The following is a 57,671-nucleotide window of genomic DNA, read 5'->3' as shown; positions in this document are numbered from 1 at the left end:
AATAAGACGCAACTGTCAATGGCTCGGCAAATCAACACGGGTTCAAGTTGGGCATGTCCGGTTGGGTCGGCTTTACATAGCGGGTGGAATAGTGTCTTTCAACTTGGTAGTCACCTGATTTCGAGAAACGCAGCGGACGTTTCGGACCTTTTCCCCAGGACATATAGGCGGAGTATGATTCCTTAAGTTCCAACTCCCTGGCTACTTTCCGGAATTCTTTCATCATGAAGCTGAATTGACCCAAGTTACCGTGAAGAACCCGTTCGAGGTATGTAACTCTTCCGAATCGCCATTCCTCTACAAGCTTGGGAGAGATCTTCTCCATCTTTAAAAATAAATCCAAGGGACTCGCGTACCCTTTTTCCCAGATCAGTTGATGTACCGTATGGCGAACCTTTTTTTGCAGCTCTTGTCTATTCAAATGAAATACCCCTTTCATTGTGCAAAAGGATGATTCAATTTGCTCGTCCACTACTTGCATATCTATCAATCTCTTTGGAAATATATGAACCCATTTTAGCAGAACTATGTCAGTATGGACAGTATTAACCGACAACAAGGAAGCCCTAAGTATTGGGAGTCGATCGTTTTTTAGCATTTGGACTAAAACACTTTCGAAATCTTATAACTTAAGCGAACTGATGCATTCTAGCATTCCTGATCCCAAACCTAATTACAGCTTGAATTTGTCCACTAATACTTGCAACTCCCGTGGCGGGCTTCATTGGCGAATCGAGCGAGATTGCAGACGCGCATCTGCTCCTGGGCTTCAGCAAGTTAGCGAGCGGCTGCAAGACCGTTATCCGACCTGAATTCATAGAGGTTGGATACATAAACGAGCTGAGCCATCCATCGGCATCCCAGGAAGGCGTCGTGAGAAATCTTTTTTTTCGCGGAACGAACTGGCAGGTGGAAGTGGACGTCGGGGCATTCAAGCTGATCGCATACCGGTCGTTGGAGAAGCCGACACTGAGTCTAGGTGCAAACGTTAATGTGCTCATACATCGCGTTTACGCGTTTGATGGCCTCAAGACTACTGTCGTAGAGAATGACCTTAAGCACGATCCGATCCGGTGAATATCTAAATTCATGGACGCATGAGCTTGTTCGTAAGTGGCGTGATTGATTCCTTGCAACGGCTTCGGACAGGCTTTTGGATGTTCCGCTTTCCGGTGCAAGTATAATCTTGTTGACATTCCCGCCTTTCAGTACTTCTTCTTTTTCACTCAACATACGTACCACCGTTCCATCAAGGTCTTCCACACATCCAACGAATTAACTTGATTTGATGATTCGAGCAAAAAAAAGCAGCCCCCATTTGATAAGGGACTGCTTTTTTGAATTATGTTCAAATACCTTGCATTACTTGCTCTTCTGCGCCAACATATTGAGCAGCACCGTCACAGCCTCTGCTCGCGTCGCATTGTCTAGAGGGGCGAATTGGTTATCACCTTTCCCTTGCACAATGCCTGCTTGCTTCACGTAAGCAACACTTGCTTTCGCCCACGCCGGAATGTCCTTGTCGTCCGCGAAGCCGGTTGCAGCGTTCGCTTGGCTAGACTTACCTAGCGCAGCCGTAATCATCGCTGCTATCTCTGCGCGTGTAATGACTGCATCTGGACGGAAGCTGCCGTCCTCGTAGCCATTAATAATGCCCGCTTGCACTGCTTGAGCCACCGCTTTTTTGGCCCATGCTCCGATCTGCGCTGAATCTGTAAAAGTCAGCTCCGCCCCTTCACCTTGCAGCTTCAACGTACTCATCAGCATGACCGCGAATTCTGCGCGCGTCACGGTTTTCCCAGGCTTGAACGTGCCATCTGGGTAACCGCTGACAATCCCTCTGCTTATCGCTTGCTTGATGTTGGCCTCGGCCCAGTGCCCAGAGATGTCGCTTAACGTTATCGCCGGCTGCTTCGTGTCTGGTGTTGGGTCAGTTGCCCCTTGACCTACAACGAATACCGCATATTTCGTAAAGTGATTCACTTCTACGGTGATATGACCATCGTTAACAGCACCGCCTGGAACTTTCACCCATTCCTTCTTCGTTTCGTCAAAAAAGAATACGGCTACGGTTTGATTGCCCCTTAATTTGGATGGATCGAAAGCAAACGTCAGGGTGACCGATTTACTAAAGTTCTCTGAGAAATTTTTCAGAATTTCAAAGACGGGGCTGGCTAGAACGTCTTTATCCTTTACAAGGTTTTGAATATTCAACAATTTATCTATCGTTAATTTCAGCTCTTTGCTTATAGCATCGGCCGGAATCGAGATCGTGATGGCATCCCCCAGACTAACCTTGCCTGTCTTGCCTACAGGAAGCGTTAATGTGCCATCCGTCGAGGTTACTGGGGTGTCGCTTGTTGGCGATGCCGCCGTACCACCGCCACTTCCACTTCCACTTCCACTTCCGCCTGATGGTGCTGCTACGACAACTTCAACTGTCGCCGTTAAACTGCCCGTGTTGGTTGTATTCGCTGGCAAGCTGCCTAACGTTGCTGTGAATGTATAGCTGCCTGCTGCTGCCGGGTTGTAATTGTCTGTATTTACCCATGCCGTTACAGGCACGGTGATTGTTCCGCCATTTGCTGTTACAGTGGCATGGCTTGCTATTAACGCTGCGGATACAGCTTCTGCATTTGCATAGGTTGCTGCTCCTACTGTGCCTGCCGCTACATGGCCAATTGCATCAAACACTGTGATGTTTGTTCCTACTGGCGTTGCTGGCGCTACGACAACTAAGACTGTCGCCGTTAAGCCGCCAGTGTTTGTTGTATTCGCTGGCAAGCTGCCTAATACTGCTGTGAATGTATAGCTGCCTGCTACTGCCGGGTTGTAGTTGTCTGTATTTACCCATGATATTACGGGCACAGTGATGGTTCCGCCATTTGCTGTTACAGTGGCATGGCTTGCTATTAACGCTGCGGATACAGCTTCTGCATTTGCATAGGTTGCTGCGCCTACGGTGCCTGCAGCTACATTTCCAAGTGCATCAAACACTGTGATGTTTGTACCTACTGGCGTTGCTGGACCTACAACAACTTCGACTGTCGTCGTTAAGCCGCCAGTGTTTGTTGTATTCGCTGGCAAGCTGCCTAATACGGCTGTGAATGTATAGCTGCCTGCTACTGCCGGGTTGTAGTTGTCTGTATTTACCCATGATGTTACGGGCACAGTGATGGTTCCGCCATTTGCTGTTACAGTGGCATGGCTTGCTATTAACGCTGCGGATACGGCTTCTGCATTTGCATAGGTTGCTGCGCCTGCTGTGCCTGCCGTTACATTGCCAATTGCATCAAATGCTGTGATGTTTATAACTGCTGGCGCTACAATAACTAAGACTGTCGCCGTTAAGCCGCCAGTGTTTGTTGTATTCGCTGGCAAGCTGCCTAATACGGCTGTGAATGTATAACTGCCTGCTACTGATGGGCTGTAGTTATTTGTATCTACCCATGCGGTTACAGGCACGGCGATTGTTCCGCCATTTGCTGTTACAGCAGCATGGCTTGCTAATAACGCTGCGGATACGGCTCCTGCATTTGCATAGGTCGCTGCACCTGCTGTGCCTGCCGTTACATTGCCAATTTCATCAAATCCTGTGATGTTTATAACTGCTGGCGCTACAACAACTTCGACTGTCGCCGTTAAGCCGCCAGTGTTTGTTGTATACGCTGGCAAGCTACCTAATATTGCCGTGAATGTATAACTGCCTGCTACTGATGGGTTGTAGTTATCTGTATCTACCCATGCGGTTACAGGCACGGTGATTGTTCCGCCGTTTGCTGTTACAGTAGCATGGCTTGCTAATAACGTTGCGGATACGGCTTCTGCATTTGCATAGGTTGCTGCGCCTGCTGTGCCTGCCGCAACATTGCCAATTGCATCAAATGCTGTGATGTTCGTACTTGCTGGTGCTACTGCTGCTGTTGCTGCGCTTACTACTGGCGTTCCAGCCAATCCATGGTTGTCCTTTGGCGTTACTTCAAACTTAATCGTGTTTCCTTGGTCGCCGGCTACCGGTGTATATGTTGTGCTTGTTGCGCCTGCAATTGGGATATACGTTGTCCCGTCTGAACTGCTTAGCCATCTGTATGTGGACGTTCCTTCCCTATCTTCATCATCTGCGTCAGTGAATGTATACGTGCCAGTCAGTTGCACGCCTACTTGCGCCATTTCTGCAATGGTCACAGATGACGCCGTCGGCGCTGTATTTGCCGCTACCGTTACCATGACGGTGTAGTCTTGTGTCGTGCCGTCTTCCGCCACAACTGTATACGTTATTGCGCTTGTGAAATTCTGCGGGGTTGTTCCGCTCACTTGTGCAGTGCTTCCCACATTCACACTAACTCCCGTTGTTGCGAACGTTGGGATAAGCGCCGTTACATCTGTTCCATAAGGCACGGTCAATGCAATGGTCTTGTCCGTTTCGTCAACCGTTCCCGTTACCATCGGGCTCAATCCCTCGAAACTAAATGCTGTAATGGCTTTCACTTGGCTCATCCACTTCGCATATAACATCTGATCCATTGTAATAGCAGTTGTTGCAAAATCGAATGGTGCGCCACTAAAATTACTGGAGCCATACCATCCTCCGAACGTGTAGCCTGTCTTGGTCTCTGCCTCCGGCTCTACAGCATAATGATTTTTAATTACAGTCTGATCGGTTGCTTCCGGTGAACCACCGTCATTGTTAAAACTTACTGTATAGGCGCTTGACCCCTTTGTAATTTGGTGAGTACCACTATCCGCCACATACACTGTGCCGTCACTGCCTATGGCCACACCTTGCGGATACATAAATTCTGCTGAACCGGTGATGTTCTCCCAAGTGCTCTCTCCACTCCGCAGTTTTTTAATTTGATGATTCATATAATCCGCCACATACACCGTGCCGTCACTGCCTATGGCCACATCATAGGGATATTTAAATCCTCCCGATCCGGTGATATTAGACCAAGCGCTACCTCCGCTCGTTAGTTTTTTAATTTGATGATTATTCGTATCCGCCACATACAAGGCACCATCACCGCCTATGGCCATGCCATGCGGATTATTAAATCCTCCCGATCCAGTGATGTCAGACCATGTGCTACCCCCACTCGGCAGTTTTTTAATTTTGTTATTAGAAGTATCCGCCACATACACTGTGCCGTCACTGCCAATAGCCACACCTTGCGGATACTTAAATCCTCCCGAGCTGGTGATGTCCTCCCAGTCGCTCCTTCCGCTTGGCAGTTTTTTAATTTTATGATTACTAGTATCCGTCACATACACCGTGCCGTCACTGCCTACTGCCACACCAACCGGACTGTTAAATCCTTCCGATCCAGTGATGTTCTCCCAATCGCTGCTCCCGTTCGGCAGTTTTTTTATTTGTTGATTAAGCGTATCCGCCACATACACCGTACCGTCACTGCCTAAGGTCATACCTTGCGGTGTATTAAATCCTCCCGATCCGGTGATGTCAGACCAAACTAGGGTTCCTGCGGCATAGGCCTTTCCCCCTCCCAGAACACTCTGTATCATCGGAAGGACAAGTAGTACGAAGCTCATCAGCACTGCGATTAGTCTCTTCTTAATGTTTACTCTTCTCATAGGTTGCACGCCTCTCCCATTCCTTCTTGTCAACTTTTGTCGATCTTCCCCACTATAACGCTATGTTCTCAAAAAAATAACTACCCAATCGGGTAGTCTTTTAACGCGTCATATAGGTGATATTAATAGAGTATTCTTACTTCTTTGGCACGCTGCAGCGCTTGTACTCGATTGTTGACTTTAAGCTTCTTATACACATTCTTTATGTGAAACTTGACAGTATCTCCTGTGATGTTCAGGAGCGAGGCTATCTCCCTGTTCGACAAGCCTTCTGCGAGCAGCCGTAACACCTTCGTCTCCTGCTCAGTTAGGTTTTCTTTAAGTGATTGTTCCGCATACACCAGTTCAGGCAGAACCTGCGTGTAAGGCTTGACAGCCGCGCTCCGCTGTCTTTTTAAGATCTTGTCCAACGTTTTTGCCAATCGCGGGGCGGACACAGGCTTCATTAGATAATCCAAAGCGCTCATATCGAAGGCCTGAACCGCATAATCGTCATAGGCGGTTACAAAGACCACATCGATGGAGGCATCGGTTTCCAAAAGCAGATTGGAAAGCTGCAAACCGTCCATCTCCGGCATAGAAATATCCAGAAATGCAATATGTATCGGATTAGCCTTCACAAATTCATAAGCCTGATGCGGGTTCAGAAACGTGTGGCATATTTCAATCTCGCCGCTATCGGATATCAGCTTCTTCAAAAGTTTCATCGGTAATTCTTCATCATCTACGATAATGGCTCTCAACATGCTTCAATCTCCAATCTGCTTGACTGGTTGTACGGGAATATTGAAGAACACTCGCGTGCCTTTTCCTTCTGCGCTTTCAATACAAATACAAGTTCCATAAAGAAGCTTGAGGCGCTGATTAATGTTCCCCAGCCCTACACCTTTCTTGTTCATACCTGGTTTAAGTATTTCCTCCCGTTTTTGTTCACTCATCCCGTATCCATTGTCAACTACGGCAAAGCTGACAACAGCGTCCTCTTTCTGATTGACCGATATTTGCACGGTCCCTCCCCTTAGACTGGACATCAGGCCATGTCTGATGGCATTTTCCACCAACGGCTGCAGAATCAGCGGGGGAATTCGGATATCCAGCAGCGTGGCGTCCACATCGTACTCCACAACCAATCTAGTCCCAAATCTCGTCTTTTCAATGTTGATATATGCATTTAATAACTCTAATTCCTTTTCAATCGTTGTTAGTGAGTCCAGTTGTTTAAAGTCAAAGCTGCTTCTCAAATATTGCGAAAGATCTATCGTCAATGCTCCCGCCTTATGGGGTTCGTCGATGCACAATGCGGCAATAGAACTCAGGGCATTGTACAGGAAATGAGGTTTGATCTGAGAACGCAAAAAGGCGATTTCCGCCTCCTTGACATCTGCTTGCAACTGTTGGTTCTTCCTAAGCACTTCATTGATCGTTTCATTTAAAGAAGTGAAGAGAAACACAGTCACCGTGGTAATCAGGATATAAATGAACTGTACCTGAAGAACATTAAATGAAATACCTTTCAAAACAGATACGACTGCGATTCCAACAAGACAATAGTAGATGCAAAGGATCACCGCTATGTTTATCCGCTTTCTCTTCTTTGCTTTAGTGAAATTCTTTTGAAAAAACACGATAACCGGCATGCTGATTAAAAGGGTCAGAATTGTCGAATACAATCCCAAATCAATCCCAAGATAAAATCGATAAAGAATAATAATTGCGGACAAGAATAAACCTGTTCGCAGGCCGCCATATAACGTACCTAAAAGCAAGGGAACAATTCTAATATCCAAACGGACATTGGAGCTAATATATGTAGGAAAGGACATACATAATAAAATAGATAGTCCCAATAATACAGATAGAATGATATTTACGTAATTATTTCTCTCAAGTCTCCCCGCAATAAATATTTGAAAAGTGAATATTGCCGTTGTTATTAGCGCTAGTTGCAGCGAAAAATCCTTGATTGTGTTCATAATTCTATCACCTTTTTCATTGAAGAGCTGATACTCGTTATTTTATCATCATTCTATGTAATTTCGATTATTTTTTCTGAATAAGTAGCCGCGCATGTTGGAAATAAAAAAAGCACCCTTTTGGGTGCTTCCAGCCTTCGAAGGAACTTTAATTATCATGTCAGAGTGAACAAAATCAAGCAGTTATCAAGAAGCCAAAAAAATTACTTATTGAATATCGCACTTCTTCCTTCATTCTTGATAATTTCATAACTTAATCTTTCGCAGTTCATCCATGAAAGCAGGTCTATTCGGATGAACAAGTCGAAACTATTGTATTAACTTTTCCGCATGAGCAGATCCATTGGCTTCGATCAGTTGACGGATAATTTGACACACCTTCTGATACTCTTTTCGATTTGTTGCTCGAGTTGCTTCCTCCATAATGTGTTGGACAAACAATCCAAAAACTTCTTCTTCATGCTCACCTACCAGATGCATATAGTAGTCCACTACCCACTACATAACGTTTATACCTTTGGACATAACTCAGCAATCTCTGTGTCTCTTTCTCTTCTATAAGTAACTGGGTATATAAGGAATTTACACGCCGATTTCCACTCTAATTATTTTCCAGTCAGACGCACGCTGTATATACCACTCCATCGCGGGAGCCAAGATGAACCTCTACATCGTAAAGCTCATTCCCCTCAACTTCAGCTCGGTACAATCATGGCCCCACCTCTTCAATGGATAGAATATGACCGTTCTCTCGATACCCTACCCCGTGCTCAAGAATGGTAGAATCTATGCTATTCTCATTCTTTCAATTCCATTAATATTAGTATTAGCGTTTTCACTCTCAAGTGTATTTTCATCAATACCTGTCTTTGCATCTGAAATTGGAAATAGCTATATTCCAGAAAAAGTAAGCCCTGAAGCAGCAATGAAGGCAGCAGCTTGGCAAATGATATCTGAAACCAGAGATGGAAGTAATATCAGTGCTTGGGGAAAAGAAAGTAGACTTAGAGTAGCCAAACCCATTGAAGTATATGATCCATCTGGGAAACATGTCGCTTATCTGGTGAATTCCTTTAAAGGTGATCGTCCTGCTGGATATGTTATGGTAAGTGCACTGTCCAAAAATAATAATGAAGTTAAAAAGCAAGAACTTGTATGGTATGGCGGTGTCGATATAGGTGGAAAGTTTGTTTACAATGATAATTCAGTAAGTATGATTAATGTTGAAGGCAACGAGTTAAAAGAAAATAAAACAAAAACAATAGATGAGAAGGACGAAAAATATCCTAAGCCAATAAAAGCAAACGAAAATTATAGGAAATCACGGAAAATTTTTGACCAAATAGTCGTAGGTTCACCTGGACAAACAAATCCATCTGATGGTGTATCCGACATTGATCCAAATGGCTGGGAAACAAACTATCTTAGTATTGATAGGAATTACATTGATACTAATGTAAATCAAAAACAATGGTATTACACGACAACTGGTGGCGTACAACAGGCGACGGGTTGTTCTCCAACAGCTGGTTCTAATATCATGAAATATTGGTCAGACAAGGGCTACTCTAGTTTGGTCCCTGTATTTCAAACGCAAGTGGTGACTGACTTAAGAGCAACAATGGGAACAACCCAAAGTTCAAATGGGACAGGGGTGACTTCACCTTCAAATATAGATGATGGTCTTCAGGCGTATGCAAGAGCACATCAACGACCAAATGCGGTTTCAACAAATGATAATTTATCAAATTTCTCTGCAGTAAAAACAGAAATTGACGCACAACGCCCTGCTCTACAAAGTTATTGGAATCAAACTTATTTTGGAGACCACACTGTAACACTAGTTGGCTATAAACACTACGTAAGGAATTTTTACACTCAAGATTCTTATTATGTTGTAGCTCGAAATAATTTTATAAACGATAGTACTTTCAACGTGTGGATTAAGTGGGGAACATGGAATACTAATGTATTAACTACATTCACGCCATAGCGATGTTTAAATAGGTGTTGCATTATCTAAAACAGATTATGCAACACCTAATCTTACATCTAGGGGTGTTGATAATGAAAAAAAGATGGATTATAGGCACAATAAGCCTACTTATTATATTAGGGGGATTGTATATATTTGATTCAAAAAAGGCAATTACAGCTGATAAAGTGAAAGAAGTACTAGCAGAAATGAATTTAGACCCAATTAAAATAAGATATAGCATGAATTACCCTCACAATGAGAGACCCTGGTTGGCCTTAGCAAAACATAAGATTACTGAAAAAGAAGTGATTATTGTTGTTTATGAGGACGGAACAATTGAAAGCATTGAATTGGATGTGAAAGCAAACGGAAATTTATCATATGCTGAAATGCTAAATAAAGCAAAAAGCTATACCAATAAAGAAACTGATTTTGTTGATAATAATCTTTCATTGGAAGTAACTAAAGAAAAGCTTGTTTATTGGACCTTGCCCATCGACGGAAACAATGGAGAGTATTTGTATTTTACTCTTAAAGGAGATCAAATTAAGAATAAGCCTAGTTAATAAGGGTAGACGGGGTAAAGCAGTCTTGATCTTGAGGTCCCTTAGAGTTAGGAATTATGAGATGGTGGACATCAAGCAAGTAGGCTATTGATGCTTGAAAAAGGGAAATGCCCCAGAGCTTTGGCGAGCATCCTATTCGTTGCTGAATAAAGATATTTTCACACTTTGCAGAAATTCCAGCTACCTGAGTATTATCAAGAGTTAGAATGCCGTCATCAATTATTGCATGTGCTCCTAACCTTGTAACATTGAAAAAACCCGCTCCAGAGCGGGTTTCAAAATGGAGGTAAGGGGAGTATTGAAATGTCTTATCTAACCTGCTCACGAAACCAATTCCCCGATGACAACCCTAGCGGATCATTTCAATGCCGTGCTCCCTCCGCTCACGCTACGGTCCGTGCGGGCGAACCATAAAGGGGTTCAACTCCCTGCTCACACAACCATAAAAACAAAAGACACCACCCTCTCAGGTGTCTTTTGTTTTTGTATGGAGGTGAGGGGAGTCGAACAATCGTCTCCTTTTTCCCTATATTTCTTACTAAGTCCCCTGAAGCCCCGTGGTGTAAGACATTGTCCAAGTTCAATAGCTTATCTCGCATTAGCTGTGCTTACAATGTATTACTAGGCTTTATAGCTTTGGTCTACGCTGGTCTACGAGCATGGACAGCAAACAAAGCAAAGTCCTCCATTTGTTATAGATTATTTATTTTAATATCAACTATTTCGCGATCCAAACTTCAACTAGTTTACGACACATTTCGAGTATTTATGACATATGAACAATACTTGTGGTAAAATTTATATTACAGACTGTTAAAGTGTGTAAAATAAATTCTACCATCAGGAGGTAGTAACATCATGTTAGGTAACAAAGCGTCTAAAAAGTTAATTTCGGGCATCATCGCATCATCCTTGGTATTCTCCGCATTTGGAGCAGTAGCTGTGCCACTCGCAACTGCAACTGTAGCCACAGCTCAACCTGCAACAGCGACTAGTAAGTCCATTACGGATTTCAATTTCACCAAGACAACTCCATTAGCGGCTGTACTCCAAAGTAAGGAAATTTCTCTGAATTACGAAGACGAAAATGCAACTTTAACCGTAACAAATGGTTCAGGTGGCTCGGGTGTAATCATTCTAGATCAAGACTATCAATTCATAGATGATTTAGTAGCGTCTATCAATATCCAGTTAATGATGACAAGTGCAGGTATCCATGCTGAAATAGCTGATTCAGCAGTATTCAGGTTCGTCTCTAATGCTACTGGTAGCATTGCATCCTTTAACGTAGGCGGAGCAGATGCTTCTCGTTTCTTCACTATTACATCTGCAACAGGTGATTACCTTACAGATAACACCAAAGTGGTTTCAATCAGTGACGGTCTACATGTGGCAACAATTACGCTCAACACGAATTTAGTCGATATGGGTGCTGTTGTATCGGCATTCAACTCGGCTATGGCGACTGCAAATGTTACTGTTGTAGCTTCATTAACTTCCCCAAGTCAATTTACTTTGACGTCATTTGCAACTGGTGCAACTGCACACATCCTTATCGGTGGCGCAAATGCAAGCACATTCTTCTCGCTGACTGACTATCAAGGTCAAAATGCGGCTCCGACTCTTACGAGTGTAACGTTAAGCCAACCGTCTATCACAGCAATTCAAGGACTACCAACTGCGCCAGTTCTTGCTACGGCGCATTTCTCTGATAGTTCAACACAAGATGTAACAGCTCTTGGTACTTGGGCTTATTCGATTATAGGTATTGCTACAATTAACGGACAAGGTATTATAAGCACGGGTGTGGTGGGCACCACTACAGCAACCTTCTCGTATAACGGGCAAACGGCACCGTTAACAATCAATGTTCTTCCGAACATGATGCCAGTACCGACTGAGCTACAAGTGTCTTTCTTAGATACTGACCTTGAAGTCGGACAATCTCGTCAAGCGCAAGCCTTTTTGCTAATGACTGTTGGACCTTCAATTCCTGTCAACCAAACTACGACATGGAGTTCTTCTAACCAGTCAGTAGCAACGGTAGACTCAAACGGTCTAGTATCAGGGGTAGTGAATGGACATGCAATTATTACGGCGACTAGTAATGGTTTCACCGCTACATTTCCTGTGGACGTGGTAAACGCACAGCAACAAGGTCCTACAGTGACTGCATTAACGGTAACTCCGAACCCGATCACAGTAGTAACAGGTGCTACAAAGACTGCGGTTTTGGTCGCAACATATTCAGACCAATCCACTCAAACCATCGCTCTCGCTGATGCGTTTTGGGAAATTGAGGATGAGGATGTAGCTTCTGTAGAAGATGGGGTAATCACGGGCGGCGAATTAGGTTCTACAGTTCTTACGGTAACTTACGGTGGTCAATCGACAACTGTTCCTGTAACCGTAACGGTAGCTCAACAGCAACCTACACTCATGTCTCTTGAACTTTCGAGAGAAACTACACTCAATGATATTGGTGGGTATGTTGATATCACGGCTGTCGCACGTTATTCCGATAATTCTTCGCAAAATGTCGATGTAGAAGATATCGATTGGGAAAGTGATGATGAGGATATTGCAACGGTAATTAACGGGCACATCTCAGCAGTAGCTTACGGTACAACTGTCGTAACAGCGACTTATAACGGTCACTCAGCTACGATAAATGTAACGGTAGCTCCTTACGTACCGACAGTAAATTCCTTGACGGCTAACGAAACGGTAACTGTCGAAGTAGGCGCTCAAGCTTCCTTAGGGGTAGTTGCTCACATGAGTGATGATCGAACACTTGACGCTTCAACTATGGTTCACCTTGAAAGCTCCGACCCTGCAATCGTTGACTACATCAACGGCAAAGCCTTAGGGGTAGCGGTTGGTACGGCGACACTCACGGCTTCCTTAGAAGGTAAATCGGTCGTAATCAACGTGACAGTAGTGCCTGTTCCGACTAACAACGATAACAACAATAACAATGGTGGCGGTGGAGGTTCTTCAGGTGGTGGCGGAACAACAACTCCAGAGACTAAACCCGAAACAAAACCTGAGACTAAGCCTGAGACTAAGCCTGAGACTAAGCCAGAAGCCCCTAAGGACATCTTTAACAGCACTGTTGTTAAAGCCGACAAATCCGTAGTTGAGGTTATCAAGAAGCAAATCGAGGAGCACAAAGCAAGCACGACTCCAACAGTAGAACCTTCTGACGTCAAAGGTCACTGGGCTGAAAAGACGGTAGACACTTTCGTGAAACTTGGTATCATTCAAGGTTATGAAGATGGTACAGCTAAACCAGATGCGCCAATCACTCGCGCTGAATTCGCATCGATCATCACTCGCGTATTCGCAATCTCAACTGGTACTAACAATGCTGATTTATCGGACGTTGGTAACCATTGGGCTAAGCAAGCTATCGAAGCCCTCGCTAAGGCAGGGGTAATTGGTGGCTACGAGGACGGTACCTTCCAACCTGATAAAACGATTTCCCGTGAAGAGATGGTAGTCATCTTGTCTCGCGTAATCAACCTTAACGCAGTAACAAAAGACACTTCCAAAGGTAACTTTGGTGATGTAAGTGGTTCTTACGCCGCTGATGCTATCAACCAATTGGCTCAAGCAGGGGTAGTAAGCGGTAAAGACACTTCCGAGTTTGACCCTAAAGCGGATTCTTCCCGTGCAGAAGCCCTACAAATCATCCTTAATGCTTTGAACCTTAACCCAGACATTAAAACATTGTTGGATTCCTTAAATTAAATTTTCTATCCTAAAAGATTGAGTCTAGTTCTACTAGTTAGTCGCTTTTGTTGAGAACCGCAAAAGTATCTTACTGAGGCTGAAAAAAAGTATTAAATGTTAATTAGTTAGTTGTAGAAAAAAAGGCGAAGCGTATCCATTCTGGATATTCACCTCCGCCTTTTTTTAATTAATTTGCTAAAACCTTACTCATAACACTTAACTTTTCTTTATGTGTATCATCGAAGAAATGAGTATATATTCTGGAAGTAGTCCCAATATCCGAGTGACCCATCATCTCAGATATCGCTTTTAAATCTACCCCTGCCTCATACATTACGCTTGCAAAAGTATGGCGTAGATCATGAAGTCTTATCTTTGGTAAGCCATGCTTTTTAAGAAAATCAGTAAAATCCTCCGAAACAGAGTTAACTCTGTATGGCTTCCCGTCATCACGAATAAACACATAATCGGTATCATGATACAATGCACCTAAAAGTTCTTGATACTCTTTCTGTTTCTCTTTATGTGCCATTAAGATACTATAGACCTTGTCAACAATATGTAATGACCTTCTACTTTTAGGCGTCTTAGGTACTTTCTCAATGTTCCAGATGGTAAACCGCTCATAACTAGAACACGACAAGAGTCGCCTGGCAAATCAATTCCATCATAACGGTTGGAGAAAACAACAGGACCTGTTATTTCCCCGTCCTGCAATTTAGTAACTAGGCTTTCGACCTCTTTAGACCCTTTTGCTACAGTAGCAACGCTAGCCCAACGCGCCGCCGCTTTATCCGATGATACAAGAACAACAGTTCCAACGTTTTTGGTTTTTTGCTGCCCAATCAATTACTTTCTCGATATGGTCTTGCTTGAATGAAAAAGACATTAAATCGGGAATAAGAGTCATTCTTTCGCTAATGCCCGCCAAGGAACGAGACTGAAGAGCACGTTTTAGTGGTTCTGGGTTGGCGTCGAATGTGCGAATAATTTCACTATCATCTGCGATAGTGGCAGACATATATATCCTTCGAGGTGCTTCAAAAAATGTTGGGAAAGCGTTGACCAGTGGAAGTATTGGTGTTATCGTAAACGCGTTTCGGCTGATGAGTGCATGACAGAGGTGAAGTTGATCTCGCAACAATGGCCATACCAAAGCATACTTATCTGAATCTGACTTCAGTTGCTCACGTACAGCATCTAGCTGTTCATGCCAAGCCCAGTAAGGAACTTCAAGAACCGAATAATCTGAGCCATCCATGATATCTTCTAATGTACCAAGTTTATCTATGTCTCTAAACAATTTGCGGAATAGGTCAGCAATTTCTACATAGCGTGAGTGATTATCACTAGTCTTAACTTCAAGGGTAAAAGAATCACGAACTACCACTTCCTAAAATCCACCTAGAAAAATTCTGTTGTCTACGATCCGTCTACAATTCTTCCCTTAAATAGCAAAAAACCCGCTCAGTGAGCGGGTTCTCTGTATGGAGGTGAGGGGAGTCGAACCCCTGTCCGAAAATATCGCAACACAGGCATCTACGGGTGTAGTCACAGTTTTGATGTCACCCGAGCATCGCCCCGTAACCGGCTATGCGTTGGGTCAGCCTGATTGTCTTCCTACGTCCGACCCCAGGCGGAGACCAAACGTCGTATCCCACTATAGTTGAGCCCCTATCCCAGTCACATGGGCGATGCTGAGGAGGAGCACGCTAACAGGTTATTAAGCTGCTAAAGCGTAGTTGTTTTGTGTTTTGCCATTTAATAGGCTTTAGCGTTTTATAGTGGACGCGGCCCCACTACCCGCAACCCGAGCCCAAACTATCCCCGTCGAATCCAAGAACACCCCCGGATTGCCTTCCTATCCGTCATAGACGGCGAAGGTTAAGACGCTGCAAGTTGGAACTAGGTTACATTTAAATCTTTGCTGCTAAATTAGTATACCACAAGCTGAAGAAAAATGAACGGCTAGGTTCATGGAAGTCGAGGTGCTGGCTTCCAGTCTGGAATCAGCCCAGCTATCTAGCGATCTTTTGTTTCTCACGCAGCGCACGCTGGATATCTCGCTGTGCATCCTTTTTCGCTGCAGATTCCCGCTTGTCATACTGCTTCTTACCTTTACCGATGCCAATCAGAAGCTTCGCGTAACCATTGCGAATATACACTTTCAAAGGAACGACGGTATATCCTTCTTGTTTCGCTTGGCCTAGTATTTTGGCGATTTGCACTTTTTTCAAAAGGAGTTTCCGCGTCCGTGTTGGATCTTCCGGATTGCTGCGGTTGCCTTGATCAAAAGGGCTGATATGCATGTTGTGGACAAAAGCTTCACCATTTCGAATGGTCGAAAAGCTGTCGCCTATGTTAGCCTTACCTGCTCGCAAGGATTTGATCTCCGTGCCGGTCAGGACAAGACCGCATTCATACGTATCTTCAATAAAATAGTCGTGTGATGCCTTTTTGTTCTGGGCGAGCAATTTGCCATCGGCCTTTTTGGTTGCCACGTGAGATCCTCCTCCCGCATGTTCCTGCAGGTAAATAATGCTACAATGTGCATCCTATTGTAGCAAGATCGCGATCGAAAAGCAAGAAGCGGCGACTATCTCCGCCGCTTCTTGCTGCCGTCCCCGTCGTCGCTCCGGCGACGACCGCCCTTGGCGAGCGCGTTCACACCGCTCGCCCAATCACTACCGCCCGCTGGGGCTTCGCCACCCAGCGACACCGCGCCGCGCCCGCGCTTGCTTTCGCCGCGGGGCACACCGCTCTCTGTCCGCCCTGCGCCGACAGATTCAAGCCGTTGGCTCAGGCTGCCGCCTTCGCTCAGCTTAGGGCCACGCGCCTTGCCGCCGCGCCCTTTGCCGCGGCTGTCGCTCCACGGCGTGCCGCCAGCCTTCGCGCGCCGCGGTTTGCCTTGCCCGGCTGCGCCTTCGACGCCCGCGCCCTTAGCTCTTGCTCCCGCCGCGCCTTCGACGCCCGCGCCCTTAGCTCTTGCTCCCGCAGCGCCTTCTGCGCCACCAGCTCTTGCGCCCGCTCCGCTCTCGACGCCAGCCTTGGCCGCCTCTTCAATCCTGCGAGCAGCTCCACCTTTGCGACGCCCTTGTTCCTGACCTTCTGCTGCCGGCCCCGTATTGACCGCTAAGCCATCAACAGCGTCACCGCGTCTTCTTTTGCCTCGGCCTTGCCCCGCGTTCGCATCGACGGCTCCACCAGGAGCAGCGCCATCACGCTTTTTCCCTTGTGCATTGACATAGCCGCCCTTGCCTTTAGCGGCGAAACCGCCTTTATCTCTGCCTGTTTTGCCTGATTTCCCCTGACCATTACTAGCAGCAGCGCCTGGTTTACCGCGGAAGCCCTTAAAGCCAGCAGCTCCCTTAAACGGTTTCCCGCTGCCACCGCCGCCGCGCTTAAACGCACCCTCTTTGCGAGGCTTCATATCCAGCAATTCAAAATCAATCGTATGCTCCTCCATATTTACGCGAGCCACACGAATCTTAATTTCATCACCGATCCGATAAATTTTGGACGTACGTTCACCAACGAGAGCAAACTGTCTTTCATGGAAATTGTAGTAATCATCGGTTAAATCACTTAAACGAATCAAACCTTCAACGGTGTTATCCAGCTCGACAAACATTCCGAAGCCAGTAACACTGGAGATGATGCCTTCGAATTCCTCGCCAACTTTATCCAGCATATACTGGGCTTTCTTCAAAGCCTCTGTCTGACGCTCAGCATCTACAGCCACGCGCTCACGCTCGGATGATTGCTGAGCAATATCGCTCATACGAGAAGACAGATATTCATGACGTGCATCCGATAAATTCCCACTCTCCAGCACTTCACGAATGACACGGTGAATGATTAAATCCGGATACCTTCGAATTGGGGACGTGAAATGGGAATAGAATTCGGCAGCCAAGCCAAAATGCCCCAAGCTCTGCGCATCATAACGCGCCTGCTTCATCGAGCGCAGCATGATTTTGCTGAGAACCGTTTCTTCTGGCGTGCCTTTGATCTCTTCCAGCAACGTCTGCAAAGCACGAGGATGAATGGCGTTGCCCTTGCCTTTGATCGTGTAACCGAAATTGGTCACAAACTCCATGAAATTCATCAATTTCTCAGAATCCGGGTCTTCATGAACACGATAGAGGAACGGGACTTTCATCCATTGGAAATGCTCAGCTACGGTTTCATTCGCCGCGAGCATGAATTCTTCGATCATCATTTCTGCAACGGAACGTTCTCTTTTCACGATATCCGTTGGTTTGCCGTCAGCATCGACGAGAATTTTGGACTCCTCAAAATCAAAATCAATCGCGCCGCGCTTCATCCGTCTAGAACGCAAACGAGCAGCCAGCTCTTCCATGCGTTTGAAGTCTTCCATCAGGTAAGCATAGCGCTCTACGAGCTCAGGCTCTGCTTCACCAGTCAAAAGCTTGCGTACATTTGTATATGTCATTCGCTCACTAGTTTTAATAACACTCGTAAAAATCTCATGATTAACGACTTTTAAGTTCTCATCGAATTCCATCTCGCAAGACATCGTTAGGCGATCCACTTTAGGATTCAAGGAACAGATCCCGTTAGACAAACGGTGCGGCAGCATCGGAATAACCCGATCGGTCAAATACACCGAACAGCCTCGATTGTACGCTTCGATATCCAGTGCAGACCCTTCACGCACGTAATAGCTCACATCGGCAATGTGCACACCCAATTTATAGTGGCCATTTTCCAAAATCTCGACATTTACCGCGTCATCCAAATCCTTGGCGTCTTCTCCATCAATGGTTACAATCCGTTTGGAACGAAGATCACGACGACCTTGACCAATGATCTCTTCCTCCGTAATGGAATCTGGTGCGGCTTCCGCTTCAGCCAGAACTTCCTCGTTAAACGCCTCAGGGAGCTGAAATTTACGCACAATCGCAAGGATATCCACGCCTGGATCGTCTTTATGGCCTAAGATTTCAATGACTTCCCCTTCAGCCGCAGAGCGGCCTTCCGGATAGTTAACAATTTTGACTACGACCTTCTGCCCTGTAACCGCTCCATTAAAAGAATGCTGCGGGATGAAAATATCCCGGGACACCCTTTTATCATCGGCAATCACGAACGCATAAGTATCCTGACTTTGGAAAACGCCGACGATTTGCGTGTTGGCACGCGTAATAACGCGCACAACTTCGCCTTCCATGCGGCCTCCGCCTTGGCTTCTAGAGGTTACCTTCACGAACACGATATCGCCGTTCATCGCTGTGTTCAAATCATGCGCATTGATATAGACGTCCGGGTGCTCCCGATCATCTGGAATTAAGAATGCAAAGCCCTTCGCATGCGCCTGCAGCTTGCCTCTGACTAAATTCATACGCTCAGGTACGCCATAACGGTCACTTCCACCCCGAACGATATGCCCGCTTTCCTCTAGCTGATTTAATAATTTGATAAAATCCTTAAACTCGTTCGCGCTTTCAATACCAAAATGCTTCTCGAGCTCTTTATAGGACATAGGCTTATAAGCCTCTTCTTGCATTAAACTGATGATTTGTTTATCTGTTGTCATACTCTCTTCACCTTCTTGTTGTTGTTGAGCTAGCCCTTAATGCGCCGTACCCGATTCCTTTACTCCATAGTATGCCACTTGTAGGGAAAGGATAAACGCGGCAATATCGGCGTAGACTCGCTCTCTCTCTTGATCCAGCAGCAAGCCATGTGAGGATTCCGGGTAATAGCGGAGCTCCTTCACTTCCGAACGAATTCGTTCATATAGAAACGCTGCACTTTCATGACGGACTACACCATCTTTGCTCCCTTGTCCGATCCATACCGGAGCGTTTACTTGAGGCAGCACTTTTTTTACTTGTTTCAGTAGTTTACGCAAACTTACGACACAACGAATCGGCGTTTTGGTATATGCACATGACTCATCTAATAACGTGGAGACTCGTTTGGGCTTCTTGGCTATGTATTTGATAAAATACTGCAAGAAACCGGCCAGGACCGTTTTTCTGGACGAAAGAAAGATCGGTGTGGCGATGGAAATGACACCTGCCGCACGACGCTCCACAGCCAGCTTCAAGGCTAGCAAGCCCCCCATTGAATGTCCCATCACGACAATGCTCTTGCACTTCGCTGCAAGCTCATCATAACTCTCCAGCACATGCCCATACCAATCCGTCCATCCGGTATGTATCATTTCATCAGGTGAGGTGCCATGTCCCGGCAGCCTTACGGCTTGGATGGTATAGCCTTCCTCTCGCAGCTCGTACCCAATTCTTCTGAATTCCGAGGGAGATCCCGTGAAGCCGTGAATCATCAATATGCCGATTTCTTGGTTGCTTCCGCGGCCTGTCCAGAAGAAAGGCTCTGTTGATTTATATACTCTACGTTCGATGACAAACAACTCCTACTACGTAACCCGTTTAAAATGAAAAAACAGCAGGAGTAGATTTCCCCTGCTGTTATCGTTTTATGTGTGTTAAGCCTTCACTACGTATGCTACGACAATGGAAAGGATAAAAAATGCAGCAGCAAGCCCCATCGTGAAACGGGACAAGAATAGTTCCAAACCGCGCGCTTTTTGCTTGCCAAATAAGTGTTCTGCACCACCGGAAATGGCACCGGACAAGCCTGCGCTCTTACCTTTTTGTAAAAGGACGATTGCAATTAGTCCGACTGAAGCTATGATCAACAAAATTTTCATAAAGATTACCATGTTATTAGCACCCCAATTGCCTATTCTTTGCTTATACAACTAGCATGAGTATTTTAACACAGTTCGTCCCAGAATACAATAAAGGAGGGACCTAGCGACTTCTCTGACATTTTAGTCCCGATAAGCCGAGGCTGACGACTGTCGGCTTGAGCTTCTTGCCCCTTTGCTTCGTCCCAAAAAAGCTTGCACTCCCTGCTTCGCGCACCACAACGCAAACAGTGTGAAACCAATCGCCCACGCAATGGCCGGTATACCGGTATGCAGCGCCAAATTGGTTGCATCGCCCGCACTGCGGCTATTTTGCCAAGCATAAAGGATCAATGAAGAAGGCCCAAAGACTGACTCCTCCAAGCACAAGAACGCCAGCAATAAGTAGTAAAAATCGCGCAGCCATTTTGGCGTCAACGCCAGAACGATGATCGTCAGCGCCATGAAGCCAACTAGAAACATGATCCCAAATCCATTGCGAACGAACAATACCAACGATAAGGCCGATATTGCAATCATCACCTGCAAACCTAGACGCTGCTTGCCCTTTGCATAAGCGGAGAATAGGAACCAGGCAAATATAGACGCTGTCATGTACCCTGCCAGTGAAACAGGAATGATTGACCATGATTTGGATATAGACGAGTAGGTGACTCCGCTATGATCCGCATACAGCTCAATGTACATCACTTTGCCCGATAACGCTAAGGTAACGACCGCATGCCCGAACTCGTGAACCATCGTATCCAGGTTGCGAAAAAACGAAGAGGGGATCCAATGCGTGAGCAGCGCGGAACCTACCAGAAATAGAATAGTTTTCACCCAATTGCTCATGCACAGACCCCCAAAGGTAATATTTAATTAATTACTACGTTTAATCCTACTTGAAGTTTCTCAAGTTGTAGAATGCTTTTTTGCCAGCGTATTGAGCAACGTTGAACAACTCGTCTTCGATGCGAAGAAGTTGGTTGTATTTCGCAACGCGATCCGTACGGGAAGGAGCACCTGTTTTGATTTGGCCAGCATTCGTAGCAACAGCGATGTCAGCGATTGTGCTGTCTTCGCTCTCACCGGAACGGTGCGAGATAACCGCTGTGTAACCAGCGCGTTTTGCCATTTCGATCGCGTCAAAAGTTTCAGTCAGCGTACCGATTTGGTTTACTTTTACCAAGATGGAGTTACCGATGTTTTCTTCGATACCTCTGGAAAGACGCTCAGTGTTCGTAACGAACAGATCGTCACCAACCAGTTGAACTTTGCTGCCCAATTTCTCAGTAAGCAATTTCCAACCTTCCCAATCGTCTTCGGAACAACCGTCTTCAACTGTGATGATTGGGTATTTGTCAACCCATGCAGCAAGGAAGTCAACCCACTCAGCGGATGTGAAGGATTTGCCTTCGCCTTCAAGGTGGTATTTACCATCTTTGAAGAATTCTGTGGAAGCAACGTCCATACCTAGGAATACGTCAACACCTGGTTTGTAGCCAGCTTTTTCGATCGCTGTAAGGATTGTTGTGATGGCTTCTTCGTTGGATGTGAAGTTAGGAGCGAATCCGCCTTCGTCGCCAACAGCTGTGTTAAGGCCTTTTTCTTTCAATACGGATTTCAAGCTATGGAATATCTCAGCGCCGATGCGAAGAGCTTCTTTGAAAGTTGGAGCGCCAACCGGAAGAACCATGAACTCTTGAACGTCAACGTTGTTGTCGGCATGCGCCCCACCGTTGATGATGTTCATCATTGGAACCGGAAGTGTTTTGGCGTTGAATCCGCCAAGGTATACGTACAAAGGAACGTCCAATGCGTCTGCTGCTGCGCGAGCTACAGCCATGGAAACAGCAAGAATCGCGTTAGCGCCTAATTTAGCTTTGTTAGGAGTACCGTCAAGCTCGATCATTTTGTTGTCGATGCCAACTTGATCAAGTGCGTCTAAACCGATGATTTCAGGAGCGATGATTTCGTTGACGTTGTCAACAGCTTTCAGGACGCCTTTACCAAGGTAACGACCTTTATCACCATCACGAAGCTCAACAGCCTCGTATGCGCCTGTGGAAGCGCCTGAAGGAACGATAGCACGGCCGAAACCGCCGGACTCCAAATATACTTCAACCTCTACCGTTGGGTTACCGCGGGAATCCAATACTTCGCGTGCATAAACATCAGAAATCGTAGTCATTGTTAGAAAACACTCCTTTTATATAATAGGTGACTTGCTATTTTTTTAGAATAGTGGCTCCGGTCATTTGAACCGGCTGCACAACTTGTAAGAAATCAAGCATCGTTGGTGCAATATCTGCCAAAATTCCGCCATCTCTTAGTGTAACAGATTTGTCCGTCACAATAAAAGGTACGGGATTGGTTGTGTGTGCCGTGTTGCGTGATCCGTCTGCATTCGTAACAACGTCTGCATTCCCGTGATCGGCTGTAATGCACACCACGCCGCCTTTGGCGAGGATCGCTTCTACAACTTGACCTAGACAAGCATCTGTTGCTTCAATTGCCTTCACAGTAGGCTCCAGCAAGCCGGAGTGGCCTACCATGTCAGGGTTAGCGAAGTTGAGGATAATCACGTCATGACGCTCTGCTTCAACTTCCTTAACCACAGCAGCCGCTAATTCATAGGCGCTCATTTCTGGTTGCAAGTCGTACGTCGCTACTTTCGGTGAAGGAATAAGCAGGCGCGTTTCGCCTGGCAATTCCGCATCGCGTCCGCCGCTGAAGAAGAACGTGACGTGCGGATACTTTTCAGTTTCCGCAGCGCGAAGCTGCTTCAGACCATTCTGGGCCAATACTTCACCCAGTGTGTTGTCGAGATCCTTAGGCTTGTAAGCTACGAAGCCGTCTACGGATTCACTGAACAAAGTCAGACATACGTAGTACAGGTTTTTCGCCACTTTAGGGCCTCGGTCAAAGCCGCGGAAATCTTCGTTCGTAAATACTTGGGAAAGCTGAATCGCACGGTCAGGACGGAAGTTGAAGAAAATAACCGCATCGCCTGACTCTACAAGTCCTACTGGTTGACCATCGTCACCAACAATAACCGTCGGCATAACGAACTCGTCAAACACGGATTTCTCATAGGATTCAACAATCGCCTTCATCGGATCTGTGTAGGCTGGGCCTTCGCCATAAACCATGGCACGGTAGGATTTCTCTGTCCGTTCCCAACGTTTATCGCGATCCATCGCATAATAACGACCTTGAACGGTGGCAATTTTGCCTACGCCGACTTCCGTGATTTTTTGCAGCAAGCTTGCCATGTACCCCTTAGCAGAGTCCGGAGCTACGTCGCGGCCATCAAGGAAAGCATGGATGTAGACATCTTCGAATTGCTCTTTTTTAGCCAAGTCCAGCAAAGCGAACAAATGCTGAATGTGACTATGTACGCCGCCATCAGAAAGCAGCCCGTATAGGTGCAGCTTCTTCCCGTTGAGTTTGGCATAACGAACGGCGCCTAAAATCGTTTCATTATCGTAAAATTCGCCGTCACGAATCGATTTGGAAATCCGCGTCAAATCCTGATAAACAATCCGGCCTGCGCCGATATTCAGGTGTCCTACTTCAGAATTCCCCATCTGGCCTTCCGGCAAACCTACAGCTTCACCGCAAGCGGTTAATGTTGTATGCGGGAAAGTCGCCCAATAACGGTCGTAATTCGGTTTTTTCGCATGAGCAACCGCATTCCCCTGCTCTTCCGAGCGGAGTCCGAAGCCATCGAGAATGATGAGTGCTACCGGTTTCGGTCTGGACATGTTACTTCGCCCCCTGGACAAGTTGGATGTAGGAAGCTGCTTCCAAGCTCGCTCCGCCTACAAGTGCGCCGTCAATGTCAGGCTGTGCCATGTACTCAGCAATGTTGTTTGGCTTCACGCTGCCGCCGTATTGAATACGAACTGCATCGGCAACGGATGCGCCGTAAAGACCGCTCACCAATGTACGGATGTAGCCGATAACGTCTTGTGCATCTTCAGCTGTGGAGGATTTGCCTGTGCCGATCGCCCAGATAGGCTCATAAGCGATAACTACTTGCGCCGCTTGCTCTGCGCTCAGACCAGCGAAAGCTGCTTCTGTTTGCACTTTGCAAACATCTTTGGTTTGACCTGCTTCACGCTCTTCCAGCTTCTCGCCTACGCAAAGGATTGGCGTCAAGCCGTGTTTGAAAGCTGCAACGACTTTCTTGTTCACGATTTCGTCTGTTTCCGCGAAGTAAGCTCTGCGCTCGGAGTGACCGATAATGACGTACTCCACGCCAAGATCCTTCAACATCACGCCGCTGATTTCACCTGTGAAAGCACCATTGTCTTCAAAATGCAGGTTTTGTGCGCCTACATGAACATCCGTGCCTTTCGCAGCTTCAACCAGTGCTGGCAGGTTCGTGAAAGGAGAGCAAATAACGCTCTCTACGCCTTCGACCGTGCTGCCTTTGATTTCATTCACGAAGCTAACAGCTTCGGAAACGGTTTTGAACATTTTCCAGTTACCCGCGATAATCGGTTTTCTACTCATGGGAATGATGCTCCTTTGTGAAAAATTATTTATCGTTCAAGGCTACTACGCCTGGCAATGCTTTACCTTCCATAAACTCCAAGGAAGCTCCGCCGCCCGTGGACATATGGTTCATTTTGTCAGCCAAATGGAACTTCTCTGTAGCTGCAGCGGAATCACCACCACCAATAACCGTGTAACCGGAAGTTGCTGCACAAGCCTCAGCTACTGCGCGTGTACCATGGGAGAAAGGCTCGATTTCGAATACGCCCATCGGTCCGTTCCAAACAACCAGCTTGGATTTCGCGATAACGTCTGCATAAAGCTCACGTGTTTTCGGTCCGATGTCAATGCCTTCCCAATCTGCTGGAATGCCATCAATGCCAACGATTTGCGTATTCGCATCGGCACTGAATTTATCTGTCACAACGATATCTACAGGAAGTAGGAAGTTCACGCCTTTTTCTTTTGCTTTCTCAATAAAGCTAAGCGCTAAATCAAGCTTCGAATTGTCCAAAAGCGATTTACCGATTTCATAGCCTTGTGCTTTCAAGAATGTATAGGACAGACCGCCGCCAATCAAGACGTTGTCTGCAATGTTCAGGAGGTTTTCAATGACAGCGATTTTGTCTTTCACTTTGGATCCGCCAACGATAGCTGTGAAAGGACGCTCAGGGTTGTTCAGCGCTTTGCCTAGAACATCAAGCTCTTTCTCCATCAAAAGACCGGAAACAGCCGGAATGTAAGCCGCGATTCCTGCCGTCGAAGCATGTGCACGGTGAGCAGCACCGAAAGCATCATTCACGAACAAATCCGCAAGATCAGCGAAAGCTTTGGCCAATTCAGGATCATTTTTCTCTTCACCTTCGTTGAAACGAACGTTTTCCAGCAAGAGAACATCGCCATTCTCAAGTGCATCAACTTGTGCTTTCACGATTTCGCCAACGGATTGATCCGCTTTAATCACGTTTTGACCAAGAAGCTCAGCCAATTTCGCAGCAACCGGCGTCAAACGAAGCTCTTCAACCACTTGTCCGTTTGGACGACCAAAATGGGCTGCAAGAATAACTTTAGCGCCTTTTTCAACTAAGAATTTAATCGTAGGAAGCGTTTCTCTGATCCGAGTATCATCGGTGATTTGACCGTTCTCTACAGGTACGTTGAAATCAACGCGAACAAATACTCTTTTACCAGCTACTTCAACATCGCGAACACTTTTCTTATTCATCGTAAAAGCCTCCCTGAGCGTGTATGGTTTTCTTCCGGTCTACCTTTTATATGGGAAAATCGCACATAAAGAGGAGAATCGCTTCTCCCCTTCATGTCGTTTTGTGTGTGTTACGCTATGGAATTACAGACCTTTTTTCGCGATGAAAGCTGCCAAGTCAACTACACGGTTGGAGTAACCCCACTCGTTGTCGTACCAGGAAACCACTTTCAGCATGTTGTCGCCAACTACCATTGTGGAAAGCGCATCGATTGTGGAGGAAGCTGGATCACCATTGAAATCGCTGGAAACCAAAGCATCTTCTGTGTAGTTCAGAATGCCTTTCAGAGGGCCTTCGGAAGCTGTTTTCAAAGCTGCGTTTACTTCATCAACCGTTACGTTAACTTTAAGTTCAACAACCAAGTCAGTTACGGAAACGTTAGGCGTAGGAACACGCATAGACATACCGTTCAATTTGCCTTTAAGCTCAGGAAGAACTAGGCCGATTGCTTTTGCTGCGCCAGTGCTGGAAGGAATGATGTTCTCAGCTGCTGCGCGAGCACGACGAAGGTCTTTGTGAGGAACGTCAAGCACGGATTGGTCATTTGTGTAGGAGTGAACTGTTGTCATCATCCCTTTTACGATTCCGAAGCTATCGTTGATAACTTTCGCGAAAGGAGCCAGACAGTTTGTCGTACAAGAAGCGTTGGAGATAATTGTATGAGCAGCTGGATCGTATTTGTCTTCGTTTACGCCCAGTACGATAGTGATATCTTCGTCGGAAGCAGGAGCGGAAATGATAACTTTCTTAGCTCCACCTTTCAAGTGAAGGGATGCTTTTTCTTTCGCTGTGAAAATACCAGTGGATTCAACAACGATTTCAGCGCCTACAGATGCCCATGGCAGGTTCCCAGGGTCACGCTCAGCAAAAACTTTGATGGAACGACCGTTAACGATCAATTCGCCTTCGCCAGCTTCAACTGTAGCGTCTAGTTTACCGTGAGTTGTGTCATATTTGAGCAAGTGAGCCAATGTTTTTACGTCAGTCAAATCGTTTACTGCCACGATCTGTACTTCTGAATTGTTCAAAGCTGCGCGAAACACATTACGACCAATACGTCCGAAACCGTTAATACCTACTTTTACCATAGCGAATTCCTCCTAAGATTAAATAAATAATTATATTTCAAAACGCAGCCGGTTAAGGCATACGTTATGATGTCTTCCTCACACATGTTTCATTATTTCCAGTGCAGCCGCTTCATCCGTTACAAGCACGTTCTCTTGTCCGTGACGAAGGACCGATGCGATCGCTTCACCTTTGCTCTTGCCTCCGGCTACGCCAATCACAACTTCAATACGCTGCAGATCCTCCAGTCGAAGTCCGACCGTCGGCATCTTGTGAACCACGTTGCCTTGTCGATCAAAATAGTACCCAAATGCCTCGGCAAGTGCGCCATCGGCTTGTAAACTGCGTGTCGTCTCGGCATCTACCTTGCGCCTGCGAGCCATGACCATAGCATCTCCGATACCGTGTACAACGATGCGACAACTGCGAACAGCGTCAACAACTTCCTGAATCTGCGGATCTTGGATAAGGGATTGGTACGCTTCCTCACCGAGATGATCCGGTACGTGCAACAGCCTGTATTTCCCGCCTGTCTTCTTGGCCATAATGGAAGCGATGGTGTTTGCCTGCATATCCACGCTTTCCCCAAGTCCACCGCGAGCCGGTACGAACCAGCTGCCTTTCATAGAAGAGGATATCGCCAAGTTATTGGCAATCTGCGCCATGGTAGAGCCGCCTGTAACCGCGATGATATCATCCTTGGCTACATATTTGCGCAAAGCTGCTGCGCCTGCTCGGCCAAGCTCCTTCTTCGTGAAATCCGAAGTATCCGAGTCGCCGGGGACAACAATGACTTGTGACAAGCCAAAGGCTTTGGCAATGCTTTCTTCCAAATCGGTTAAACCAAATGCAATCTTGATGATCGGCAACATGTCTTCAAGCAGTTGTCGACCGGACTCGGTAATTCTCATACCTGCTGCATCGGATTCAAGAAGCCCAAGCTCCTTCAAGAAATCGACTTCACCGCGGAGCACGCGCTCCGTCATATCGAGCGACGAGGCTAGTGTGCGGCGTCCGACAACGCCGGAAACCAAGATATGATGCAGAATCGAGTACCGCTTCTTCATGATGTCCAATAGATCTGGCAAGAGCTGTTTCTGAATGTCAAGTATTTCTCTCATATGACGACGACTGACGCTCCTGATCCTAAAGTTGGACGTTTTATGTCCCGGGTCTACATTTTGTGTCCCACCCGGGCGAAAAAAAAGTGACTTACCACTTTCCAACTTGGGAAAGCTTATTTCACTGAATTTCCTTACACTTTTATTATAACCAATTATAACTGAATATTCAACATTTGTTCAAACATTTTCACTAAAAAAGACTGAAAAGGCTTACCGTCTTGCTTTTTATGGAAGTCTGACATATAATAACCCTTGCTTCTCTTTTTTGCAGATATGCGCCCGTGGTCCAATGGATATGACGTAGGCCTCCGAAGCCTGAGATAAAGGTTCGATTCCTTTCGGGCGCGTCCATAAGAAACACCCTGAATCAGTTCTTGAACTGATTTTTTTTATTCTTAGTTTGACCTTTCTTGACCTTCAGAGGTTTTTTCGTTATCATACTTGTAGATACTGTAAATAGTATGCACCCCGGAGAACAATTTCATCTAACAATGACGAAATTGGCTCCACACCATGTAAACCAAGTACCCACCCCAAGGAGGTCATTCTCATGAGTTTTATCCCTATGGTAGTCGAACAGGACGCGCGCGGTGAAAGAGGATATGACATCTACTCTCGCTTGCTGAAGGACCGCATCATTTTCTTAGGCACGGGTGTCAACGATGTTGTGGCGAACTCCATCATTGCTCAATTACTTTTCTTGGCCGCCCAAGATCCTGATAAAGATATCTCGCTTTACATCAACAGCCCAGGCGGTTCCATTACCGCCGGCATGGCGATCTTCGACACGATGCAGTTCATCAAGCCAGACGTATCCACGATCTGCGTTGGTATGGCTGCTTCCATGGGCGCGTTCCTGCTTACTGCGGGCGCCAAAGGCAAGCGCTACGCGCTGCCGAACAGCGAAGTCATGATTCACCAGCCGCTAGGCGGCGCTGAAGGCCAAGCCTCCGACATCGAAATCCGCGCTAAGCGTATTTTGAAAATGCGGGACAACCTGAACACAATCTTGGCAGAGCGCACAGGACAAACGTTCGAGCGCATCGAGAAAGATACAGATCGCGACAATTTCATGAGTGCAGCTGAAGCAGCCGCTTACGGACTCATTGATAAAGTAATTGAGCGTGTCTAATTAATTAAACAAAAACCAGCCTGCATGGACGCTCCTCCGAGCGCCGTGCGGCTGGTTTTTTTGTTGATTTTGGAGGAGTCAGGAGCCTTCCCATAAGCAGAAAAACTACTTGAAGACAACGCCTCATTTTTTCTGACACTATGCCCATCGCCTCAAATGTCGTCCTGCCTAGCTCCAGTTACTTTTAACAAACCTGCAATTGTGCATCTTTTTTACTCTTGGAGTAGCCTTAATCATGAAATTCCTGCGTTTGTGCAGGCTTTTAAAGCTTTTTTGGAATTAGAGGCTGGAAAAACAGAAAATACCTGCACAAATGCAGGTATTCCCATTTTCCAACCCAATCCGCCCGAAAATTCCTGCACTTCCGCAGGTTTTTGGCTTAGCTGCAGCTCCTACTTCATCGCAGGAGATACTCCCCCATTTGCAAACAACTCACTCCGACTTACTTCTTCTCATCCAGCGGATAGAAAATCAGATCGATCGGGAATGCTGAACCCGCAGGAGGCGTGAACTCGATATCAAGCGCATCTTCTGTCCCCGTCGTACGAGCCAGCACTTCCATGCCGTCAAATGCGGTAATAACACCGGAGTAAGGCACCGGTATGATCTCGCCGTTAATTTTGAACGGCCCCTTGAAGACGCCGCCTTTGGCCATGATCATTACAGCCATCTTGCGCGGCTTATCTGCATGGATTTTGTAAACTACGCCGTAGTTTCCGCCGTTTTCTACGTTCTGCTTGCGCATCACGTCATAGCCTTTGACGAAAGGATCGGTTTTGTTGTCCCCGATGGTCAACACGGACGTTTTCGTGAAGCTGGAAGCGTCAATGTCCCATTTGATCTCGGAGATAGGGAAGGTCCCTCGTACGTGCCCCGTAAAGCCTAATAACGGCAATTCCTGCGCTGTAGTTGGGGTTAATCTTTGATCCGTCACACCGAATGAAATTTGCAGTTCTCCGTCTGTCTCTACATCGTAGAACAAGTTTACGCCTTGCCCTGGGTAGAAGTCCGGAAGCTTCGCATAAATATAAGTTTCATGCGGAGGCACTGTCAGCACATCGGTGTATACATTTTGAAGAAGGAAATCGACAGAAGCTTCGCTTCCAATCAGGTTGGCATAAACAGAAGGATAGACTTCGCCTTTGTTCGTTGTTTTAATCATAACTGGCTTATCGGAATTATTCGTGGCAAAAATCGCCATCGTCATCTTCTGTTTCGTACCATTGATATGATCAGCGTATAATCGCGCTTTGCCATTAATGTTGTCGCGGTAAAGGATACCTTTTTCTGTAAATTCTTCTGGACTATCGCTCACAAGCAGCGTACGCCCCGCAACTTCCGTTACTTTCTTAGTCAATGGGAGCATGTCATTGAAATGTGCCCAAATCGTGCCCCAGTCTGACTTGATGAAGCCGCCAACCGGTTTCGTATAAATCGGGTATTCGATTTCCGTCAGGTACGTTTCATCCACAACGGTAACGAAGCTTTTGAACAATTGGCTGACATGCCCATGCCCGTCTTTCACCGTTAACGTTACTGGATATTTCCCCGCTTTGAAAAAGGCTTCTTGCTTTCCTGTCCACTCGTAGGAAGCAATCCCTTCGGCATCCGGATCGTAACTTAAGTCCAGATACTTCACAGGCTCTCCAATACGGTATGTAGGCTTCGCCGTTGTGAACTTGGCTACAGGTCTGGAGTTGCTGTCCTGGTCAATGTAGATGCCCTCAGGGTTCTTAAAATGTACAATCTCCACGCGACGAAGCTCGTTGTTGTAAGTATACTTCGCGCCCATGTAATCAGCTAACCAAGTCAGCTTCACCATAAGCTTCCCATTCACAATCGCTGCAACGGAGTTAAAAGGCGTATCCACGCCATTCGTTGTTACACTCTTATGATCGGCATCCAAGATGATGTTATAGCCCGGAGGCGTCATTTGAATCGTCCGTGAAGCGTCATTCCACTCAACGTTAAAGCCCATCGTATCGCCAAGGAATTTGGCCGGTACATAGGTGCTGCCATTAATGATTGTGGAAGGTGACTCCAAATGGATTTGTTGCTCATTGACAAAAGCTTCGGACTTATCAATATAAAGTAGGATAAAGGACGCACTTGATGATACCGCCTGAGCAGCTGGTGCTGTTATCGCGCTGGCAAGGAACACCAGTAAAGCGAGCATGACGGTAATTTCCTTTTTTAAAGCTTGGAATTTCATTATTTCTTTAGCTCCTTTGACAATTATTGCGTAAACGTCAGGAATGGCAAATAGCCCTTTCCTTCATTGACCACGTTCATTAGACGCAGGCAATAGAAAAAGGTTGCTAATTTCCCCTAATCGTTAACAGAATTGACACTTAATATACATCGAGTCTTCCATTTTCGATTCTTGCAAAAAAGCCTCCCCGAAAGGAAGCTTTTGAAGGATTATTGGTTTTCCAATTCTTCCTTGCTGACTAATGTGACTAAAGCGTTTACAGCCTGCTCGGCATCCGAACCTTCTGCACTTATGAAGACTTCGGTCCCTGTGCTGATCGCAAGACTCATAATTCCCATGATGCTTTTGGCATTCACTTTCTTTTCATCTTTCTCAACAAAAATCTCGGATGAAAACTTATTCGCCTCTTGAACAAACAATGCCGCAGGTCTGGCATGAAGTCCTGTTCTCAACTTCACAACGACTGGACGTCTGGACATGGAACTAATTCCCCCTAGTGTGGAGCTTATATGAATTACTATTGATAACAGTGCTATACCTTATGTTTTAACATTATAGCATTTTTCCCCGAAGTACACTAGAAAAAATGCGAAAAACTTATACATGTGCGACTGAGTGACTTCTTATCTACGAATTTCGCTGTTTTTCTGCCAATTCATCGATTTTCCGCAACCGATGGTTGACCCCGGATTTGCTCACACTGCCTTTGAGCATGTCGCCGACTTCTTTGAGATTCAAATCCGGATGCTGCAGTCGGATCTCAGCTACTTCTCTAAGCTTCTCCGGCAGACTATCCAATCCAACTTCTCTTTGCAAGAGTCGAATGTTCTCGATCTGCCTTAACGAGGCTCCAATGGTTTTGTTCAAGTTCGCTGTTTCACAATTCACGATGCGATTGACCGAGTTGCGCATATCCTTCATGATCCGCACATCTTCAAACCGCAGCAACGCTTGGTGCGCGCCAATGATACTCAGGAACTCGATAATTTTCTCGCCTTCCTTGATATAAAGCACGAACCCTTTTTTGCGTTCAATGAAACGGGCATTCAGATCGAACTTGTTGGCGAGCTGTGTCAACGCCTTGCAGTGCTCCTCATAGATCGAAGCGATCTCCAGATGATAAGAAGACCCTTCCGGATTATTGACGGAGCCTCCCGCCATGAAAGCACCACGCAGATAAGCGCGTTTGCAGCAGTTGCCGCGGACGATTTCTTTATCGATTCCTGTGGTGAAGATAAACCCTTCGGAAACGATCTTCAGATCGCTGAGCAGCTCCTGCACTTGCCCGGGCACTCTAACAATGTACACATTGTTCTTCTTCAGGCGCATTTTCTTGCGCACAAGAAGCTCTGTATGCAATTTGTACCCTTTTTTAATTAACGAATAGATTCGTCTGGCAATAGCCGCGTTTTCTGTGGAGATGTCGAGCACAACACGTTGGCTGGTTAGCTGAACTGAACCATTCATACGAATTAAAGCCGACAGCTCCGCTTTCTCGCAGCACGCTTCCGATTCGGTAATTAACGTTAATTCTTTTTTGGTTGTTGCCGCAAAGGACATGAGACTCACTTCTTCCTTAACATCCAGCTTTCGACGAGCTGATAAATATGGTCACTCAATTTCTCGGCATCATGACGAAGGTAAGTGCGAAATAACACAAGCCGATCAGCAATAACGCGGTACCCTCTTTTGGTGACTTCATCTAAATCCAAATGAACCGCTTTGGCCCCTTTTTCGGCGTATCTCGCCTGAACCTGCGGGGGAATTTCCCCATTATTCACGATCACATAGTCAAACAAATGCTGCTGCAGGTGATCATAAATCGCATCTAGGTGATCGCTGACCGAATAATCGTCCGTTTCCCCAGGCTGTGTCATTACATTGCAAATGAACAGCTTAACAGCTTTCGATTTCACAATCTCATCCACGATGCCGGGTACCAGTAAATTGGGGAGCAAGCTTGTGTACAAACTTCCCGGACCGCATAGGATCGCATCCGCGTCACGAATAGCTTGAACTGCTTCCGCTAGCGGCGTTACATTCGCCGGCTCAATGAAGACACGCTTGATTCTTCCGTCCGCTTTGGGAATCTTCGATTCCCCTACGACTAATGTTCCATCTTCCATAATGGCTTTCAGGACAATAGCCTGATTCGACGCGGGAAGCACACGGCCACGGACTGCGAATACGCGGTTCATTTCTTGTACAGCTGTGACGAAATCACCGGTAATATCCGTAAGTGCCGCTAAGATTAGATTTCCCAGACTATGCCCGGCTAATCCCGTACCTACTTGAAATCGATATTGCAATATAAGCGACAATAAAGGTTCAACGTCGGCAAGGGCTGTAAGAACGCTGCGAATATCGCCTGGCGGCGGCATTTGCATTTCATTGCGGAGAATGCCGGAGCTTCCTCCATCATCGGCTACGGTCACAATAGCTGTAATATCTACCGGCTTTTCTTTCAAACCTCTAAGCATAACCGATAAACCTGTTCCGCCACCGATAACGACGATTCGGGGAGTGCGTTGTGATGTCCCGTATTCCATACTTCTTTCACCCTCTTCATCGTAAAACCGCTTAGATGCGGTCACGCTCGGCATCCCGATGGCTCACACGCACCGTTTCGGTTTCGCTGTTGCCCATAACTTTGCCGAGATATTCCGTGATCGCAACGGATCTGTGCTTGCCTCCTGTACAGCCAATGCCTACGACAACCTGACTCTTGCCTTCTTTTTTATACTGAGGCATCAAGAAATTAAGCATATCAAGCAGCTTGGTTAGGAATTCCTGCGTCTCTGTCCACTTCATTACGTAGTCGTACACATCGGGATCTTGACCTGTCTGCGGGCGAAGCTGCTCCACATAGTGCGGGTTTGGCAAGAAACGAACATCGAAGATGAGATCGGCATCGATAGGCACGCCATACTTAAATCCGAAAGAGATTACATTTATAGATATGCGGTTGGTTTCCAAATTGGTAAACCTGGAAATAATTCTTTCTTTGAGCTGCGCCGGCTTCAGCGTACTGGTGTCAATAACCTGCGTGGCTAAGCCTTTCAGCTCTTCCAGCAGCTTGCGCTCCAAACCTATTCCCTCCAGCGGCGCTCCATCAGGAGCCAGCGGATGACGGCGGCGGCTTTCTTTGTAACGCTGAACCAGCGTCGCATCGGTAGCGTCTAGAAAAAGAATTTCATAGCTAAGCGTGTAATTCTCATGAATGTATCGAAGCGACTCCTGAAGTGCCGTGAAAAATTCACGCCCCCGCAAATCAATCACCAGTGCGACTTTGCCGATCTTCCCCATCGACTGCACGATCAACTCTGCAAACTTAGGAATGAGCACAGGCGGCAAATTGTCGACACAGAAGAATCCAAGATCCTCCAGACTCTGTACGGCAATCGTCTTCCCGGCACCCGACATTCCTGTTATAATGACCAGTTTCGCTAAAGGGTGATTTTCTTCCATGAATGACACCTTCCTTTGGAGTGCTCACGCAGGTTTACGCTCAAGCGGCTAAACCTACGAGCCTTGCCTGAACATTTAGCGTAAATTCAAACCAGCAGCGCCTACAACCCCTGCATCATTGCCAAGTGTAGCAGCAACAATTTCAACGCCTTCTGCCGCTGTCTCTGGTGTATATTTCTTAAAGGTTTCGCGAATCGGCTGGAACAGAATTTCTCCTGCTTTGGAAACACCGCCACCGATGATGAATCTTTTGGGATTAATCACAACAGCCAATGCCGCCATGGAACGCCCAATATAATAAGCAGCACGGTTTACAATGCGCAAGGAAACTTCATCTCCGCTTTTCGCTGCATCGAACACGTGTTTGGCTTCAATTTTCTCATGAAGAGAAAGCGTCGTTCTTTCACCGCGTTCCACAGCTTCATTGGCCATACGAACGATCCCCGTCGCGGAAGATACGGTTTCCAGACATCCCATTTGACCACATCCGCATTGAATGGCTTCAATATCCGGTACGATGGACATATGCCCTAACTCGCCAGCCATGCCTGCAGATCCTTGATATATTTTACCGTTAATAATAATCCCGCCGCCTACGCCTGTTCCAAGCGTATAGCAGACAACATTCGGGATTCCCGCTCCTGCACCAGCCCAAGCCTCGCCTAAAGCTGCAACATTGGCATCATTGTCGATCTTTACCGTTTTGCCAAGAAGCTCTTCCAGCATCTTTTTCGCCGGGATATTGCGCCATTGCAAATTAGGGGAGAATTTGATGAATCCTTCAGGAATGTCCATGAATCCAGCTAAACCTGCGCCGATCCCTGCGACTTGATCCCACTCATACGAGGAGTCTTCGACAATTTGCTTCACATACTGCGCGATTCGTCCAATGACAAATTCAGCACCGTTCTCCGCACTCGTTGGTCCTTCATACGTATGCAGCAGCTTCCCTTGCTCATCGCAAAGACCCACTTTAATGTTGGTACCGCCTAAATCTACACCGATATAAATCTGGTTTGACATTACAAAGTCACCTCATGAATAATCATAAAATTTTCGGATATTTTCCCGGGGCCCCGCAAAGTAATCGGATTATGCTTCGAAGGCTATGCGTCACTTTGTGGGGTTTACTTATGCTCCTGTTCCCACTATAAGTCAAGCCTGTAAGCTGGTCAAGATTCAACTATGCACCCAAAGAAAAGAGAAAACGTGGAAAGCATAGCCTCCCACGTTTGTTGTAGCGACATCCGCCTCTTACAGCGTTTGACTCCAATCATGCACGATGCTGCCTTCAAGGAACTTTTCAGCTTCCAACGCAGCTGCACATCCGCTGCCTGCTGCCGTGATGGCTTGGCGATACTTCGTATCCTGAACGTCACCGCAAGCGAATACGCCAGGGATGTTCGTTTCTGTGGTGCCTGGCTTCACAACAATGTAGCCATGCTCATCGGTATCGATTTGTCCACCAAGGAACTTCGTATTCGGCGTATGGCCGATTGCTACGAAGATACCGTCCGTTTCGATGATTTCTTCTTCACCGGTCACATTATTGGTTACTTTCAGGCCGGTTACCCCTTTTTCACCTGCAATGACTTCAAGCGGTGTATTGTTCAGGGCCCATTTCACTTTCTCGTTGCCGCGAGCACGGTCCTGCATGATCTTGGAAGCGCGAAGCTCATCACGACGGTGAACCAAACGAACCTCGGAAGCAAAACGAGTCAAGAAGTTCGCTTCTTCCATCGCGGAATCTCCGCCGCCAACAACGATAATCTTTTTGCCGCGGAAGAAGAAGCCGTCACACGTTGCGCAAGTACTCACGCCGCGTCCAATGTTTTCTCTCTCGTTCGTAATGCCAAGCAAACGGGCAGAAGCACCTGTAGAGATGATCAGCGTTTCTGTCTCGATTTCGCCAAGACCTTCCACTTGCAGTTTGAAAGGACGATTCGTCAGTTCTACGGAGTTAACCCACCCTGTTTTGAATTCAGCGCCAAAGCGTTCTGCTTGCTTGCGCATATTTTCCATCAGTTCAGGTCCCATAATCCCTTCAGGGAAGCCGGGGAAATTCTCTACTTCGGTAGTGGTGGTCAATTGACCGCCTGGCTCTGGTCCTTCAATAACGAGCGGACTCAAGTTGGCACGCGCTAAATAAATAGCAGCTGTTAGACCGGATGGCCCTGTTCCTACGACGACTGATTTGTACATATGGTTTCCCTCCTAGGTGCTTTCCTTAAGAAAGCTATCTGTGAAAGCATCTGATGCGCTTGTTTAACAAACCTCATCATAGGCTTCCTATAAACGCTGGCAAGCAGTCAGTCAGACCGCTGCTAAATTTATTTATGAAAGCGAGTCCTGCAGCAATACCAGGACCCAGCTGTCAAATACTTGTAAATTTATTGAAGATCGCTTCCATCTTCTCACGCAAGCCGCATGTATCATCAATAAGCTTCACATTGCGACTGACCGTCGAAACCGTTACACCATAGCGCGTAGATACTTCCTGATAAGAAATCGCCCGGCGATGCATCTTCGCAATCAGATATTCCAATGCAGCGGCCCAGCCCTCCGATTTATTAATCTTAGGCACGTTCGGGTAAATTTTCGTCAGAAATTCCACCCACAGAATTTCCAGATCGTACTGCTGCACCATATCATACCGTTTGTGCATATGAGAAAGCGCGGTCTCCATCACACTCTGCCATTTGGCATCCCAAACCGGCAAATGCGGCGAATATGGCGAAGCTTCCACCATAATCTTCTCATTTTCCAAATATGCGGGAATGGCCTCGCGAATCCCCATGCTGCGAAGCACGAAAATGGCAACCTTCTTCAAATAATCGTCCTCTTGACGATCCAGAATGAAATCCTGCAGAGCGTCCCTCACTTCATTGTCAGCAATCAAGCCAAACGCTTGAATAACCTGCAATTTCGTCTCGATATCGCCATGACGCAATGCCCAGAAGAAGGATGAGCGCACAAGCGGATCTTTCTTCAATTGGTCCGGTATTCCTTGTGTCGATTTCTCTAACACACGGAATTGTTCTTCGAACGGCAGATGATAGTGGTAGCTCCATGTCAATGGTTCCTCCACCTTATCGCGAGTACGCAGCTGCTCCAAGTAGAACTTGGATATCTCCGCACCTGGGTCAAGCTTCTGAGCTTGCTTCCAGTAGCGATAAGCTTCGGTGAATCGGCCAATATGACAAGCCGCCACAGCTGCATAATGATAGAGGCAAGGATCAGACGTGCCATCCCCTGCTTTCAGCAGACGCTTAAACAAGTGGTAGGCCTTCTCATGTTCGGACAAAATGCCCATTGTCGTTGCAAGCTTAAACACATGGTCCTGCTGATAGGGAAACGTCTTGCGCAGGAGATCTGTCAGTTCTGCCAGCTCCTGCTTGTTCCCAAAATGCTGATGGAAAATCGCCATATTACAAAGTGCATGCAGGTTTCCGGCATCGATCTCCAGTACCCCTTTGATCGTTTCCATCGCCTTCTCAAATTGACCCATATAGTAATAAGCAAGGGCCAAATTGTTCCGCGCCGCCGTGAAATCAGGTTGATTCTTCACCAATTTCTCCAGCTGTCTCACAGCTTCAGCGAATTTCCCTTCTTCAAGAAGGGCGCGGGCCTTATCATGCTCGAAGAGCCCTTCTCGACTCTTAATGCTAGTGAGAGGGGCGGGTCGTTCAAGCTCGTAGCTCAGCATTTCCATCATTTCTTCGGATTCATCCATGAATTGACCTGTAGGGTCAGTCTCCAAATACCGAACCAACGCTTGTTCTGCCTGCTCGAAATTCTCCATGTTGGCATAATTGTTAGCCATATAAAAGTGACATTCCGTCATCTCGGGATCAATGGTTTCAAGGATCTGCTGCAAAATTTGGTTCGACTCGTCGTAATTACCCATTTCCGAAAGAACTCCCGCAAGGTTGCAATGATTCACAGGGTTATCCTGCTCATACTCTGCGGCCCGCCGGAAATATTTCAGTGCCTTATCATAATGAAACCGATCCAAAGATTGAACCGCTCTCTCGAAAAAGAATGCGGCATCCATGTTAATCGAAATAACTTTTGGCTTTGGTGCATCGGACACGCGCTTAATCTTTTCCATAGCAAGACACCTCCGGTAATTTGATTACACTCAAATTATACCATAGATCGCTTGGAAGCCAAAAACATAATCCGAAGGTAAGATCTGGACTTGCTTTTAGGGTTTGAATTTAGCTCTTGAGCTTTGTCTTTTGATCCTATTGAAATCGAGGCTTTACAGGTTGGCTTTCAAAACCGAGAAGGTTGGACAAAATCCGAGGAACGAGGAACGGAGCGTAGGTGAGCCTACGTGAGTACCGCAGTTCCCGGATTTCGTTCAAGATTCGACGCCGAATCAGCCTCCCTGAATCAACATCGTTTTCAAAGTCAGCTTGGAAAGCTTCCTTATACGCCGCCGTATTTGAAGAGGGAGGATAGGGATCCGCCATCATTAATAATACGGATCGCATCCGACAACAACGGAGCTACAGAAAGCACATTGAATTTATCCGAGTGCCCTTCTGGAATCGCAATGGAGTCGGTAATGATAACTTCCTTAATGTTCGGGTGATCCAAACGCTGCAAGGCAGGGCCGGAGAATACAGGATGCGTCGCACAGATGTAAACATCGTGGGCTCCCCGCTCTTTCAGGCTCTCTACAACGTTGACAATCGTTGTTCCCGTATCGATGAGATCCTCGATAATGATCGGCGTACGGCCCACAACATCGCCAATTACGTGAGTAATCACGGACTCGTTGTGTTCAGGACGTTTTTTGATCATCATAGCGAATGGCGCATCCAGGATGTTGGCCATTTTCTCAGCGGTAGTGGCGCGGCCTGCGTCTGGCGATACGATGATCGGGTTCGGCAGGTTTTTCTTTTTGATGCAATCACTGATCACGTCTAGCGCAGTCAGATGATCCACTGGAATATTGAAGAAGCCTTGAATCGCAGGCGCATGCAGGTCAATCGTGACAACACGAGTCGCACCGGCAGCACTGAACAAGTCAGCTACTAATTTAGCAGAAATTGGCTCACGTGGAGCAGCTTTACGTTCTTGACGAGAGTAACCATAATATGGAATGACAAGGTTGATCGTTTTTGCAGATGCTCTTTTTGCTGCATCCATCATGACTAAGAGTTCCATCATATGCTCATTAATTGGATGAGAGAAGGTTTGTACCAGGAATACGTCACAGTTACGAATCGTTTCTTCGTAGAGACAGTAGATTTCTCCGCTTTTAAAACGGGATAGTTTGATTTGTCCAAGCGGCTGGCCGAGCTCTTTACAAATACGTTCCGCAAGCTTCGGATTCGAAGATCCGGAAAAAATTTTAACATTGTCGCTATGCATGGTTAATGGTTACCTCCGAAGGTTCATTAAATAGATTGTCACGCCCTACTCATTATACATGAAAGGTGTCGAATTTAAAAAGTCACAAGTTGTCGTTTTCGTGCATGAAATGTGGCTATTTCGTTAAATCCGATCATTTTCAACAGGTCTCTAGCCTCATCCAAATATTGGGCAAGACGTTCCGGCTGATGGGCATCTGAGCCTATCGTCAAAGGAATTCCCACCTTATGGCAATATTCCAGCATTCGCCGGCTCGGAAACATCTCTTTGCAAGGCATCCGAAGGCCGGATGCGTTAAGCTCAATGGCCAGACCGCACTCTTTGACCGTGTCCAAAGCCGCCTTCTCCAGTTCCCACGGATCACGGTCCGGCTTGTAGCCGAAGCGTTTGATCACATCGATATGACCGATATAGTCATAGAGTCCCGTTCGCGCTGCTTTCTTCACGGCATCATAGTACTGGGTATACACTTCGTAGATATCCTTGCCATCCCAACCTGCTGTCTGCCTGAAATCCGAAATATCCCACTCACCCAGAAAATGGACCGAACCAATGACATAATCCCACGGATACGCCTTGATAATGGCAGCAATTTCCGACTCGTAGCCTTCGATATAGTCACCCTCTAAGCCAACGCGGATATCAATCTGGTCCTTGTACTTTTCTTTGAGATGCAGGCACTCCTCCACATAGCGGGGCAATTCCTCCATCGGCATAGCCATCTCCGGCCAATATTCCTGCGGGTTCACATGCAAAAGCGGCATATGATCCGATAGCCCCAATTGGCCCAGCCCGATCTCGATGCCGCGTTTGACGTAAGCCTCCAGTTCCCCGGAGGCGTGACCGCAGCGCACATGATGTGTATGATAATCAATCAACATCGTGAATTCACTCCAGGTCGTTTATTTATTTTTTGACATGCCGATTGGCTAACTCTTTCATAATATCGTCCAAAGGCAATTTATTATTGCGAAGCAGAACCATCAAGTGGAAAATAAGATCGCTAGCTTCATAACGAAGCTCGTCATTGTCTTTATTTTTGGCTGCGATAATGACTTCGGCGGTTTCTTCTCCGACCTTTTTAAGAATCTTATCGACACCTTTTTCGAATAGGTACGTGGTATAAGCACCTTCTGGGCGCTCAGCATCACGGGAAGCGATAACGGCTTCGAGCTCGCCAAGAATGGCAAAACGGTTGCCCTCTGCAGCAGGCGTTGCTTCTTGAGCAGCCCCTTCCACTGGGACGTTTTCTGTGAAACAAGTATACGTGCCGTTGTGGCAGGCAGGTCCAACTTGTTCTACAAGCACGAGCAGCGTGTCGCCATCGCAGTCGTAGCGCAGTGATTTCACTTTTTGCGTATGACCGGAAGTTGCTCCTTTATTCCAAAGCTCCCCGCGGGAACGGCTCCAGAACCAAGTGTCACCCGTTTGAATCGTACGCTGCAAGGACTCACTGTTCATATAAGCCAGCATAAGCACTTCTTTACTAACAGCATCCTGCACGATGGCAGGTACAAGTCCGTGTGCATCAAATTTAATCTGATCAATTGAAAATGTCATCGGATTTCAACCCCTTTACCTTTAAGGTCATCTTTGACCCCTTGAATCGTTAACTCTTTATAGTGAAAAATGGTGGCGGCCAGTCCTGCATCCGCTTTGCCCTCTGTGAAAACATCATAAAAGTGCTCCGCTTTACCCGCTCCGCCCGAGGCAATGACAGGAATTGTCAGCAGCTCGGACACGGCGCGTGTCAGCTTCAAGTCAAAACCGTCTTTCGTACCGTCTGCGTCCATACTGGTAAGGAGAATTTCGCCTGCGCCAAGCTCCTCCATCCGTTTCGCCCACTCCAGCGTCTTGATGCCTGTGGCATTGCGACCGCCGTGCGTGAACACTTCCCACTCGCCCCACTCGCTGTTAAACTTGGCGTCAATGGCGACGACAATGCACTGGGAACCGAACTTGCGCGCTCCTTCAGATACGAGCTGAGGGTTGCGAACCGCTGCCGTGTTAATCCCGATCTTATCCGCTCCGGCACGCAGCAAGCGTTTCATATCGTCCACGCTGGAGATACCGCCGCCTACAGTAAAAGGAATCGTAATCTCTCCTGCGGTCTGACGAACAACCTCAACCATCGTAGCGCGGCCTTCGACAGAAGCCGAAATATCGAGAAACACCAGCTCATCTGCGCCTTCTTTATCATAAATCGCCGCCAGCTCCACCGGATCGCCCGCATCGCGCAAATTTACAAAATTTACGCCTTTGACCACACGGCCATCCTTGACGTCTAGGCAAGGGATAATTCTTTTGGCTAACATGAGGGGTACCTCCTTTTTAACTTAACAGCTTGTATCCTATGATACTCACAGCCATAAGAGTCCTAAAGGCTTCTATTGGCATGAAATCAACCAAATTGCTCCATTTAAGAGTCTCCAAAGACTTCTATCTCTCCAAAATCGACTCAATTTCCGCGATATCGCGCGAATAAGAGCCCCTAAAGACTTCTGTTCGCTGCCGAACCCTGCCATCCAGCCAAATAAGAGCCCTTAGAGCCCTCTATTTCGCCTACTTACACATCGCCAGAAAATTGTTCAACAACTGCATCCCAATATCCCCGCTTTTTTCGGGGTGAAACTGCATGCCGTATACGTTATCCCGGCCTACAATTGCCGTCACCGGCTGGTGGTAATCCGTTACCGCCAACAGATCGCTTTCGCGCTCCGGCTTCGCATGGTAAGAGTGCACGAAATACACATGCCCTTCTTCGATGCCTTGGAAAATCGGACTTGCGCTCTGCTTGTAGCTGAGTCGATTCCATCCCATATGCGGAACCTTGTAATCTCCACGGAAGCGAACGACTGAACCTGGCAAGAGGCCAAGCCCCTCATGGTTTCCGTGCTCCTCGCTGCTGGCGAACAAGAGCTGCATCCCGAGGCAAATGCCGAGCAGCGGCTTCCCAGACTCCGCATAGCGCCGAACAACGTCGTCTAGCCCCGACTCGCGCAATTGCTCCATCGCATCGCCGAAAGCCCCTACGCCGGGCAGGATAGCTCCTTCAGCGGCGAGGATCTGCTCCGCATCCCCAGTCACAACGGCTTCGTAGCCAAGACGCTCCACCGCTTTGCTCACGCTATGCAAATTGCCCATTCCATAATCAATAATGGCGATCATGCTTACAGCACTCCCTTCGTCGAAGGAACCCCCTGCACGCGAGGATCAATCGAGGTTGCTTCATCCAAGGCACGGCCTAACGCTTTGAACACGGCTTCTACCATGTGATGCGTGTTCTGCCCATAATGCACGATAACATGAAGCGTAATACGGGCTTCCAGCGCCAGCTTCCACAAGAACTCTTGAACGAGCTGCGTATCGAAGCTGCCGACATTCTGTGAAGGATACTGCGCACGATATTCAAAATGCGGACGGTTGCTAATATCAATGACGACTTGCGCAAGCGCCTCGTCCATCGGAACGAACACGCTGGCATAGCGTTTAATTCCCCGTTTATCGCCCAAAGCTTCGCGAAGCGTCTGGCCTAAACAAATCCCGATATCCTCTACCGTGTGATGATCATCAATCTCGATATCGCCTTTGGCGTTGACATTCAGATTGAATTGCCCATGCTTCGTGAACAAATCGAGCATATGATTCAAGAAAGGCACATCCGTTTGAAGCTCTGAAATTCCTGTTCCGTCTACCTCGAACTTCAGGGCAATGTCGGTTTCATTCGTTTTGCGGGCTACACTCGCGGAGCGAGTCAGAGCTTGATCCTGTTCAGCCATCTATTTCAACTTCCCTTCCTTCTTGAGTCTTACTTCCACCGCTCTCGCGTGACCTTCCAGCCCTTCGTTGCGGGCAAGTGTCATGATCATCTCGCCGTTGGCGAGGAGCGCTTCCTTGCTATAGTGAATAACGCTTGATTTTTTGAGGAAATCATCCACATTCAGTGGAGATGAGAAACGTGCCGTGCCGTTCGTCGGCAGCACGTGGTTCGGTCCGGCGAAATAATCGCCGACGGGTTCCGTACTGTAGGCGCCGAGGAAAATAGCGCCAGCATTCTCGATGCGCGGCAGCAGGTTGAAAGGCTCCTGCACCAGCAGCTCGCAATGCTCCGGCGCCAAGCGATTGACGACGTCCACGCCCTCGTCGAGACTACCCACCAAGAGGATCGCTCCTTTGGTCGCAGTGGACACCGCTGCGATGGCTTTCTTCGGCAGCACATCCAGCTGCCGCCATAGCTCCAGCCGAACTGATTCGGCCAGCTCTTGCGACGGGGTCACCAGAATCGCCGGTGACATCTCGTCATGCTCGGCTTGCGCCAGCAAATCAGCCGCGATGTATTCGGGATCGGCGTGCTCATCTGCCAGCACGACGATGTCTGTAGGCCCGGCGATCATATCGATATCGACGACGCCGAATACGAAGCGCTTCGCCAGCGCGACGTAGATGTTGCCCGGTCCGACGATCTTGTCGACCGGAGGAATGGACTGCGTCCCGTAGGCCAGCGCGGCTACCGCCTGCGCCCCGCCTACGCGGTAGATCTCTTTCACACCCGCTTCGGCTGCTGCCACGAGAATATGCGGGTTGATGCCCGCTTCACCCGCGGTGGCCGGAGGCGTCACCATCGCGATCTCCGGCACCCCCGCAACGATCGCGGGGATGGCGTTCATAAGCACGGAGGAAGGGTAAGCCGCCTTGCCTCCGGGCACATACAATCCGACCCGCTTCAGCGGTCGGATGATTTGGCCCAGCAGGCTGCCGTTCGCCTGCAGGTCCATCCACGACGTGCGTTTCTGTTTCTCATGAAACGCACGAATATTCGCAGCGGCTTGACGCAGCGCCGCCAGAAACTCGGCGTCCACCTGCGCGTACGCCGCCTGGATCTCCTCGTCGCTGACGCGAAGCTCAGCGATCTCGACGTTGTCGAACTGCTGCGCCATGCGTATCAGCGCAGCGTCTCCGTCCTGGCGCACCTCATCGATGATGCGGCGGACGGTCTCATTTTGCTCCGGCGAGCCGTATTCGACCTCGCGGTTCAATTGAAATTCCGAGGCGGGAAGTATCCGCATATCCATCATCCTCTCTTCATCTTGCTTCACTTGACTCTAGTTCTTTCTCTTGTTCTTTCTCTTGTTCTTTCTCTTAATGCTTCTTCTATGTCATTGCACTACTTCATCTATACCTTAGCCACAGGCAATACCGCCTGCAGCATGTCACACAATCGCTGAATAGATTCATTCTTCATACGGTAACTAACCCGATTCGCAATTAAGCGGCTCGTAATCTGGAAAATTTCCTCTTGCTCCACAAGTCCGTTCTCCATGAGCGTCTGGCCCGTTTCCACCATATCCACGATTCGATCGGCAAGACCGATCAACGGGGCAAGCTCGATAGAACCATTCAGCTTAATAACTTCAACCTGCTGCCCTTTCTCACGGAAATATTGGGAAGCCACGTTAGGATATTTCGTCGCCACACGCGGGTTAATGACTTGCTTCCAATCCGGCAGTCCAATGACTGACATGCGGCAACGCGCAATCCCCAGATCCAGCAGCTCATAGACGTTGCGATTTTCTTCCATCAGAACATCTTTGCCGACAACGCCGATATCCGCTACGCCGTACTCTACATACGTCGGAACATCAACTGGCTTCGCGAGAATAAATTCCATTCTGGCCTCAGGCACTGGAATGATCAATCGACGCCCTTCCTCCAAATCCTCTGGAATCGGCAGACCCGCTAGATGAAACAATTTTGCTGCTTGTTTATAAATACGGCCTTTCGGCATCGCTACTTTTAAAATATCGTCCACTGTGCCAACCTCCTTCAACCTTACATCCATCAAAGGATTCACGCACCTTAGCGCTCATCGCTTCGATCCTGTCATGCTACACTGCTGCGTCTATCATCTTAATAACATCCTGATAAACCGTTCCCCGAAGCTCGTAAGCGCCGTCTTCTGTCTGCGACAGTTCCTTAGCCCAAGCTTCCCGCTCACTTACCAGCTGTGTAATAACGACAACCTCTTGCTCGCTGTCGCGCATCGCTTTCGCCAGCTGCAGCGCCTCTTCCCGATGCTCGCTATCATAAGCGATCAGCACACGGCTTGGCTCTTCCGCCGTTTCTTTCCCTGTAACTTCGAGAATCCGATTCGTCTTCAGGGCAAAGCCTGTGGCCGGAGCCGGACGCCCGAACTGACTGAGCAGATTGTCATACCGGCCTCCACTGCAAACCGGGAATCCAAGATCCGCCGCATATCCTTCGAAAGTCATACCTGTATAGTAGGAGAAATCTCCAATCATCGTTAGGTCGATCACCACATGCTCACTAACCCCATAGGCTTTCAGAACATCCCATACTTCGCACAGATGGCGAATCGCATCCTGTGCGATTGGATGCTGAGACACCATGCGGGCTTGCTCACAAATCTCATCTCCGCCTCTTAGTCTCAACACCCCATTAAGCTCACGATCTACTTCTGGTGTAAGTGCCAGTGCCTTGATCGCTTCACGGTAGCCGACGTAATCCCGACTAAGCAAGTGCTCCTTCAACGCCAGCTGCGCATCGCTGCGTCCTTCAAGCGTTTCCTGGAACAAACCGTTCAGGAAGCCTACATGGCCCAAAGCAATTTTGAATGTATTTACACCTGCGGCCTGTAGAGAAGCAATCGCCAGAGCTACAACCTCTGCATCAGCTTCGGAGGAAGCATCGCCAACAAGCTCAACGCCCGTCTGGAAAAACTCCGAGTCCCGTCCCGCTTCCTCTTCAATTGCCCGAAATACATTCGAATGATAAGATAATCGCAATGGGAACGCATGTTCCTTGAGAAGCGATGAGGCCACACGCGCAATTGGCGCTGTTAATTCAGAACGCAAAACCAATGTTTTTCCTTTGCGGTCAAGCAGCTTGAACAGCTTTTTATCTTCTGTGGAGCTAGCGACTCCAACGGTATCGTAATATTCAAGTGTAGGCGTAATGATCTGGTTATACCCCCAGCGCTCCATACAAGCCAGTACACGGTATTCAATATTGCGCAGCTTCGTCACTGCTTCGGGCAAATAATCCTTAACCCCTAACGGTTTTTCAAATACTTTTGGCTTCGACACCGTCTCACCTCAACATCTAGGAATTCAATCTCATTCCCTTTTATAAAATACTTTATCACATTAACGTGCTACCATACTACCAAAATAAAGAATGTACGGCTATTTTATCACGTAACCCTAGGACCGTCAATTGTCACTTTATTGATTGGATAAGCCTCTATCTACGCAAAGAAAAAGAGCTGCACTGCTCTCAAGCGCACAACTCTCATTTCGAATCTTGCCTTTCTTTTATCGTTTGCAGCGGATTGCCCGCCACAAAACTGTATGGAGCCACATCCTTATGTACAACGGATCCCGCTCCTATGACAGCATAATCCCCAATCGTTACACCTGGAAGAATTGTGGTATTGGCCCCCACCATGACGTGAGACCCAATATGCACTTCGCCAAGTCTATACTCTTTGGTCAAATACTCGTGAGCGAGAATCGTGGTGTTATAGCCAATAATCGTATTGCTCCCTACATGAATCTTTTCCGGAAAAAAGACATCCACCATCACCATCAAGGCAAAAGCGGTATGTTCACCCACCTTCATGCCCAATACGTGACGATAAATCCAATTTTTCATCCGCAGCGAAGGGGAGTAGCGAGTGATCTGGATAAAAACAAAATTCTTCATCGCTTTCCACTTGCTGACCGTATGATAAATTTGCCATAAAGCATTAGGTCCATCTACAGGGTACTTGTCCGTTCGTCTCAACCAGCATCCACATCCGACGTGAGTCCCACAATAGGGAGCAAGTCAAACATATCGTCAATCAGATAATCGGGGCTATACTCTTCCAAGTAGGAACGCCCTTTCCAAGACCAAGTAACGCCAACAGCGGTAACTCCTGCATTCTTCGCTGCCTCGATATCATAATGACTATCGCCTACCATGATGGCTTGATCGGGGGTGCTTCCTAATTCCTTGAGTGCCGCGAAAATGCCTTCTGGATGCGGCTTGGCTTCCTTCACATCTTCCACAGTTACGATCGTACTAATGAAAGTATCCAGACCGCACAGCTTTAGTCCCATTAATGTCGTTTGTCGGATTTTGCTTGTCACGATGCCAATCTTATAACCAGCTGCATGCAGCTTCTCCATCACAATACGAACATTCGGGAATTCTTTTACCAGCTCATCATGTTTCGATAAATTGAAGGTTCTGTATTTCTTGATCAGCGCTTCAATTGCTTCAGCCTCAGTCTGTCCTGTGAAAAATGTCATTTGCTCCACCAGCGGACGTCCCATATTCGGAATAATCAGCTCCCGACTCAGGGGCTCCGGTGTTTCGCCATCCAAACTATGCAGAAAGGACTGCACAATCAACTCATTCGTATCAACAATCGTGCCATCCAGGTCAAACAGTACGGTTTGAATCATAATTTGCTCCTTTATCCTCTACCTCTTGATCTTTGATTGCTTGATTCTTCTCCACGGATTTGGTGGATACAATTGGATCGGCATAACGCACATTCGCGTAGCCTTTTTTCCTTCTTACAATAATGACAATCACCAACGCGATCACAATGAGAAGCGCCAGCAGCTGCGAGAATCTGATATTGCCGCCATACGTCAGCACGCCCGGTTCGAATACCAGCCTCATAGGTGACCATAACGTATCCATCAGCGAAGCCAACCATGCTGGTCCCGTAATATCAAGACTATCCGTCCGAACGCCTTCAATAAAGAAGCGGCCGATGGAATACCAGATGAAATAGCCGAAAAACAGTTCCCCTGCCCGCAGGAACGGCCTGCGACGCAACCACAGCAGCAAGAGCAGCCCAACAATGTTCCATACGGATTCATACAAAAATGCCGGGTGATAGAACGTACCCTCAATATTCATTTGATTCACGATAAAATTCGGCAAATGCAGCGTATCACGCAAAAATGACTCTGTGACTGGTCCGCCATGCGCTTCCTGATTCATGAAGTTGCCCCAACGGCCAATCGCTTGACCGACAATCAACCCTGGCGCGCAAATGTCCGCGATTCGCAAGAATGAGTACCCTTTGGCTCGCATGTAGAAAAAAGTCCCGATAATCGCACCGATTAACGCTCCATAGATGGCTATCCCGCCATGCCAAATCATAAAAATTTCAGCTAAATTATTTTTATAATCTTTCCATTGGAACGCAACATAATAAATTCTTGCCCCAATAATGGCGGAAGGTACGCCAATCAATAGTAAATCCATAAAAAAGTCAGGGACGATACGGAATCTTTTCCCTTCGCGGATTGCGATTAACAAGCCTATCAGCGCTGCTGCTCCTAAAATAATTCCATACCACCGGACATGTATCGGTCCAAGGGAAAACGCAACACTCTCGAGCATAGTTTCACTCCTTCATTCAATTAAATGCAGTCAGTCCTCAATCAAAATCCTCATAATCTTCATTCAATGACTCCGTCAGCTTATTCGTAAATTGAAGCGCCGCGTTGTAGCCCATACGTTTCAATCGATAATTCATGGCCGCCACTTCCACGATAACCGCCAAATTTCGGCCTGGTCGAACCGGAATCGTAACGAGCGGAAGATCCGTATCGATAATTCGCGTCAATTCCTCATCCAAACCTAATCGGTCATATTGCTTGTCCTGCTGCCAATTCTCCAATTTCACCACAACCGAGATTTTCTTCACATTCCGAACCGCTCCAGCCCCGAACAGCGTCATCACATTGATAATACCGACACCGCGGATTTCAAGCAAATGTCGAATCAGCTCAGGCGCGTTGCCCGTCAATACCTTGTCGCCATTCTGACGAATTTCTACGGCATCATCGGCAATCAGTCGATGTCCTCTTTTGACAAGCTCAAGCGCTGTTTCACTTTTACCAATGCCGCTGCTTCCTGTTATCAGAATGCCAATTCCGTAGACATCGACAAGTACACCATGAATGGTCGTGCTTGGAGCTAATTTATTCTCCAGAAACCCTGTTAACCGACTTGCGAATATGGTTGTCGACATCTGGCTGCGAAGAACGGGAAGATCACGTTTGGTTGCTTCTTCTAACAGCTCGACCGGAACATCTAGTCCTCTCGTCACGATAATGCAAGGTGTCTCCTCTGGCGAGCACAACTGCTCCACACGGTTTCTCCTCACACCCGTCGTCAACATTTCCATGAAGGTAATTTCCGTCTTGCCTAGCATTTGGATCCGTTCTCTTGGATGGTAATTGAAATACCCTGCCATCTCAAGGCCCGGACGGTACAAATCTCCGGTTGTTATCGGACGTTTCAGTCCGGATTCACCTGCAAGAACCTCCATATGGAGTTGCTCTATCATTTCGGAAACCTTCACTTTTTTGGCCATCGTCCTATCTCCTCCGAGTTTCGCCTGTGCATAACGTGCTTGATCTGTCTTCCTTGCTAGCTTTCCAATACTTTCATCGTAATGGAATACCTAATTGAAATCAACTATCGTCTTTGTAAAGCAAACAAAAAGGCCAGCCGATAACGGCTGGCCCTTCTAACTTAAACCTACAGGTTTGGATTAACCAAGATAGATAATGTTGTATCTTTATCGAAGAAATGAACTTTGTTCATATCCAAAGCCAATTTCACGTTTGTGCCTTCTTTGATTCCGGAACGACCGTCAACACGTGCGATAACTGTGTTTGCGCCGATACCGTTCAGGTACAAGTACATTTCGTGACCCAAGTTCTCAGTCAACTCAACGTTAACGTTGAATACTGTGTTCGGGGATGCTTCCAAGAATACAGGCTCTTCGTGGATATCTTCTGGACGAACACCCAGAATCACTTCTTTGCCAACGAAACCTTTATCTTTCAATACTTGTGCTTTACCAGCTGGAACTTCTACGTTAACAGATCCGGCTTTGAAGAAGATTCCGCTTCCTTCTTGGGACAATGTACCTGTCATGAAGTTCATGGATGGGGATCCGATGAAGCCCGCAACGAAGATGTTCACTGGGAAGTTGTAGATTTCTTCTGGTGTAGCTGCTTGTTGAATAATACCTTTGTCCATAACAACGATACGATCGCCCATTGTCATAGCTTCGATTTGGTCATGCGTTACGTAGATCGTTGTAACACCAAGACGTTTAGTCAATTTTGTGATTTCCGCACGCATTTGTACACGAAGTTTCGCATCCAAGTTGGAAAGCGGCTCATCCATCAAGAAGACTTGTGGCTCACGAACAATCGCACGACCCAAGGCAACACGTTGACGTTGACCACCGGAAAGAGCTTTTGGCTTGCGGTCCAGCAAATGAACGATATCTAGAATTTTCGCTGCTTCGCGAACGCGAGCATCGATATCAGCTTTTTTGAATTTACGAAGTTTCAAACCGAATGCCATGTTTTGATAAACAGTCATATGCGGATAAAGGGCATAGGATTGGAATACCATCGCGATATCGCGGTCTTTTGGAGCGACATCATTAACAAGGCGGTCTCCGATGTACAATTCACCTTCAGTGATTTCCTCTAATCCTGCGATCATACGAAGAGTTGTGGATTTTCCGCAACCGGATGCTCCAACCAATACGACGAACTCTTTATCTTCAACTTCAAGATGGAAATCTTTAACTGTAGATTCTTCTGCACCAGAATATCTTTTAACGATATGATTTAAACGTACGCCTGCCATGGTTTCATTCCCCCTACGGTTTATCGATCAATGACTTCTTAATCAACTTTTCAATATACTCATCTTACCCTACAGATGCCTGACTGACTATGCACAATCCCTACAAAAAAATCACTTTCTTTTCGTTACTTTGTACAATAGTAATGCCAGCCTTACTAATACCGCATGATTGAAGGTTCTTACATCAAGCCCCGTCTCATTTTTGAACTTGTCCAAACGATACAACAGGGTATTTCTATGAATATAAAGCTTCTTCGCCGTTTCGCTTACGTTGCAGTCTAGTGTGAAGAAGTGCTCGAGTGTCGTAACCGTCTCTGTATCCAGCGCATGATCGGTGCCGCGGAGCACCTGCTCGAGGAATTCAGCCTTCTCTTCTTCGTCTATTAAATGCAGCAGCTTCTCCAAGCGAAGCTCCCAGCGGAGATGAATGAAACTTCCTACGTGGAAAGATCGCCCTAGCATAATCGTTTCTCGCAGCTTCAGAATGGTCGCGAACAAAGACTTCGCCGGCTTCACCGGATAATCAATAGCAAGATGGCACTCTCCCACCCATTCATTGGCCAGCATTTCGTACAAGCCTGATCCTAGAGCATCAAGCGTTTGTTCGACACTCTCTTCCTCATCGCCCTCTCGCTCCTCACTTCCGCTCGTCAGCAAGCCTTCCGGCGCAAGAATCAACCACTCTTTATTGAGCAGTGGAATTAAGATAATCTCAGATTCGAAGAAGGATTCCAGAAGCTTTTTCAGCTCGGCATAAGAAACACTTTGATTTTGAGAGTAATCCCCATATAAAAGAAGTGGAATCTTTGTCGAATAGAGAGAAGATTGTGAAGCAAGCGAGTCGGGCAGCTCCGCGTAAGTTGAACCTCGTTCCATCTGCTCAAGCAGCCAGTCCCTTAATTGGTGCGCTTTTCTTTCATCTTCCGACAGAAACGTTCCCCATTGTTTTTTTTCTTGCGTTTGTTTCGTCTCTAAAGCCATTTCAACGAGCATCCGTTCAGAGACGGTTAACTGAGCTCCAAGCACCTGCAGAACACGAACATCTTTATGTTCCTTAGTTAAATAAAACAACACATCTTGGCCGCGTATCACGCTTCGGCTGTTGCTTTCATTCCGTACTTCCTGCTCTTCCATCAACTGCTGCCAATCCGCCTCGGGTAACAAACTAATCTCAATAGGCGCCTGTAAAACCGCTTCCAATCGCTCTTTTACTCGCTCCCAATCCATTTGCCTCTCTCCTTACTCCAATAGCATCATCTATATCTATCTCTCTATTGTACCATATGTCACACTCCGGATGTGAAAGAACCCTCCCGCACGAAGGTGCAAAAGGGCTCTAGTCTTGCCTATTAGTTCAACACTCGGCGAGCTGTCACATAGTGATCTGCCCACCATTCTTTATTAATTGAAGTGAATTTTACACCGCCTTCACCGTACGTGTGGATCATATTGCCATTACCGACATAGATGCCAACATGTCCAATATTTTTACCTGAGTCCACAGTCGTAAAGAAAACTAAGTCGCCGGCTTGCAAATTACTTTTGCTCACAAACGTTCCTTCCTTGGCTTGATCTCGAGAAACACGCGGCAGTGTAATCCCATACTCGGCAAAAACCGTTTTGGTAAAAGAGGAGCAATCCATCGTTTTGGTTTGTCCATATTTGGCGCCAAAAAGGTAGGGAGTACCGAGATATTTCTGAGAACTCAGGATCAACTCCGCCTTCAATCGATCCTTGGCCGACAGAATGCTTCTGCCGCCGATGAAATTCTTTTTGTAATCACTCACATTACGAGTGACGACTTCGTCTTTGCTCTGGGAAGCCATGACCATTTTACCTTCTCCTACATAGATCCCAGCATAGGATGGCTTAGTCCCACTGCCAAAGAACAAGACGTCACCTGGCTCTGCTTTAGCCACGTCGGTAATTTTCTTTTTGTTCATATTAAACTGTTCATTGAGTGTTCTAGGAACCGAATAATTTAACGTTTGATACACGTAATAGATCAGACCAGAAGAATCAAAGCCTGCCGAAGGGGTTTCGCCACTTTTGACATAATCCACGCCCGTCATTTTCTTCGCCAAGGATACCGCATCCATATCATCATTAGCCGCATAAGCGGAAACAGCTGTAGTTGCTGATAAAGCAATGGTAATCGCCGCTGTAATTCCTAGGGTGCGGTGTGCCAAACTTCTCATCATAACATTTCCTCCAGTGCATAATTGTTTGTAGAAATGGGAATGTTCTATCGATCTAGAACAAGGTTACCATGGTAATGAATAGACATTCATTCCTAAAATATTTCCACTCGCACATAACATTGGCAGGCGTTCCAGATGATTCATTGGGATAGTCCCCATGATTTTCATTCATTTCCTAAACAATATTCATTTTGGGAAATAAGGCTATTTGACTTCAAACTCATAAACTTCGCTATTTTGGAAATAATTGTACAAATAGGTCGGATACATTGGCCTTGCGCAATATACGGAGGTTGAAAACATATGCCTAAAAACAGCTACTATCCGACATATGACGTAATGGACGACCAAAAGGAATGGGATCCTCACACTCGGTCCATTGTGTCCGCACGTTTGGTGCGTAACCAATCGTATGGATTTGTGTCACCAGTCGAAGCGGAAACCTTGCGAGCTTGGTGCTCTCTGCTTATGGATGATCAACGGGGCGAAATCATTCAATTCATCCTTTGTCACATTGATCAGGCTTTGACTGACAATAAAGGAGAAGGACAGCGCAAAGCGCATGTCCCCCCACTCCGGCAGCTCCTGCGCCAAGGACTTAAAGGCGTCGATGAAGCCGGTTGGATCGCAAGCAGCAAGCCGTTCTTTAAATTGGATGAGGTGGATCAGCGGCAGATCATGCTCCAAATCAGCAGTGACAGCTATCCCCCAACACCAGCTTGGGATGGCATTCCCCAAAAGGCCTTCTTTCATAAAGTGCTTCAACTAAGCGTAGAAGCCTATTACTCGCATCCCCTAGTCTGGTCTGAAATCGGTTTTGGCGGTCCCGCTTATCCCAAGGGATATGTACTGGAACCAGGCCAACTCGACCCCTGGGAGGCAGTGAGAAAGCCATGAACTGGAGACATGAGCACGATGCCGTTGATATATTAATCGTAGGCGCAGGTGCAGCCGGCGGCGTGCTGGCCAAAGAGCTCAGCGAAGCCGGGCTGAGTATTGTCGTCCTTGAGGCGGGTCCTTGGCGCGATCCTCAGAAAGATTTCGCCAGTGACGAGCTGAGCATGAAAGACCTTGCTTGGGAGGATACTCGGATTATAGAGGGAACTGGCGCTATGGATATGAGCGCTTATCCGTCAGGAAGAGGAGTCGGTGGGGGCACGCAGCGCTTTACTGGCGTTTTTCTGCGATTTCATGAGTCTGATTTCAAAATGAAATCCATTGACGGCGTTGGCGAGGACTGGCCTATACATTACAAAGATCTCGAACCCTATTACACCAAGATAGAGAAAGAAATCGCTGTCTCCGGACCAAAACATTTTCCTTGGGGAAATTTCCATGGTCCTTATCCTTTTCCAGAGATGAGCTCCTTAAGCACGAATGCTTCTCTATTCCAAAAAGGCTGTAAAACACTAGGCATTCAAACGGCGGTAACCCCCTTGGCTATCCTTTCCGCTCCGTTGGATGGGCGATCCCCTTGCACGAATCGCGGCTTCTGTATGCAAGGCTGCATGCCGAATGCCAAGTTCAGCACCTTAATTGTCCATATTCCCAAGGCCGTCCAAGCTGGTGCAGAGGTTTTAGCGGACTGTATGGTTACTCAAATTGAAGTTGACGAATATGGACATGTCTGTGGCGCTCTCTTTGTTCACCAAGGGGAGACTTACCGTCAACGAGCCAAAACCGTTATTCTATGCGCGCATGCTATCGAAACGCCACGCTTACTGCTCCATTCGGCTACTCCGCAGTTTCCTGACGGATTAGCCAATTCCAGCGGCTGGGTTGGCCGCGCCGTCATGACGCACAGCAGCAACGATGTTTATGCGAAGTTTGAGCATGAAGTTCGACTCTACAAAGGTGCGTCAGTCTTAGCGTCCACGCAAGATTTCTATGAAACGGATCCGAAGCGAGGCTTCGCCCGTGGCTATACCATTCATGCCCATGGGTCAAAGCCGATTGATATGGCTCAGGGCATCAGCAAATCTTCGCCAGATCTTCTATGGGGGGCGAAGCTAAGAGAGGTCATGCTTGATTACAACTATTACGGACGTTTAACGATGGTAGGTGAAGTGCTACCCGATTGGAACAACCATATCAGCCTTTCTGCTGAAAAAGATGAATACGGCATGCCACGAGCGACAGTCACCTTCAGCTACGGGGACAATGACCGGAAACTAATCGATCATGCCGTCGACAACATGCAAATGATCTTAAAAGCCGCTGCAGGCGAGGTAGCTTTCGTTGTACCAGACACCCAACATCTTATGGGCGGCTGCCGCATGGGAAATAATCCAGTCAACTCCGTCGTGAACTCCTATGGCCAAAGTCATGATATTCCTAACCTATTCATCTGCGATGCCAGCCTTTTCGTGACATCCAGCGGCGCTAACCCCACTCATACCATTATGGCCCTTGCCGCTCGGACAGCCGACTACATCATTGATCTTGCCAGCTCTTAATGCGACAATGGATGTAGACAAGTTAAATGAAAGGAGACGTACATCCATGGCTATCGCTGAATTCACCATTATTCCCATTGGAACAGCTACTACCAGTCTTAGCGGTTATGTGGCTGATCTGCACAAAGAACTAGAGAAGCATACCGACATTACTTTTGAAATGACCCCCATGGGTACCATTATCGAAGGCCCTTTAGATCGCTTACTAGAGGTCATCCGTGCCGTGCATGAGGTCCCTTTTGCCAATGGTGCCGAACGTGTCTCCACTTCGATCAAAATCGACGATCGCCGCGATAAACCGGCCTCCATGCAACAAAAAATGCAGTCTGTGGCTGCCAAACTAAAATAGAAAGGGCCGTCCTTCAAGTATAAAATCTACTTGTGGACAGCCCTTTTTTATCTCGCTCGCTCCATCAATCATTAAATTCCTGCGATTATGCATCCTTTTGAGCTTGATTTAGCCGCAAATCAATAAATTCCTGCAATTATGCATCTTTTTGTGGCTTATTTCCAATAGCTTTGCATCAAACCTAACATGGAAATCCGAAAAAAGTATCGTCTAAATAATTTATAATTACTACCTAAATATGGGATTAATTGATGTATTTATCTGGACGATGCACAAAAAAAC

General features: G+C 47.1%; 49 protein-coding genes, 1 tRNA gene and 1 other RNA gene. 9 read left to right on the top strand and 42 right to left on the bottom strand.

The genetic code is table 11. From position 1 onward, the window contains the following. Positions 1-31: 31 nt before the first annotated feature. A complete protein-coding gene (locus tag HQN90_RS26050) occupies positions 32-421 on the bottom strand; it encodes a hypothetical protein (protein WP_173224140.1) in 390 nt (129 codons plus the stop codon). A gap of 452 nt (positions 422-873) precedes the next feature. On the opposite strand from HQN90_RS26050, the gene HQN90_RS39700 reads away from it, so the two are divergent. Continuing rightward, the gene (locus HQN90_RS39700) at positions 874-1,077 is read left to right on the top strand and encodes a hypothetical protein (RefSeq protein ID WP_338042385.1); all 204 of its coding nucleotides are present in this window, start codon (positions 874-876) and stop codon (positions 1,075-1,077) included. A 285-nt stretch (positions 1,078-1,362) separates the two neighbouring features. Here the strand turns inward: HQN90_RS39700 and HQN90_RS26040 are convergent, their stop codons facing one another. The 3 genes from HQN90_RS26040 to HQN90_RS38375 all read right to left on the bottom strand — a co-directional run bounded on the left by HQN90_RS26040 (position 1,363) and on the right by HQN90_RS38375 (position 7,565). Next, a complete protein-coding gene (locus tag HQN90_RS26040; RefSeq protein ID WP_173224136.1) occupies positions 1,363-5,592 on the bottom strand; it encodes an S-layer homology domain-containing protein in 4,230 nt (1,409 codons plus the stop codon). Positions 5,593-5,714: 122 nt separating this feature from the next. After that, positions 5,715-6,338 carry a response regulator transcription factor gene (locus HQN90_RS26035; RefSeq protein ID WP_173224133.1) on the bottom strand — a complete coding sequence of 208 codons (624 nt, stop codon included), beginning with the start codon at positions 6,336-6,338 and terminating at the stop codon, positions 5,715-5,717. Between the two features lie 3 nt (positions 6,339-6,341). Continuing rightward, positions 6,342-7,565: a sensor histidine kinase gene (locus tag HQN90_RS38375; RefSeq protein ID WP_216855464.1), complete on the bottom strand. Its 1,224-nt coding sequence runs from the start codon at positions 7,563-7,565 to the stop codon at positions 6,342-6,344. 739 nt (positions 7,566-8,304) lie between these two features. Between HQN90_RS38375 and HQN90_RS26025 the strand changes: the two genes are divergently transcribed. The 3 genes from HQN90_RS26025 (at position 8,305) to HQN90_RS26015 (ending at position 13,862) form a co-directional block, all read left to right on the top strand. Beyond that, positions 8,305-9,558 (top strand): C39 family peptidase, encoded by a 1,254-nt coding sequence (locus HQN90_RS26025; protein WP_173224131.1) that lies wholly within the window; start codon positions 8,305-8,307, stop codon positions 9,556-9,558. A gap of 74 nt (positions 9,559-9,632) precedes the next feature. Beyond that, positions 9,633-10,109, top strand: a complete 477-nt coding sequence (locus HQN90_RS26020; RefSeq protein ID WP_173224129.1) for a hypothetical protein — start codon at positions 9,633-9,635, stop codon at positions 10,107-10,109. An 858-nt stretch (positions 10,110-10,967) separates the two neighbouring features. Beyond that, positions 10,968-13,862 carry an S-layer homology domain-containing protein gene (locus HQN90_RS26015; RefSeq protein WP_173224127.1) on the top strand — a complete coding sequence of 965 codons (2,895 nt, stop codon included), beginning with the start codon at positions 10,968-10,970 and terminating at the stop codon, positions 13,860-13,862. Between the two features lie 169 nt (positions 13,863-14,031). On the opposite strand, the gene HQN90_RS26010 is transcribed toward HQN90_RS26015, so the two are convergent. The 14 genes from HQN90_RS26010 to HQN90_RS25945 all read right to left on the bottom strand — a co-directional run bounded on the left by HQN90_RS26010 (position 14,032) and on the right by HQN90_RS25945 (position 28,483). Beyond that, complete coding sequence (locus HQN90_RS26010) at positions 14,032-14,376, bottom strand: tyrosine-type recombinase/integrase (protein WP_173224125.1); 345 nt, start codon at positions 14,374-14,376, stop codon at positions 14,032-14,034. 258 nt (positions 14,377-14,634) lie between these two features. Then, positions 14,635-15,234 carry a hypothetical protein gene (locus HQN90_RS26005; RefSeq protein WP_246362845.1) on the bottom strand — a complete coding sequence of 200 codons (600 nt, stop codon included), beginning with the start codon at positions 15,232-15,234 and terminating at the stop codon, positions 14,635-14,637. 95 nt (positions 15,235-15,329) lie between these two features. After that, positions 15,330-15,694, bottom strand: a transfer-messenger RNA (tmRNA) gene (gene ssrA, locus HQN90_RS26000). Positions 15,695-15,862: 168 nt separating this feature from the next. Further along, the gene (gene smpB, locus HQN90_RS25995) at positions 15,863-16,345 is read right to left on the bottom strand and encodes an SsrA-binding protein SmpB (protein ID WP_057310204.1); all 483 of its coding nucleotides are present in this window, start codon (positions 16,343-16,345) and stop codon (positions 15,863-15,865) included. Positions 16,346-16,440: 95 nt separating this feature from the next. Next, on the bottom strand, positions 16,441-19,404 hold the full coding sequence (rnr, locus tag HQN90_RS25990) for a ribonuclease R (RefSeq protein ID WP_173224123.1): 2,964 nt from the start codon (positions 19,402-19,404) through the stop codon (positions 16,441-16,443). Between the two features lie 36 nt (positions 19,405-19,440). Further along, positions 19,441-20,244, bottom strand: coding sequence for an alpha/beta hydrolase (locus tag HQN90_RS25985; RefSeq protein WP_246362844.1), 804 nt, complete (start codon positions 20,242-20,244; stop codon positions 19,441-19,443). A 75-nt stretch (positions 20,245-20,319) separates the two neighbouring features. Next, on the bottom strand, positions 20,320-20,556 hold the full coding sequence (gene secG / locus HQN90_RS25980; protein WP_029196004.1) for a preprotein translocase subunit SecG: 237 nt from the start codon (positions 20,554-20,556) through the stop codon (positions 20,320-20,322). 111 nt (positions 20,557-20,667) lie between these two features. Beyond that, a complete protein-coding gene (locus HQN90_RS25975) occupies positions 20,668-21,378 on the bottom strand; it encodes a M50 family metallopeptidase (protein WP_173224120.1) in 711 nt (236 codons plus the stop codon). Between the two features lie 46 nt (positions 21,379-21,424). Beyond that, positions 21,425-22,717, bottom strand: coding sequence for a phosphopyruvate hydratase (gene eno, locus HQN90_RS25970; RefSeq protein WP_079416373.1), 1,293 nt, complete (start codon positions 22,715-22,717; stop codon positions 21,425-21,427). 37 nt (positions 22,718-22,754) lie between these two features. Beyond that, positions 22,755-24,293, bottom strand: coding sequence for a 2,3-bisphosphoglycerate-independent phosphoglycerate mutase (gene gpmI, locus HQN90_RS25965; RefSeq protein WP_173224118.1), 1,539 nt, complete (start codon positions 24,291-24,293; stop codon positions 22,755-22,757). A gap of 1 nt (position 24,294) precedes the next feature. Next, positions 24,295-25,047, bottom strand: a complete 753-nt coding sequence (gene tpiA, locus HQN90_RS25960; RefSeq protein WP_173224116.1) for a triose-phosphate isomerase — start codon at positions 25,045-25,047, stop codon at positions 24,295-24,297. Positions 25,048-25,072: 25 nt separating this feature from the next. Further along, complete coding sequence (locus HQN90_RS25955; RefSeq protein ID WP_173224114.1) at positions 25,073-26,254, bottom strand: phosphoglycerate kinase; 1,182 nt, start codon at positions 26,252-26,254, stop codon at positions 25,073-25,075. Between the two features lie 123 nt (positions 26,255-26,377). Continuing rightward, entirely contained in the window at positions 26,378-27,382 is a 1,005-nt protein-coding gene (gene gap / locus HQN90_RS25950) for a type I glyceraldehyde-3-phosphate dehydrogenase (protein WP_173224112.1), read from the bottom strand. A gap of 78 nt (positions 27,383-27,460) precedes the next feature. Beyond that, positions 27,461-28,483 (bottom strand): sugar-binding transcriptional regulator, encoded by a 1,023-nt coding sequence (locus HQN90_RS25945; protein WP_173224110.1) that lies wholly within the window; start codon positions 28,481-28,483, stop codon positions 27,461-27,463. 278 nt (positions 28,484-28,761) lie between these two features. On the opposite strand from HQN90_RS25945, the gene HQN90_RS25940 reads away from it, so the two are divergent. Next, positions 28,762-28,833, top strand: a tRNA-Arg gene (locus HQN90_RS25940). Positions 28,834-29,036: 203 nt separating this feature from the next. Next, positions 29,037-29,618, top strand: coding sequence for an ATP-dependent Clp endopeptidase proteolytic subunit ClpP (gene clpP, locus HQN90_RS25935; RefSeq protein WP_163953484.1), 582 nt, complete (start codon positions 29,037-29,039; stop codon positions 29,616-29,618). 442 nt (positions 29,619-30,060) lie between these two features. Here clpP and HQN90_RS25930 read toward each other — a convergent pair whose 3' ends face one another. The 24 genes from HQN90_RS25930 to HQN90_RS38955 form a co-directional block, all read right to left on the bottom strand. After that, positions 30,061-31,830 (bottom strand): stalk domain-containing protein, encoded by a 1,770-nt coding sequence (locus HQN90_RS25930; protein ID WP_173224108.1) that lies wholly within the window; start codon positions 31,828-31,830, stop codon positions 30,061-30,063. Between the two features lie 209 nt (positions 31,831-32,039). Beyond that, positions 32,040-32,309 carry an HPr family phosphocarrier protein gene (locus HQN90_RS25925; RefSeq protein ID WP_028555561.1) on the bottom strand — a complete coding sequence of 90 codons (270 nt, stop codon included), beginning with the start codon at positions 32,307-32,309 and terminating at the stop codon, positions 32,040-32,042. Positions 32,310-32,457: 148 nt separating this feature from the next. Beyond that, positions 32,458-33,390: a DNA-binding protein WhiA gene (gene whiA / locus HQN90_RS25920; RefSeq protein WP_173224106.1), complete on the bottom strand. Its 933-nt coding sequence runs from the start codon at positions 33,388-33,390 to the stop codon at positions 32,458-32,460. A gap of 5 nt (positions 33,391-33,395) precedes the next feature. Continuing rightward, positions 33,396-34,379: a gluconeogenesis factor YvcK family protein gene (locus HQN90_RS25915; RefSeq protein WP_173224213.1), complete on the bottom strand. Its 984-nt coding sequence runs from the start codon at positions 34,377-34,379 to the stop codon at positions 33,396-33,398. Between the two features lie 31 nt (positions 34,380-34,410). After that, positions 34,411-35,298 carry an RNase adapter RapZ gene (gene rapZ / locus HQN90_RS25910; protein ID WP_173224104.1) on the bottom strand — a complete coding sequence of 296 codons (888 nt, stop codon included), beginning with the start codon at positions 35,296-35,298 and terminating at the stop codon, positions 34,411-34,413. Between the two features lie 75 nt (positions 35,299-35,373). Continuing rightward, positions 35,374-36,321, bottom strand: coding sequence for an ROK family glucokinase (locus HQN90_RS25905; protein ID WP_173224102.1), 948 nt, complete (start codon positions 36,319-36,321; stop codon positions 35,374-35,376). Between the two features lie 231 nt (positions 36,322-36,552). Then, positions 36,553-37,500, bottom strand: a complete 948-nt coding sequence (trxB, locus tag HQN90_RS25900; protein ID WP_173224095.1) for a thioredoxin-disulfide reductase — start codon at positions 37,498-37,500, stop codon at positions 36,553-36,555. A 172-nt stretch (positions 37,501-37,672) separates the two neighbouring features. Next, entirely contained in the window at positions 37,673-39,409 is a 1,737-nt protein-coding gene (locus tag HQN90_RS25895; RefSeq protein WP_079416345.1) for a tetratricopeptide repeat protein, read from the bottom strand. Between the two features lie 323 nt (positions 39,410-39,732). Then, positions 39,733-40,683 carry a ribose-phosphate diphosphokinase gene (locus HQN90_RS25890; protein ID WP_079416343.1) on the bottom strand — a complete coding sequence of 317 codons (951 nt, stop codon included), beginning with the start codon at positions 40,681-40,683 and terminating at the stop codon, positions 39,733-39,735. A 74-nt stretch (positions 40,684-40,757) separates the two neighbouring features. Next, positions 40,758-41,564, bottom strand: a complete 807-nt coding sequence (gene hisJ / locus HQN90_RS25885; protein ID WP_173224093.1) for a histidinol-phosphatase HisJ — start codon at positions 41,562-41,564, stop codon at positions 40,758-40,760. Positions 41,565-41,589: 25 nt separating this feature from the next. After that, complete coding sequence (gene hisIE / locus HQN90_RS25880; protein ID WP_173224091.1) at positions 41,590-42,243, bottom strand: bifunctional phosphoribosyl-AMP cyclohydrolase/phosphoribosyl-ATP diphosphatase HisIE; 654 nt, start codon at positions 42,241-42,243, stop codon at positions 41,590-41,592. Next, positions 42,240-42,998 (bottom strand): imidazole glycerol phosphate synthase subunit HisF, encoded by a 759-nt coding sequence (gene hisF, locus HQN90_RS25875; RefSeq protein ID WP_173224089.1) that lies wholly within the window; start codon positions 42,996-42,998, stop codon positions 42,240-42,242. The genes hisIE and hisF overlap by 4 nt, the downstream gene beginning before the upstream one ends. Before the next feature lie 247 nt (positions 42,999-43,245). Beyond that, on the bottom strand, positions 43,246-43,851 hold the full coding sequence (gene hisH / locus HQN90_RS25870) for an imidazole glycerol phosphate synthase subunit HisH (RefSeq protein WP_173224087.1): 606 nt from the start codon (positions 43,849-43,851) through the stop codon (positions 43,246-43,248). Between the two features lie 2 nt (positions 43,852-43,853). After that, positions 43,854-44,462 (bottom strand): imidazoleglycerol-phosphate dehydratase HisB, encoded by a 609-nt coding sequence (gene hisB, locus HQN90_RS25865; protein WP_173224085.1) that lies wholly within the window; start codon positions 44,460-44,462, stop codon positions 43,854-43,856. Continuing rightward, positions 44,463-45,749, bottom strand: coding sequence for a histidinol dehydrogenase (gene hisD, locus HQN90_RS25860; protein WP_173224211.1), 1,287 nt, complete (start codon positions 45,747-45,749; stop codon positions 44,463-44,465). It lies immediately after the preceding gene. A gap of 107 nt (positions 45,750-45,856) precedes the next feature. Continuing rightward, positions 45,857-46,492 (bottom strand): ATP phosphoribosyltransferase, encoded by a 636-nt coding sequence (gene hisG / locus HQN90_RS25855; protein ID WP_079416331.1) that lies wholly within the window; start codon positions 46,490-46,492, stop codon positions 45,857-45,859. A gap of 76 nt (positions 46,493-46,568) precedes the next feature. Beyond that, positions 46,569-47,786 carry an ATP phosphoribosyltransferase regulatory subunit gene (locus HQN90_RS25850; protein ID WP_173224083.1) on the bottom strand — a complete coding sequence of 406 codons (1,218 nt, stop codon included), beginning with the start codon at positions 47,784-47,786 and terminating at the stop codon, positions 46,569-46,571. Positions 47,787-47,991: 205 nt separating this feature from the next. Further along, a complete protein-coding gene (locus HQN90_RS25845; protein WP_173224081.1) occupies positions 47,992-48,486 on the bottom strand; it encodes an acyltransferase in 495 nt (164 codons plus the stop codon). Then, complete coding sequence (gene ppaX / locus HQN90_RS25840; RefSeq protein ID WP_173224079.1) at positions 48,483-49,151, bottom strand: pyrophosphatase PpaX; 669 nt, start codon at positions 49,149-49,151, stop codon at positions 48,483-48,485. The genes HQN90_RS25845 and ppaX overlap by 4 nt, the downstream gene beginning before the upstream one ends. Then, positions 49,129-50,106 carry a prolipoprotein diacylglyceryl transferase gene (gene lgt, locus HQN90_RS25835; RefSeq protein ID WP_173224077.1) on the bottom strand — a complete coding sequence of 326 codons (978 nt, stop codon included), beginning with the start codon at positions 50,104-50,106 and terminating at the stop codon, positions 49,129-49,131. The genes ppaX and lgt overlap by 23 nt, the downstream gene beginning before the upstream one ends. Positions 50,107-50,143: 37 nt before the next feature. Beyond that, the gene (gene hprK, locus HQN90_RS25830; RefSeq protein ID WP_079416321.1) at positions 50,144-51,085 is read right to left on the bottom strand and encodes an HPr(Ser) kinase/phosphatase; all 942 of its coding nucleotides are present in this window, start codon (positions 51,083-51,085) and stop codon (positions 50,144-50,146) included. A 167-nt stretch (positions 51,086-51,252) separates the two neighbouring features. Continuing rightward, the gene (locus HQN90_RS25825; protein WP_079416319.1) at positions 51,253-52,383 is read right to left on the bottom strand and encodes an ABC transporter ATP-binding protein; all 1,131 of its coding nucleotides are present in this window, start codon (positions 52,381-52,383) and stop codon (positions 51,253-51,255) included. A gap of 111 nt (positions 52,384-52,494) precedes the next feature. After that, positions 52,495-53,610 (bottom strand): PucR family transcriptional regulator, encoded by a 1,116-nt coding sequence (locus HQN90_RS25820; protein ID WP_173224075.1) that lies wholly within the window; start codon positions 53,608-53,610, stop codon positions 52,495-52,497. Positions 53,611-53,732: 122 nt separating this feature from the next. Then, a complete protein-coding gene (locus tag HQN90_RS38955) occupies positions 53,733-54,584 on the bottom strand; it encodes a C40 family peptidase (RefSeq protein ID WP_246362843.1) in 852 nt (283 codons plus the stop codon). Positions 54,585-54,887: 303 nt separating this feature from the next. On the opposite strand from HQN90_RS38955, the gene HQN90_RS25810 reads away from it, so the two are divergent. From HQN90_RS25810 to HQN90_RS25800, 3 genes are read left to right on the top strand one after another with little or no spacing between them, the layout of a single operon-like run. Further along, the gene (locus HQN90_RS25810) at positions 54,888-55,481 is read left to right on the top strand and encodes a gluconate 2-dehydrogenase subunit 3 family protein (RefSeq protein WP_173224073.1); all 594 of its coding nucleotides are present in this window, start codon (positions 54,888-54,890) and stop codon (positions 55,479-55,481) included. Then, positions 55,478-57,040, top strand: coding sequence for a GMC family oxidoreductase (locus HQN90_RS25805; protein ID WP_173224071.1), 1,563 nt, complete (start codon positions 55,478-55,480; stop codon positions 57,038-57,040). Before HQN90_RS25810 ends, HQN90_RS25805 begins: the two co-directional genes overlap by 4 nt. Positions 57,041-57,086: 46 nt before the next feature. Then, a complete protein-coding gene (locus HQN90_RS25800; RefSeq protein WP_079416309.1) occupies positions 57,087-57,389 on the top strand; it encodes an MTH1187 family thiamine-binding protein in 303 nt (100 codons plus the stop codon). Positions 57,390-57,671: the final 282 nt, after the last annotated feature.

It is taken from the genome of Paenibacillus alba, assembly GCF_013204855.1.
Taxonomy (GTDB): Bacteria; Bacillota; Bacilli; order Paenibacillales; family NBRC-103111; genus Paenibacillus_E; species Paenibacillus_E alba.
The sequence above is the reverse complement of the archived record's forward strand: the minus strand, read 5'-3'. Positions and strand labels throughout refer to the sequence as shown.

What these genes read in the sequence shown, in the direction of transcription:
- HQN90_RS25820 (WP_173224075.1), bottom strand. Translation starts at nt 53,610, where the DNA reads ATGGATTGGGAGCGAGTAAAAGAGCGATTGGAAGCGGTTTTACAGGCG.
- HQN90_RS25805 (WP_173224071.1), top strand. Translation starts at nt 55,478, where the DNA reads ATGAACTGGAGACATGAGCACGATGCCGTTGATATATTAATCGTAGGC.
- lgt (WP_173224077.1), bottom strand. Translation starts at nt 50,106, where the DNA reads ATGCTCGAGAGTGTTGCGTTTTCCCTTGGACCGATACATGTCCGGTGG.
- hisF (WP_173224089.1), bottom strand. Translation starts at nt 42,998, where the DNA reads ATGTTAGCCAAAAGAATTATCCCTTGCCTAGACGTCAAGGATGGCCGT.
- HQN90_RS25925 (WP_028555561.1), bottom strand. Translation starts at nt 32,309, where the DNA reads ATGTCCAGACGTCCAGTCGTTGTGAAGTTGAGAACAGGACTTCATGCC.
- HQN90_RS25800 (WP_079416309.1), top strand. Translation starts at nt 57,087, where the DNA reads ATGGCTATCGCTGAATTCACCATTATTCCCATTGGAACAGCTACTACC.
- HQN90_RS25955 (WP_173224114.1), bottom strand. Translation starts at nt 26,254, where the DNA reads ATGAATAAGAAAAGTGTTCGCGATGTTGAAGTAGCTGGTAAAAGAGTA.
- tpiA (WP_173224116.1), bottom strand. Translation starts at nt 25,047, where the DNA reads ATGAGTAGAAAACCGATTATCGCGGGTAACTGGAAAATGTTCAAAACC.
- HQN90_RS26010 (WP_173224125.1), bottom strand. Translation starts at nt 14,376, where the DNA reads ATGGCACATAAAGAGAAACAGAAAGAGTATCAAGAACTTTTAGGTGCA.
- HQN90_RS25890 (WP_079416343.1), bottom strand. Translation starts at nt 40,683, where the DNA reads ATGCATAGCGACAATGTTAAAATTTTTTCCGGATCTTCGAATCCGAAG.
- secG (WP_029196004.1), bottom strand. Translation starts at nt 20,556, where the DNA reads ATGGTAATCTTTATGAAAATTTTGTTGATCATAGCTTCAGTCGGACTA.
- rapZ (WP_173224104.1), bottom strand. Translation starts at nt 35,298, where the DNA reads ATGGAAGAAAATCACCCTTTAGCGAAACTGGTCATTATAACAGGAATG.
- HQN90_RS26035 (WP_173224133.1), bottom strand. Translation starts at nt 6,338, where the DNA reads ATGTTGAGAGCCATTATCGTAGATGATGAAGAATTACCGATGAAACTT.
- gap (WP_173224112.1), bottom strand. Translation starts at nt 27,382, where the DNA reads ATGGTAAAAGTAGGTATTAACGGTTTCGGACGTATTGGTCGTAATGTG.
- HQN90_RS26025 (WP_173224131.1), top strand. Translation starts at nt 8,305, where the DNA reads ATGACCGTTCTCTCGATACCCTACCCCGTGCTCAAGAATGGTAGAATC.
- HQN90_RS38375 (WP_216855464.1), bottom strand. Translation starts at nt 7,565, where the DNA reads ATGAACACAATCAAGGATTTTTCGCTGCAACTAGCGCTAATAACAACG.
- hisJ (WP_173224093.1), bottom strand. Translation starts at nt 41,564, where the DNA reads ATGTTGATTGATTATCATACACATCATGTGCGCTGCGGTCACGCCTCC.
- HQN90_RS25895 (WP_079416345.1), bottom strand. Translation starts at nt 39,409, where the DNA reads ATGGAAAAGATTAAGCGCGTGTCCGATGCACCAAAGCCAAAAGTTATT.
- HQN90_RS26015 (WP_173224127.1), top strand. Translation starts at nt 10,968, where the DNA reads ATGTTAGGTAACAAAGCGTCTAAAAAGTTAATTTCGGGCATCATCGCA.
- whiA (WP_173224106.1), bottom strand. Translation starts at nt 33,390, where the DNA reads ATGTCCTTTGCGGCAACAACCAAAAAAGAATTAACGTTAATTACCGAA.
- HQN90_RS25945 (WP_173224110.1), bottom strand. Translation starts at nt 28,483, where the DNA reads ATGAGAGAAATACTTGACATTCAGAAACAGCTCTTGCCAGATCTATTG.
- trxB (WP_173224095.1), bottom strand. Translation starts at nt 37,500, where the DNA reads ATGTACAAATCAGTCGTCGTAGGAACAGGGCCATCCGGTCTAACAGCT.
- hisB (WP_173224085.1), bottom strand. Translation starts at nt 44,462, where the DNA reads ATGGCTGAACAGGATCAAGCTCTGACTCGCTCCGCGAGTGTAGCCCGC.
- HQN90_RS26020 (WP_173224129.1), top strand. Translation starts at nt 9,633, where the DNA reads ATGAAAAAAAGATGGATTATAGGCACAATAAGCCTACTTATTATATTA.
- HQN90_RS25810 (WP_173224073.1), top strand. Translation starts at nt 54,888, where the DNA reads ATGCCTAAAAACAGCTACTATCCGACATATGACGTAATGGACGACCAA.
- hisD (WP_173224211.1), bottom strand. Translation starts at nt 45,749, where the DNA reads ATGCGGATACTTCCCGCCTCGGAATTTCAATTGAACCGCGAGGTCGAA.
- HQN90_RS25905 (WP_173224102.1), bottom strand. Translation starts at nt 36,321, where the DNA reads ATGTCAAACCAGATTTATATCGGTGTAGATTTAGGCGGTACCAACATT.
- hprK (WP_079416321.1), bottom strand. Translation starts at nt 51,085, where the DNA reads ATGGCCAAAAAAGTGAAGGTTTCCGAAATGATAGAGCAACTCCATATG.
- hisIE (WP_173224091.1), bottom strand. Translation starts at nt 42,243, where the DNA reads ATGACATTTTCAATTGATCAGATTAAATTTGATGCACACGGACTTGTA.
- clpP (WP_163953484.1), top strand. Translation starts at nt 29,037, where the DNA reads ATGAGTTTTATCCCTATGGTAGTCGAACAGGACGCGCGCGGTGAAAGA.
- rnr (WP_173224123.1), bottom strand. Translation starts at nt 19,404, where the DNA reads ATGACAACAGATAAACAAATCATCAGTTTAATGCAAGAAGAGGCTTAT.
- HQN90_RS25915 (WP_173224213.1), bottom strand. Translation starts at nt 34,379, where the DNA reads ATGGAATACGGGACATCACAACGCACTCCCCGAATCGTCGTTATCGGT.
- HQN90_RS25930 (WP_173224108.1), bottom strand. Translation starts at nt 31,830, where the DNA reads ATGAAATTCCAAGCTTTAAAAAAGGAAATTACCGTCATGCTCGCTTTA.
- ppaX (WP_173224079.1), bottom strand. Translation starts at nt 49,151, where the DNA reads ATGATTCAAACCGTACTGTTTGACCTGGATGGCACGATTGTTGATACG.
- gpmI (WP_173224118.1), bottom strand. Translation starts at nt 24,293, where the DNA reads ATGTCCAGACCGAAACCGGTAGCACTCATCATTCTCGATGGCTTCGGA.
- HQN90_RS25825 (WP_079416319.1), bottom strand. Translation starts at nt 52,383, where the DNA reads ATGGCAGGCGTACGTTTAAATCATATCGTTAAAAGATATTCTGGTGCA.
- hisH (WP_173224087.1), bottom strand. Translation starts at nt 43,851, where the DNA reads ATGATCGCCATTATTGATTATGGAATGGGCAATTTGCATAGCGTGAGC.
- HQN90_RS38955 (WP_246362843.1), bottom strand. Translation starts at nt 54,584, where the DNA reads ATGATGAGAAGTTTGGCACACCGCACCCTAGGAATTACAGCGGCGATT.
- HQN90_RS26040 (WP_173224136.1), bottom strand. Translation starts at nt 5,592, where the DNA reads ATGAGAAGAGTAAACATTAAGAAGAGACTAATCGCAGTGCTGATGAGC.
- eno (WP_079416373.1), bottom strand. Translation starts at nt 22,717, where the DNA reads ATGACTACGATTTCTGATGTTTATGCACGCGAAGTATTGGATTCCCGC.
- HQN90_RS25975 (WP_173224120.1), bottom strand. Translation starts at nt 21,378, where the DNA reads ATGAGCAATTGGGTGAAAACTATTCTATTTCTGGTAGGTTCCGCGCTG.